General features: G+C 62.2%; 42 protein-coding genes. 34 read left to right on the forward strand and 8 right to left on the reverse strand.

The window, feature by feature from the left end:
• Window positions 1-359, reverse strand: a 359-nt coding sequence (locus tag AC2FL1_RS16485; protein ID WP_496877680.1) for a prephenate dehydratase domain-containing protein, incomplete at its 3' end; no start/stop codon positions are given.
• Between the two features lie 119 nt (window positions 360-478).
• Between AC2FL1_RS16485 and AC2FL1_RS16490 the strand changes: the two genes are divergently transcribed.
• The 5 genes from AC2FL1_RS16490 to AC2FL1_RS16510 all read left to right on the forward strand — a co-directional run bounded on the left by AC2FL1_RS16490 (window position 479) and on the right by AC2FL1_RS16510 (window position 6856).
• Window positions 479-985, forward strand: a complete 507-nt coding sequence (locus AC2FL1_RS16490) for a c-type cytochrome (RefSeq protein ID WP_496825070.1) — start codon at window positions 479-481, stop codon at window positions 983-985.
• Between the two features lie 151 nt (window positions 986-1136).
• Complete coding sequence (locus tag AC2FL1_RS16495) at window positions 1137-3068, forward strand: extracellular solute-binding protein (protein ID WP_496877681.1); 1932 nt, start codon at window positions 1137-1139, stop codon at window positions 3066-3068.
• A 9-nt stretch (window positions 3069-3077) separates the two neighbouring features.
• Window positions 3078-4169 carry a microcin C ABC transporter permease YejB gene (locus AC2FL1_RS16500; RefSeq protein ID WP_496825068.1) on the forward strand — a complete coding sequence of 364 codons (1092 nt, stop codon included), beginning with the start codon at window positions 3078-3080 and terminating at the stop codon, window positions 4167-4169.
• Between the two features lie 3 nt (window positions 4170-4172).
• Window positions 4173-5279, forward strand: a complete 1107-nt coding sequence (locus tag AC2FL1_RS16505) for an ABC transporter permease (RefSeq protein ID WP_496825067.1) — start codon at window positions 4173-4175, stop codon at window positions 5277-5279.
• Window positions 5276-6856 carry an ABC transporter ATP-binding protein gene (locus AC2FL1_RS16510; protein ID WP_496877682.1) on the forward strand — a complete coding sequence of 527 codons (1581 nt, stop codon included), beginning with the start codon at window positions 5276-5278 and terminating at the stop codon, window positions 6854-6856. The genes AC2FL1_RS16505 and AC2FL1_RS16510 overlap by 4 nt, the downstream gene beginning before the upstream one ends.
• Window positions 6857-6930: 74 nt before the next feature.
• Here the strand turns inward: AC2FL1_RS16510 and AC2FL1_RS16515 are convergent, their stop codons facing one another.
• Window positions 6931-8859 carry an elongation factor G gene (locus AC2FL1_RS16515; protein ID WP_496825065.1) on the reverse strand — a complete coding sequence of 643 codons (1929 nt, stop codon included), beginning with the start codon at window positions 8857-8859 and terminating at the stop codon, window positions 6931-6933.
• Window positions 8860-9107: 248 nt separating this feature from the next.
• Window positions 9108-10463 carry an oxygen-independent coproporphyrinogen III oxidase gene (gene hemN, locus AC2FL1_RS16520; protein ID WP_496877683.1) on the reverse strand — a complete coding sequence of 452 codons (1356 nt, stop codon included), beginning with the start codon at window positions 10461-10463 and terminating at the stop codon, window positions 9108-9110.
• Window positions 10464-10527: 64 nt separating this feature from the next.
• Between hemN and fnrL the strand changes: the two genes are divergently transcribed.
• Complete coding sequence (gene fnrL / locus AC2FL1_RS16525) at window positions 10528-11271, forward strand: transcriptional regulator FnrL (protein ID WP_496877684.1); 744 nt, start codon at window positions 10528-10530, stop codon at window positions 11269-11271.
• Window positions 11272-11343: 72 nt separating this feature from the next.
• On the opposite strand, the gene AC2FL1_RS16530 is transcribed toward fnrL, so the two are convergent.
• Window positions 11344-12216 (reverse strand): LysR family transcriptional regulator, encoded by an 873-nt coding sequence (locus AC2FL1_RS16530; protein WP_496877685.1) that lies wholly within the window; start codon window positions 12214-12216, stop codon window positions 11344-11346.
• 98 nt (window positions 12217-12314) lie between these two features.
• Here AC2FL1_RS16530 and glyA point away from each other — a divergent pair, with 98 nt between their 5' ends.
• Genes glyA through AC2FL1_RS16545 form a run of 3 tightly spaced genes read left to right on the forward strand, consistent with a single transcriptional unit; the run spans window position 12315 to window position 15723 of the window.
• Window positions 12315-13637 carry a serine hydroxymethyltransferase gene (gene glyA / locus AC2FL1_RS16535; RefSeq protein ID WP_496825061.1) on the forward strand — a complete coding sequence of 441 codons (1323 nt, stop codon included), beginning with the start codon at window positions 12315-12317 and terminating at the stop codon, window positions 13635-13637.
• Between the two features lie 60 nt (window positions 13638-13697).
• The gene (locus AC2FL1_RS16540; protein ID WP_496877686.1) at window positions 13698-13952 is read left to right on the forward strand and encodes a GlsB/YeaQ/YmgE family stress response membrane protein; all 255 of its coding nucleotides are present in this window, start codon (window positions 13698-13700) and stop codon (window positions 13950-13952) included.
• 31 nt (window positions 13953-13983) lie between these two features.
• Window positions 13984-15723, forward strand: a complete 1740-nt coding sequence (locus AC2FL1_RS16545) for an adenylate/guanylate cyclase domain-containing protein (protein ID WP_496825059.1) — start codon at window positions 13984-13986, stop codon at window positions 15721-15723.
• 12 nt (window positions 15724-15735) lie between these two features.
• Here the strand turns inward: AC2FL1_RS16545 and AC2FL1_RS16550 are convergent, their stop codons facing one another.
• Complete coding sequence (locus AC2FL1_RS16550; protein WP_496877687.1) at window positions 15736-16575, reverse strand: universal stress protein; 840 nt, start codon at window positions 16573-16575, stop codon at window positions 15736-15738.
• Window positions 16576-16766: 191 nt separating this feature from the next.
• Between AC2FL1_RS16550 and ccoN the strand changes: the two genes are divergently transcribed.
• From ccoN to rplA, 13 genes are all read left to right on the forward strand, one after another.
• Complete coding sequence (ccoN, locus tag AC2FL1_RS16555; RefSeq protein ID WP_234167642.1) at window positions 16767-18374, forward strand: cytochrome-c oxidase, cbb3-type subunit I; 1608 nt, start codon at window positions 16767-16769, stop codon at window positions 18372-18374.
• 14 nt (window positions 18375-18388) lie between these two features.
• Window positions 18389-19117, forward strand: a complete 729-nt coding sequence (gene ccoO / locus AC2FL1_RS16560; RefSeq protein WP_011049205.1) for a cytochrome-c oxidase, cbb3-type subunit II — start codon at window positions 18389-18391, stop codon at window positions 19115-19117.
• A 10-nt stretch (window positions 19118-19127) separates the two neighbouring features.
• Entirely contained in the window at window positions 19128-19364 is a 237-nt protein-coding gene (locus tag AC2FL1_RS16565) for a cbb3-type cytochrome c oxidase subunit 3 (RefSeq protein ID WP_496825058.1), read from the forward strand.
• Window positions 19361-20227, forward strand: coding sequence for a cytochrome-c oxidase, cbb3-type subunit III (gene ccoP / locus AC2FL1_RS16570; RefSeq protein WP_496877688.1), 867 nt, complete (start codon window positions 19361-19363; stop codon window positions 20225-20227). Before AC2FL1_RS16565 ends, ccoP begins: the two co-directional genes overlap by 4 nt.
• Before the next feature lie 482 nt (window positions 20228-20709).
• Window positions 20710-22038: a cytochrome c oxidase accessory protein CcoG gene (gene ccoG / locus AC2FL1_RS16575; protein ID WP_496825267.1), complete on the forward strand. Its 1329-nt coding sequence runs from the start codon at window positions 20710-20712 to the stop codon at window positions 22036-22038.
• Window positions 22039-22040: 2 nt separating this feature from the next.
• Window positions 22041-22499, forward strand: coding sequence for a FixH family protein (locus AC2FL1_RS16580; RefSeq protein ID WP_234138789.1), 459 nt, complete (start codon window positions 22041-22043; stop codon window positions 22497-22499).
• A gap of 4 nt (window positions 22500-22503) precedes the next feature.
• Window positions 22504-24681: a heavy metal translocating P-type ATPase gene (locus tag AC2FL1_RS16585; RefSeq protein WP_496877689.1), complete on the forward strand. Its 2178-nt coding sequence runs from the start codon at window positions 22504-22506 to the stop codon at window positions 24679-24681.
• Between the two features lie 4 nt (window positions 24682-24685).
• On the forward strand, window positions 24686-24844 hold the full coding sequence (gene ccoS / locus AC2FL1_RS16590; RefSeq protein ID WP_011049199.1) for a cbb3-type cytochrome oxidase assembly protein CcoS: 159 nt from the start codon (window positions 24686-24688) through the stop codon (window positions 24842-24844).
• A 47-nt stretch (window positions 24845-24891) separates the two neighbouring features.
• A complete protein-coding gene (locus tag AC2FL1_RS16595; RefSeq protein ID WP_496825056.1) occupies window positions 24892-25314 on the forward strand; it encodes a (R)-mandelonitrile lyase in 423 nt (140 codons plus the stop codon).
• A gap of 58 nt (window positions 25315-25372) precedes the next feature.
• Window positions 25373-25570, forward strand: a complete 198-nt coding sequence (secE, locus tag AC2FL1_RS16600) for a preprotein translocase subunit SecE (protein WP_234138793.1) — start codon at window positions 25373-25375, stop codon at window positions 25568-25570.
• A gap of 202 nt (window positions 25571-25772) precedes the next feature.
• On the forward strand, window positions 25773-26306 hold the full coding sequence (gene nusG, locus AC2FL1_RS16605; protein ID WP_234221236.1) for a transcription termination/antitermination protein NusG: 534 nt from the start codon (window positions 25773-25775) through the stop codon (window positions 26304-26306).
• A 213-nt stretch (window positions 26307-26519) separates the two neighbouring features.
• Window positions 26520-26945 carry a 50S ribosomal protein L11 gene (gene rplK / locus AC2FL1_RS16610; protein ID WP_496825055.1) on the forward strand — a complete coding sequence of 142 codons (426 nt, stop codon included), beginning with the start codon at window positions 26520-26522 and terminating at the stop codon, window positions 26943-26945.
• A 1-nt stretch (window position 26946) separates the two neighbouring features.
• Window positions 26947-27645 (forward strand): 50S ribosomal protein L1, encoded by a 699-nt coding sequence (gene rplA / locus AC2FL1_RS16615; protein WP_234138796.1) that lies wholly within the window; start codon window positions 26947-26949, stop codon window positions 27643-27645.
• A gap of 85 nt (window positions 27646-27730) precedes the next feature.
• Here the strand turns inward: rplA and AC2FL1_RS16620 are convergent, their stop codons facing one another.
• Window positions 27731-28558 (reverse strand): hypothetical protein, encoded by an 828-nt coding sequence (locus AC2FL1_RS16620; protein ID WP_496825054.1) that lies wholly within the window; start codon window positions 28556-28558, stop codon window positions 27731-27733.
• A 194-nt stretch (window positions 28559-28752) separates the two neighbouring features.
• Here AC2FL1_RS16620 and AC2FL1_RS16625 point away from each other — a divergent pair, with 194 nt between their 5' ends.
• The 8 genes from AC2FL1_RS16625 (at window position 28753) to AC2FL1_RS16660 (ending at window position 42568) form a co-directional block, all read left to right on the forward strand.
• Entirely contained in the window at window positions 28753-29679 is a 927-nt protein-coding gene (locus AC2FL1_RS16625; protein WP_496877690.1) for a glycosyltransferase family protein, read from the forward strand.
• Between the two features lie 289 nt (window positions 29680-29968).
• Window positions 29969-30487, forward strand: coding sequence for a 50S ribosomal protein L10 (gene rplJ, locus AC2FL1_RS16630; protein WP_011049190.1), 519 nt, complete (start codon window positions 29969-29971; stop codon window positions 30485-30487).
• Between the two features lie 79 nt (window positions 30488-30566).
• Window positions 30567-30944 (forward strand): 50S ribosomal protein L7/L12, encoded by a 378-nt coding sequence (gene rplL / locus AC2FL1_RS16635; protein WP_234144484.1) that lies wholly within the window; start codon window positions 30567-30569, stop codon window positions 30942-30944.
• A 292-nt stretch (window positions 30945-31236) separates the two neighbouring features.
• Entirely contained in the window at window positions 31237-35373 is a 4137-nt protein-coding gene (gene rpoB, locus AC2FL1_RS16640; RefSeq protein ID WP_496877691.1) for a DNA-directed RNA polymerase subunit beta, read from the forward strand.
• 88 nt (window positions 35374-35461) lie between these two features.
• Window positions 35462-39703, forward strand: a complete 4242-nt coding sequence (gene rpoC, locus AC2FL1_RS16645; RefSeq protein ID WP_496877692.1) for a DNA-directed RNA polymerase subunit beta' — start codon at window positions 35462-35464, stop codon at window positions 39701-39703.
• A gap of 95 nt (window positions 39704-39798) precedes the next feature.
• On the forward strand, window positions 39799-40368 hold the full coding sequence (locus AC2FL1_RS16650; protein ID WP_496825050.1) for a helix-turn-helix domain-containing protein: 570 nt from the start codon (window positions 39799-39801) through the stop codon (window positions 40366-40368).
• 3 nt (window positions 40369-40371) lie between these two features.
• Window positions 40372-41580 (forward strand): MFS transporter, encoded by a 1209-nt coding sequence (locus AC2FL1_RS16655; protein WP_496877693.1) that lies wholly within the window; start codon window positions 40372-40374, stop codon window positions 41578-41580.
• A gap of 118 nt (window positions 41581-41698) precedes the next feature.
• Window positions 41699-42568, forward strand: a complete 870-nt coding sequence (locus AC2FL1_RS16660; protein WP_496825048.1) for a DMT family transporter — start codon at window positions 41699-41701, stop codon at window positions 42566-42568.
• Here the strand turns inward: AC2FL1_RS16660 and AC2FL1_RS16665 are convergent.
• Window positions 42551-43366, reverse strand: a complete 816-nt coding sequence (locus AC2FL1_RS16665) for a putative rhamnosyl transferase (protein ID WP_496877694.1) — start codon at window positions 43364-43366, stop codon at window positions 42551-42553. The genes AC2FL1_RS16660 and AC2FL1_RS16665 overlap by 18 nt on opposite strands.
• Window positions 43367-43368: 2 nt before the next feature.
• The gene (locus AC2FL1_RS16670) at window positions 43369-44175 is read right to left on the reverse strand and encodes a putative rhamnosyl transferase (protein WP_496825266.1); all 807 of its coding nucleotides are present in this window, start codon (window positions 44173-44175) and stop codon (window positions 43369-43371) included.
• 345 nt (window positions 44176-44520) lie between these two features.
• On the opposite strand from AC2FL1_RS16670, the gene rpsL reads away from it, so the two are divergent.
• From rpsL to AC2FL1_RS16690, 4 genes are all read left to right on the forward strand, one after another.
• Window positions 44521-44892: a 30S ribosomal protein S12 gene (rpsL, locus tag AC2FL1_RS16675; RefSeq protein ID WP_005862801.1), complete on the forward strand. Its 372-nt coding sequence runs from the start codon at window positions 44521-44523 to the stop codon at window positions 44890-44892.
• 15 nt (window positions 44893-44907) lie between these two features.
• Window positions 44908-45378, forward strand: a complete 471-nt coding sequence (gene rpsG / locus AC2FL1_RS16680; protein ID WP_011049181.1) for a 30S ribosomal protein S7 — start codon at window positions 44908-44910, stop codon at window positions 45376-45378.
• Window positions 45379-45396: 18 nt separating this feature from the next.
• A complete protein-coding gene (fusA, locus tag AC2FL1_RS16685) occupies window positions 45397-47514 on the forward strand; it encodes an elongation factor G (RefSeq protein ID WP_496877695.1) in 2118 nt (705 codons plus the stop codon).
• A gap of 87 nt (window positions 47515-47601) precedes the next feature.
• Window positions 47602-47711: GTP-binding protein (locus tag AC2FL1_RS16690; protein ID WP_170611170.1), on the forward strand; the 110-nt coding region annotated here is incomplete at its 3' end.

Raw genomic sequence — 47711 nt, forward strand, 5'->3', positions numbered from 1 at the left:
ATGCCGTGCTGTTTCAGAAAGCCCGCACATTGAGGAAGCAGAACCAGATGCGAATGGGCGTCGCGGATATCGTCCAGTGTCGCGCCCGGCACACCCAGCAGGTTGATATGCACGCGGACAAAGGCCTCGTCGATGATATGCAGCCCGCTATGGGGCAGCAGGCGGTGGATATCGGCGACCCGGCCATAGGTGGTGTTCTCGACCGGCAGCATCGCCAGCTCGGCCTCGCCCCGGCGCACCGCATCGATCACGTCCTCGAAGGTGCGGCAGGGCAGCGCTTCCATGTCCGGGCGGGCGTTGCGACAAGCCTCGTGACTATAGGCGCCGGGCTCTCCCTGAAAGGCGATGCGATGGGTCATGGGGTCGTTTCCGTGCAACAAGTTACATTTTGGGCGTTTGGTCGCGGTGTCTATACCTTGCCTCTTGCGAGGGGAAGCCTTAGACACCCGCCCAGACAGCTGAAATGGACTCGCGATCAATGTTCGACACGATGACAGTTACCAAGGCCGCTGCCGGCCTGTTCGGCGCTTTCCTGGCGCTTCTTCTCGCCAAGTGGGCGGCCGAGACGGTCTATCATGTTGGTGGCCACGGCGACGAGCCCGCCTATGCAATCGAGGTAGCCGAAGCCGAAGAGGCCAGCGGCACCGAAGAAACCGTCAGCTTTGAAGAGCTGATGGCCTCGGCGGATGCTGCCAAGGGCGAAAAAGTGTTCAAGAAATGCGCCGCCTGCCACAAGGTGAACGGCGAGGACGCCACCGGCCCGCATCTGGATGGCGTGGTTGGCCGCGCGGTCGCCTCGGTTGCCGGTTTCGGCTATTCCGGCGCGATGCAGGGCCACGGCGGCGACTGGACGCCCGAGGCACTGGATGAATTCCTGGCCAAGCCTTCGGCGGCGGTTCCGGGCACCTCGATGAGCTTCTCGGGCCTCAAGAAACAGGGCGACCGGGTTGACCTGATTGCCTATCTGCAGAGCGTTTCTAACTAATCGCTCGACACAGACCGGTTTTGACCAAAGGCCGCTGCCCCGTGCAGCGGCCTTTTTCATCGGTCGGGGTGACTTCACGATTGCTTCACCTATTCTAAACTTGCAACTGCCCTCGCTGGACCATTAGCTAACGGCAACAAGATTGGCGGATATGCCAACCCAACCCGGAGGAAGAGCCTTGACTATACGCCCGCGCGCCGCCACCCGTGCCAAAGCATTGGATATCCGGCCCGGTGTGATGATGCTGGTCGCAGGGATCGTCCTGCTGGCGCTGGCTGGACTTGCGCGCGCCGAGGAGACGATCATCAAGAGCCACGGGTTCTCTGAATTCGGCGATCTGAAATACCCCGCGGGGTTCGCACATTTCGACTATGTGAATCCTGATGCGCCAAAGGGCGGCGAACTGAGTTATGCCGCGATCGGGACCTTCGACAACCTCAACCCGTTCACCCGCAAGGGACGGGCGGCGGCGCGATCGGCGGACCAGTACGAATCTCTGCTGACGCCATCATATGATGAACCGGCTTCCTACTACGGTTTGGTAGCCGAAAGCCTGGAATATCCCGAAAGCCAGGATTGGGTGATTTTCAACATTCGGCCTGAGGCGCGGTTTTCCGATGGCACGCCGATCACCGCCGAAGATGTGGTGTTCAGCCACGAATTGCTGCTGGAGCAAGGGCTGAAATCCTATGCCGAGGCAGTCAGGAAACGTATTCCCAAGGCCGAGGCGCTGGATAATCACCGTGTCAAATTCTATTTCGCCCCGGACATCCCGCGCCGTGCGCTGATCACCCAGGTCGGGGGTACGCCGATCTTTTCCAAGGCCTGGTTCATGGCCGACCCCGAGAAACGCCGCCTGGACGAACCCCGACTAGAGCAGGGGATCGGCTCGGCGCCTTATGTGCTGGACAGCTTCGACATCAACAGGCGCATCACCTATCGCCGAAATCCCGATTACTGGGGCGCGCATCTGAACGTGAATGTCGGGCGCAACAACTACGACAGTATCCGGGTCGAGTATTACACAGACACCATCGCCGCGATGGAGGGGTTCAAGGCGGGCAACTATACGCTGCGGCAGGAAAACAACTCGAAAAGCTGGGCCACCGCCTATGATTTTCCGGCCATCGAAAAGGGCCATGTGGTCAAGGCCGAGCTGTTGGATGGCGACGTGCCCAGTGCCAGCGGTTTCGTGATCAACATGGACCGGCCGCAGTTCCAAGATATCCGCGTACGCGCGGCGGTGCAGTTGGCGTTCAACTTTGAATGGACCAATGACAGCCTGCAATATGGTCTGTTCCAGCAGCGCCATTCCTTCTGGCAGGGCACGCCGCTGGAGGCGACCGGGTTGCCCCAAGGCCGCGAGCGCGAGGTGCTTGAGGCGCTGGGCGACGCCCTTGATCCAGCGGTTCTGAGTGAAGAGCCGGTCAGCGCCCATAGTTCCAGTCCAGACCGTCAAAACGACCGCAAGAACCTGCGCCGCGCGATGAAGCTGTTGGATGAGGCGGGCTGGGCCGTCGGGAACGATGGGATCCGGCGCAATGCGGCGGGCGAAACGCTGAGGATCGAGTTCCTGTCGGACGAGCCGACATTGGACCGGATCATCCAGCCCTTTGTCGACAACCTCAAGGTCATGGGGATAGACGCCCGGTACAATCGCGTCGATGACGCGCAGTTCACCCTGCGGCGGCGCGACCGCGATTTCGACATGATCATGGGCGGCTACCCGATGTCGCTGCAACCCTCGACCGGGTTGTACCAGCAGTTCGGAAGCGAGGCGGCCGCCTATTCTGTGTTCAACCCGTCGGGCGTGCACGGGCCGGATATCGAGCCGCTGATCGACGGGATCGTCGCAGCCTCGACCACCGAAGAGTTGCAGGCGAATGTGCGGGCGCTGGACCGGGTGCTGAGGGCCAAGCGGATCATGGTGCCGACCTGGTACCTGGGTAAATACTGGGTGGCCTATTGGGACAAGTATGCCTACCCTGAGAACCTGCCACCCTATGCGCTGGGGGTCGAGGATTTGTGGTGGATCGATTCTGACCGTGCAGCAGCGCTGAAATCTTCGGGCGCGTTGAGGTAAGCGGTCTCGATGGGTGCCTATATCCTCAGACGATTGCTTTTGGTGATCCCGACGTTGCTTGGGATCATGCTGGTCAATTTCGTGCTGGTGCAATTCGTGCCGGGTGGACCGGTGGATCAGGCCATCGCGCAGTTGCAGGGCGGCGGCGATGTATTCGAAGGTTTCGCAGGCCAGGGCAACGACGCGCAGTTGAACAGCCAGACAAATGCGGTGAACGACCGCTATATCGGTGCGCGCGGCCTGCCGCCGGAATTCATCAAGGAATTGGAGGAGCTTTACGGGCTCGACAAGCCGGCGCACGAACGGTTCCTGCTGATGCTGTGGAACTATCTGCATCTGGATTTCGGCGAGAGCTATTTCCGCAAGATCGACGTTGTCGATCTGGTTTTGGAGAAGATGCCGGTCTCGATCACGCTGGGCCTGTGGTCGACGTTGATCGCCTACGCGATCTCGATCCCGTTGGGCATCCGCAAGGCGGTGCGCGATGGCTCGCGTTTTGACACCTGGACCAGCGGGTTGATCATCGCGGCCTATGCGATCCCGGGGTTCCTGTTTGCCATCCTGCTCTTGGTGCTGTTCGCCGGGGGCAGCTATTGGCAGATCTTTCCGCTGAGGGGCCTCACCTCGGACAATTTCTCGGACCTGTCTTTGCTGGGAAAGGTGCTGGATTATTTCTGGCACATTGCCCTGCCGCTGACCGCCTATACCATCGGCGCCTTCACCACGCTGACCCTGCTGACCAAGAACAGCTTTTTGGACGAGATCAAGAAGCAATACGTGATCACCGCCCGCGCCAAGGGGCTGAGCGAAAGCCGGGTGCTGTACGGCCATGTGTTCCGTAACGCGATGCTTATCGTGATCTCAGGCTTTCCGGGCGTGTTCCTGTCGGTTTTTCTGGGCGGCTCGCTGATCATCGAGACGATCTTCTCGCTCGACGGTCTGGGCCGGCTGGGGTTCGAGGCGACGGTGGCGCGCGACTATCCGGTGATGTTCGGCACGCTCTTCGTGTTCGGCCTGATCGGTCTGTTGGTCGGTATCCTGTCGGACCTGACCTATGTGCTGGTCGATCCCCGCATCGACTTTGAGCGGCGGGAGGGCTGAGCCATGCGCCTGTCACCGCTGAACCAGCGCCGCTGGAACAATTTTTGCCGCAACCGCCGCGCCTTCTGGTCGCTGATCGTGTTCTCGATCCTGTTCGGGGTCTCGCTGTTTGCCGAGTTCCTGGCCAATGACAAACCGATCCTCGTCAGCTATCGCGGTGAGTTGCGGATGCCGATCTTCTCATTCTACCCCGAAACCGCCTTTGGTGGCGATTTCCAGACCGAGGCGATCTATCGCGACCCCGAGGTGAAATGCCTGATCGCTAGCGGCGGCATCGAAGACTGTTTCGACGATCCCGAAGGAGTGATCGAACAGATCGAGGCGGGCACCTATCAGGCCGAGGGATTCGAACAGGGCTGGGCCATCTGGCCGCCTATCCCCTATTCCTATCGCACCTCGGTCGATCGCCCAGGCGCGGCACCGCTGCCCCCGAACGAGCAGAACCTGCTGGGCACCGACGACACCAAGCGCGACGTGCTGGCGCGGGTGATCTACGGGTTCCGTCTGTCGATCCTGTTCGCGCTGATCGTGACCTTTGCCGCCTCGATCATCGGGGTGATCGCGGGTGCGATACAGGGGTTCTTTGGCGGTCGTACCGACCTGATCATGCAGCGGGTGATCGAGATCTGGGGAGCCACGCCGGGCCTGTACGTGATCATCATCATGTTCTCGATCTTTCAGCGCAGTTTCTGGATGCTGGTCATCATCTCGATCCTGTTTGGCTGGACCGCTCTGGTGGGCGTGGTCCGGGCCGAGTTCCTGCGCGCCCGAAACCTGGAATATGTGCGCGCGGCGCGGGCGCTGGGTGTCAGCGACTGGACCATCATGTTCCGCCACATGCTGCCCAATGCGATGGTGGCCACGGTCACCATCCTGCCGTTCCTGGTCACCGGGTCCATTGGCGGGCTGGCCTCGCTCGATTTCCTGGGCTTTGGTCTGCCCTCTTCGGCCCCGTCGCTGGGCGAGCTGACCTTGCAGGCCAAGCAGAACCTGCAGGCGCCGTGGCTGGCCTTCACAGCGTTTTTCACCTTTGCCATCATGTTGTCGCTCTTGGTCTTCATCTTCGAAGGCGTGCGCGATGCATTCGACCCCAGAAAGACCTTCTCATGAGTGCGCTTCTCGAGGTCAAAGGGCTGAATGTCTCGTTCCGTCAGGATGGGCGGATCAGCCATGCGGTGCGCGGGGTGTCTTTCACGGTGAACCGGGGGGAAACCGTTGCTCTGGTGGGCGAAAGCGGTTCGGGCAAATCGGTCTCGGCGCTCTCGACCGTGTCGCTCTTGGGTGACAGCGCGATTGTCGAAGGCTCGGTCACTTACGACGGGCAAGAGATGATCGGCGCCAGTGAGCAGCGGCTGATGGATGTGCGTGGCAACGATATCAGCTTTATCTTTCAAGAGCCGATGACCTCGCTCAATCCGCTGCACACGATCCGCAAGCAGATGGCGGAATCGCTGGCCCTGCATCAGGGACTGGTGGGTGCCGCGGCGCAGACGCGCATTCTGGAACTGCTGATCAAGGTCGGTATCCGCGACCCCGAAACCCGGCTCGATGCCTATCCGCACCAGTTGAGCGGCGGACAGCGGCAACGGGTGATGATCGCGATGGCACTGGCCAACAAACCCGACATCCTGATCGCGGACGAGCCGACCACGGCGCTGGATGTGACCATCCAAGCCCAGATCCTCGAATTGCTGGCCGATCTCCAGCGGGAGGAGAACATGGGGATGCTGTTCATCACCCATGATCTGGGCATCGTGCGGCGGATCGCCGACCGGGTCTGCGTGATGAAGGCGGGAGAGATCGTCGAGAGCGGCAGGACCGAAGAGATTTTCGCCAATCCCCGGCATCCGTATACGCGCAAGCTGTTGGCAGCCGAACCCAAGGGGCGACCCGACCCGGTGCGCTCAGGGGCCGAAGAGGTGGCCCGCACCGATCACCTGCGGGTCTGGTTCCCGATTCAGCGCGGTTTCTTGCGACGCACGGTGGGGCATGTGAAGGCGGTGAACGACGCCTCCATTTCCGTGCGCGCGGGCGAGACCCTGGGCATCGTGGGCGAAAGCGGGTCGGGTAAGACCACGCTGGCGCTGGCGATCATGCGTCTGATCGGCTCCGAGGGTGGCATCACCTTTCGCGGCGAGGATGTGCGCGGCTGGTCCACGCGCGAGCTGCGCCGGCTTCGCAAGGACATGCAGATCGTGTTTCAGGATCCATTCGGCAGCCTCAGTCCGCGGATGACCTGCGCCCAGATCATTTCTGAGGGGTTGGCGATCCACAAGGTCGACCCCCACCGCGCGCCGCGTGAGCTGGTAGCCGAGGTGATGCGGGAGGTGGGGCTGGATCCTGCCACGATGGACCGCTACCCGCATGAGTTCTCTGGCGGTCAACGGCAGCGTATCGCCATCGCACGGGCCATGGTGCTGCGGCCCAGGTTGCTGGTGCTGGATGAGCCTACATCGGCCTTGGACATGACGGTGCAGGTGCAGATCGTGGCGCTGCTTCGAGAGCTGCAACGCAAGTACGGTCTGGCCTTTCTGTTCATCAGCCACGACCTGAAGGTGGTGCGGGCGATGTCACATAAGGTCATCGTGATGCGTCAGGGCGATGTGATCGAAATGGGCGAGACCGAGGCGCTGTTTACCAACGCACAGACCGACTATACCCGCAGCCTGATCGCGGCGGCAGGGTAGGTCGCCGTTTTCCGATACGGAAAACGGCCCGGAAAACAGGTGTTTCCCGGGCCGGAATTCTTGCAGAATTCCGGTCAGCCTGCGGCTGCGGTTTCGCGGGACGGTTTCGGGACCGGGCCGCGCAACTCCTCGTAGTGATCGAAGCTCAACCTGACCCAGCCGGTGCCCCGGCTGGAACTGGCCAGCACCCGGTGCAACTCGTCTTCGGCGACTGCTGGCAGCAGGGCGTTGAAGATCTCCCAGCCTGCGGCCGAGGGATGCGCCTCGAAGCCCAACACCTGACCCTGGAGGCCGCTGATCGCCGGTACCAGATCGCCGACAAATACCGAAGGCAGGTGAATCTCGGCTCGCAGGATGGGTTGCAACACCACCGGCTTTGCTTGTGGAATCGCCTCGCGCACCGCCGCCTTGCCGGCGGTGCGGAAGGCGTAATCGGAACTGTCTACCGCGTGATGTTTGCCATCCTTCAGTGTCACTTTCACATCAACTACCGGGAAACCCTCTGGACCGCGCGCCAGCGCCTCTTCTGCCCCCTGCGCAACCGAGGGAATATAGGTCTTGGGCACCGCGCCGCCTTTGACCACTTCGTCGAACTGGAACCCGGCCCCGCGCGGCAGCGGCTCGACCGTCAGCAGCACATCGGCGAACTGACCGGCACCGCCAGATTGCTTGCGATGGCGATAATGGTGTTCAACAGGTTTCTGGATCGTCTCGCGATAGGCCGTCGCCACCGGTTCCGAGGTGATCTCGACGCCAAAGTCCTCGGCCAGCTTGGTTGCGATCCGGCGCAGGTGCTGTGGCCCCTGACAGCCCAGCACCGCATGGCCGGTGGCGTCGTCGGACGAAACATGTAGGCCCGGGTCGATCTCGTTCATTCGGGCCAGCGCAGCGGACAGCCGGGCATCGTCGCGTTCATGCGCCGGGCTGACCAATTGGCGGTGACCCGGCGGATGGCTGCGTGCCCAATCGGGCAATTCCGTCGCGCCGGCACTGTCATAGATATGGCCTGGCCGCAGGTGTTCGGATTTCACCGCCAACCCGATCTGACCCGCCGCCAGCGCACCGATCTGGCTGCGGGCGTCCAGTTCCATCAGGCTGCCGACGGTATCGCCTCCCAGCGCCTCATGCGCCTTTACCCCATCGCCAAGGCCCCGCAGCACCACGATCTTGCCCATGTGTTTCTTGACATCGGCAAATCCCGCGATGGCGCGCGCCTGTTCGCTGGCTGCATCGCGACCGGCGGCAATATCGAATTCGGGGGCCTCGTGGCGCAGCGCCTTCATCATCCGGGTCAGCCCGTTGCCATGGCTCGCCGCGCCCAGATAGGCCGGGATCAACTGGTGATTCTGCGACACTCGGGCCGCCAGGTCATATACTTCGGCACTAGGCGGTTGGCGGTCCTCGATCAGTTGTTCGAGAAGATGATCGTCGAAATCCGACAGCGCCTCGAGCAATTCGGCGCGCGCTTCCTGTTCACGCTCGACCGCCGCAGCGGGCAGTTCGATCAGGGCCGAGGGTTCGCCCTCGCGGTATTTCCAGGCCCGCTCCGAGATCAGGTCCACCGCGCCCACCACCTGATCTCCCTCGCGGATCGGCACCTGGCGCAGGGCGATGTGATGGGTGCAATAGGCCTGAAGCGCCGCGACGATGTCGCGGATACGGCCGTTGGGGTTGTCCAGACGGTTGATGAACAGAAAGGCCGGAATGCCGGCCTCTTCGACAAGTCGCAGGTAGGGTGCGCACAGCACCGCCGCCTCGGGGTCGGGTGGCACCACGATCACGGCCGCGTCCGAGATCGCCATGGCCGGGCCGGCAAAGGCCAGCGCATCGCTGCCGCCATCCACGTCGATTGCGCACCAGGGTTCCTCCAAATAAGAAAAACCGTGCAGATGCACGGTTTCGGAAAGGTCGAATGTGGTCGGGCGGCTGTCGAGGCGACTGATGGCCTCGACCAGCGTGGACTTGCCGGATTGGCTCGGTCCGAGAACGGTGAATACGCGCATGGAGGCTATCCCTTTTCTTGCTGCAATCCTGTTTTCTGCTCCGCAACCAGAGTTCGTACGAATGCCGTCGCATCGCATGCCTGTGATGCATCAATAGCCTGCCTCAGCGGCAAGGTCGCTGCGCCGTCCGGTCCAACCAATGTCGGGTGCAGGGCAACCCGCCCTGCCCTGAGTGTGTGAAATCCGGCGCGTGGCCGTCAAGTCCCTTGGCGAAAATGGGCGGGAAAGCCGCACTGCCGTATGACCGATCAAATCGCCGAACTGTGCCCGGCCTTGCTGAGGTCATAGGCGTCAAACACCCGTGCCACCATCCGTGTCAGCGCCCGCGCTTCTTGCGGGATGAACAGCCCGTCCGAGGTGATTCGCAGCAGGCCATCGAACGCCTCGTTGGCGGTGCGGAACATTTGATCCAGCTCCTCGGCGGACACATCGTGATCGCGCAGGATCTCGGCCCGATCGATGCGGAAATCGCACATCAGCGCCTCGATCAGGCGAGCGCGCATCACGTCCTGCCCCTTGAACAGGTGGCCGCGCGCGGTTGAAAATCGCCCGGCCCGAATGGCGCCGGTGTGGGCAGAGGTGGCCGGTGCGTTCTGCGCGTAACCCTGTGGGAATCGAGAGATCGAACTGGCGCCCACACCTATCAGAACATCGGCCTGATCGTCGGTATAGCCCTGGAAATTGCGGCGCAGCTTGCCCGCCTTCAGCGCGCGGGTCAGACCATCGTCCTGTGTGGCGAAATGGTCGATGCCGATCTCGGCGTAATTGTCCCACATGAACAGGCGCCGCGCGGTATCGAACAGGTCGAGCCGCTGTTCCGGCGTCGGCAGCGCGTCCGAGGGAATCAACTGTTGCCGCTTGGCCATCCAGGGTACGTGAGCATAGCCGTAGAGAGCGACCCGGTCCGGGTTGAGGGACAAGAGCTTCTGCACGCTTTCGGTCATGCGCGCGCGGGTCTGATGGGGCAGGCCATAGAGGATATCGGCGTTCAAGCTATAGATGCCACGGGCGCGAATCATGTCGACCGCGTCGCGGGTGACGTCATAGCCCTGAATGCGGCCGATGGTTTTCTGGATCTCGTCATCGAAATCCTGCACCCCGATCGAAGCGCGGTTCATCCCCGCCTCGGCCAGTGCGTCCAGCCGGGCCGGGTCGATCTCGTTGGGATCGATCTCGACCGAGAATTCGGCCTCGGGCCCCAGTGGGACCGTGTCGAAAATGCTGCGCGCCAGATCGCGCATCAACTCGGGGTTCAGCAAGGTCGGCGTGCCGCCACCCCAATGCAGGCGCGACAGGTGCACGCCCTCGGGCAGGCGCTCGGCCAGCAATGCAAGCTCGGCCTTGAGCGTATCGACATAGGCGATGACCGGATTGTCGGTCTGGGTGCCCTGAGTGCGACAAGCGCAGAACCAGCAGAGTCGGCGGCAGAAGGGCACATGAACGTAGAGCGAGATCGCGCTGCCGGGGGAAATTGCCGAAATCCACTCGCCAAAACGATCTGACCCCACGTCATTGCTGAAATGGGGGGCGGTCGGGTAGCTTGTGTATCTTGGTACTTTCGCGTCAAAAAGTCCGAGACGAGCCAATTGTGATTTCGCTATCATGCGAGTACCGTTATGAGAGCGGTCCGTGAAGGGCCTTGACTCAGATCAAGTAGGACCGAATTCCATGAGCACCTCGCCTCAGCTTTGCCATTCCAACTGCGACGATTGCCCGATCCGGCACCGTGCCGTCTGCGCGCATTGCGATACGGATGAGTTGGAAGAGCTGGAAGAGATCAAGTATTACCGCAGTTTCGAGGCGGGGCAGACCGTGATCTGGTCAGGCGATCAGATGAGTTTCGTTGGGTCCGTCGTCTCGGGGATCGCCTCGCTGACCCAGACGATGGAAGATGGGCGGACCCAGATGGTTGGCCTGCTGTTGCCGTCGGATTTCGTCGGCCGTCCGGGACGCGAAGGGGCGCCCTATGACGTCGTGGCGACCACCGATCTGGTCATGTGCTGTTTCCGTAAGAAACCGTTTGAAGAGCTGATGGCGCGCACCCCGCATATCGCGCATCGGCTGCTGGAAATGACGCTGGACGAACTGGATGCGGCGCGCGAATGGATGCTGGTGCTGGGCCGCAAGACCGCGCGCGAGAAGATCGCCAGCCTGTTGTCGATCATCGCCCGCCGTGATGCCTCGCTGACCAAGCGGGGCATGAGCGGGCCGATGGTGTTCGACCTGCCGCTGACCCGCGAGGCGATGGCCGACTATCTGGGCCTGACACTGGAAACGGTGAGCCGCCAGATCTCGGCGCTGAAAAAGGACGGGGTGATTCACCTCGAAGGCAAGCGCCACGTCACCATCCCGGACATGGGCCGGTTGATGGAGGAAGCGGGCGACGATACCGACGGCGGTTTTCTGGTCTGAGACCGGAAATATGCGAGGCTTTGCCTCGCGCTCCGGAGTATCTATCGCGAAATGAAGGGGGTGGGCCGCGGCTCAACTCTGGCGCCGCAGCCAATCGGCCACGCGCCGGGCGGCGGAGCCGGGCGCCAGCGGGCGTGGTGCCCAGAGACGCAAGGCGTGCGGCAGGGTGACCCGGGTTGCGAAGGGTGCAACCAGCTGCCCGCGCGCCAGAAACGGGGAGATCAGCGCCTCATGCCCCATCAGCACCCCGGCGCCGTTCACCGTTTCCTCGACCGCTAGCGCATAGAGCGAGAACTCGGGACCGCGCGGCACAAAGGTCTGGCCGGGTAGGGCAGCCGCCATCCAGAACGACCAGTCGCCATGCCATGTAGTGTCGATAAGACAGGGCAGGTGGCGCAGGTCCTCGGGCCGGTTCAACCGCCCGACCAGCGCGGGTGCGCAGACGGGGGTAATCGTGTCAGCGGTCAGCACCTCGCCCGGGCCATCGCCGAAGAACAGGCAAAGATCGAAGGGCGCGCGTTTCAGATCGGGTGGCTGTTCCATCGCGGTAACCGAGATCTCGATCTCGGGGGCCGCGGCGCGCAGACCGGGCAGGCGCGGCGACAGCCAGAGCTGTGCGACCGAGGGCAGGGCCGCCACATGTACCACCTGCGGCTTGGCGCCGGTGCGAAGGTCATGGCTGACCGTGGCCAGCCGGTCGAAAGCGCCGGTCAGATCGGGCAGAACATCGGCCGCGAGAGCGGTGAGGGTGACGCCCCGAGCGCTGCGGTCGAAGAGTGGCGCGCCCAGCATATCCTCGAGCTGCTTGATCTGAGCCGAGACCGCGCCGGGACTGACGCCCAGTTCGTCGGCGGCGGCGGCGAAACCGCCCAGTCGCGCAGCGGCCTCGAATGCGCGCAGGGCATTCAGTGGCAGGGGGCGGGGGCGTGGCGGGGCGACGGGCATCAGGAAGCCTTAGATTTTCTGACCCTAATTTTCCCGGAAACTGATTTGCGCGCAAGAGGTGGTTTGGTGATCCTGCGGGCAGAGATACGGAGGATTCCATGCCACAGCTTGCCGCCCGCCCCTGGGTGCCCGCCCATTGCGAAACCCGCGTTCAGCAGATCGCCGACACGACTGCGCGCGCCGACAGCGCCGCGATAGATGCGCGTCTGGAGGCGCTGATCGAGAAAAACCATGTGATCCATGATGTGGAGTGTTTCAACCTGAACCCCGCGACCAATGTGATGAATCCACACGCCGAAGCTGCGCTTGCGCGTGGTTTGGGCAGCCGTCCCTCGCTGGGCTATCCCGGTGACAAATACGAGATGGGTCTGGAAGCGATCGAAGAGATCGAGGTGATCGCCGCCGAACTCGCCGCACGGGTTTTCAACGCGCGCTATGCCGAAATCCGCGTCGGATCGGGCGCGCTGGCAAATCTGTATGGGTTCATGGCGCTGACCCGGCCCGGTGACACGATCATCGCACCGCCGGCCAGCATCGGCGGTCATGTCACCCACCACGGGGCTGGTTGCGCGGGCCTTTATGGACTGAATACCATCGAGGCGCCGGTGGATGTGGACGGCTACAGTCTGGATCTGGTGTCGCTCGCTGAACTGGCCGAGCGGCACCGGCCCAAGCTGATTACCGTGGGCGGCTCGCTGAATCTCTTTCCGCATCCGGTGGCCGCGGTGCGCGAGATCGCCGACCGGGTCGGCGCCAAGGTTCTGTTCGACGCGGCACATCAATGCGGGATCATCGCCGGTGGCGTCTGGGCCAACCCGCTGGACGAGGGGGCGCATCTGATGACGATGAGCACCTACAAGAGTCTTGGCGGGCCTGCGGGCGGGCTGATCGTGACCAATGATGCCGAGATCGCTGAGAGGCTGGATGCCATCGCCTTTCCCGGCATGACCGCCAATTTCGACGCGGCGAAATCGGCGGCGTTGGCGATCTCGCTGCTGGACTGGGTCGATCATGGTGCGGCCTATGGCCAGGCCATGGTCGATCTGGCGCAGGCGCTGGCCGCCGAACTGGAGGCGCTGGGCATGCCGGTCTTCCATGGGGCGGGAGGGGCCACTGCCTCGCACCAATTCGCGGTCGAGGCGGCGCGGTTCGGCGGCGGTCAGGCCGCGTCGAAGATGCTGCGCCGGGCGGGGTTCCTGGCTTGCGGTATCGGCCTGCCGATAGCACCGATTTCGGGGGATATGAACGGCCTCCGGATCGGGACGCCGGAACTGGTGCGGCGTGGGGTGACATCGGACCACGCCGCCGAACTGGCCTGGCTGATCACGCAAGCCCTGACCGGCAACGACCCCGAGGCGGTGGCCGCAAGGACCCGCGAAATGCGGGGCCGCTTCCAAGGGATGCACTACATCAGGTCGTGACCGGTCCGTTGATCCGTGCTCTACTCCCTTGAAGGCCTCAGAATTCGGGAGACAGGGATCATGCAGTTCGAAAGCCTGTTCGTGATGCTTATTGTGGGTGTTCTGGCCGGTTGGTTGTCCGGCCGGATCATGGCGGGACGTGGGTTCGGCCTGATTGGGAATATGATTGTCGGTGTCGTGGGGGCTTTCCTTGCCGGTTTGATCTTTCCCGCCTTGGGTTTTGCAGTCGGAGGCGGGTTCCTTGCGTCGGTGCTGCATGCAACGATCGGAGCCGTGATCCTGCTGTTCCTGATAGGATTGGTCCGCAAGGCATGATGCTTGTGCCTTGAACCGGGGAAATGTCCGTATGGAGAGACGGTTGGCGGCCGTGCTGGTCGCGGATTTTGCGGGCTACAGTTCCCATGTCGGCCGCAACGAGGAACGCGCAGTCCGCGCGGCGCGCGGACATCTGGATGCCATCGAATTGGTCATCGGCCTGCACCGGGGGCGCGTGGTCAAGACGATGGGCGACGGGTTGCTGGCCGAGTTTTCCTCGTCCCGGGATGCAGTGGGCTGTGCGACCGCCATCCAGCATCGGATGATGGACCGAAATGCGTCTTTGGAGGACTCTGAGCATATGCTCTTGCGGGTCGGCGTTCACTCGGGCGAGATCCTATCGGAGAATGGGGATATCTTCGGCGATGACGTGAACATCGCGGCCCGAATCGAGGCCCAGGCACCGAAAGGCGGCGTCGCTGTTTCGGAGCGTGTCCACGACGAAGTGGTCGGCCGATTGGAGATTGCTTTTCGGGATGCAGGCGCGCCGCCGTTGAAGAACATATCGCGCAGCATCCGTCTGTTCGACTGGATGCCGTCTCGGAAGGCCGATGCGCCTGCAGCGCGCCCAAAGGCCGTCGATGACAAACCCTCGTTGGCGGTTCTTCCCTTGACGAACTGGTCGGCTAATCCGGAAACGGAGTACATTGCCGATGGCCTGACCGAAGATATCATTTCCGCGTTGGCGCGGGTTCCGTGGCTTTTCGTGATCGCCCGGAACTCGTCCTTTGCGTACAAGGGCACCCCGATGGACGTCCGACAGATCGGCCGGGAACTGGGGGTCAAATATGTTCTGGAAGGCAGCATGCGCATCCAGGGCAACCGGATCCGGGTCAGTGGCCAACTTGCCGACACGGCATCAGGTACACAGGTCTGGTCAGAGCGGTTCGACGGCACCGACGAGGACATATTCGATTTGCAGGACAAGGTGACCGCTGCCGTTGTTGCCGCTGTGGCGCCCACCGTGCAGATGGCCGAGATGCAGCGCGCGGCCCAGAGCGCGCCGGGCAATGCCAGCGCCTATGATTACTATCTGCAAGGGCTGGCAGCGCTGAACCGGGCGCAGGTGGCCAAGGCGGCCGATCTGTTGGATGCAGCGATCAAGGCTTCACCGGACTATGCCAAGGCGATGGCGATCAGGGCGTGGTGCCACACTCTGAACGTGGCTTGGCGTGTCGGGTATGCCCAAGAGACCGACCGGACCAGAGGCGGAGAGCTTGCCAATGCAGCGCTTGATCTTGCCCCGGGAGATCTCGAGGTGGCAGCTTATTCCGGGTACGCGCTTGCCTTTTTTGGCCTGGAGATAGAACGGGGCATGGGGCTGGTCCGGCAAGCATGTGAAGGCTGTCCAAGCTTTGCCTGGGCATGGACCTCGCTCGCGATGCTCGAAGCGTTGCAGGGCGACAGCGACAAGGTGCTGGAGCTTGCGGCGCGCGCGCGTCAACTCAACCCCAAAGATCCTTTGTGGTTTCGCGCACTTGTCGCCATCGCCGCCGTTCATCGGGATGCCGGACGGTTTGAAGAGGCGCTAGAGGCCGCGAACGAGGGATTGCGGCTCAATCCCAATGTCGTGGTGCTTTATGTCCATTCGATCTGTTCGCTGTGCGAACTGGACAGGATGGACGAAGCAAAAGCACTGGCTAACCGGCTCTTGGACCTGTCACCCGAATTCTCGGTGTCCCGGTTTCAGGACCACCACAAGTATTTTCGCACTGCATTGCACACCGCGCAGAATACGCGCTTGCTCAGGGCGATGGGGCTACCGGAGTAGCCCCGCGCCGGTTCAATGCGCCATGAAAACGGGAACGGAGGCCTGTTCCAGCATGTTGCGGGTGGCGCCGCCCAGAATGGCCTCGCGGAACCGCGAATGACCATAGGCGCCCATTACCAGCATGTCGGCGCTGGTGTCGGTGGCGTGGCGGTTGAGGATGTCCGACACCCGTGTCATCGTTTTGCTGAGTACGTCGATTTCCACCTTGACGCCATGGCGGGCCAGCATCTGGCTGAGCAGGCCGCCCGGGTCCGAGCGGTCGGGGCCGTGGCGCGGGGGGTCGATTACCACGATCCGTACCAGATCGGCGGCCCGCAGGAAGGGCATCGCCAGCCGGATCGCGCGCATCGCCTCGACGCTTTCATTCCACCCGAGCAGGACGGTGCGCGGCTGTTTCAGCGTTGGCGCGTTGTCGGGCACGACCAGAACCGGGGCGTGCCCTTCGAACATGGCGGCCTCGACGATCGGCTCTGCCTCACTACCGCGATCTTCGCCATAAGGGCGCGACAGCACCACCAGATCCGAGAACCGGGCGCGATGAGCCACATGGCGACCCAGATCGGCAATCTGGGCAACGCCGCTTTCGGCAGACCAGCGCACGCCGGACTTGCCCAGTGTATCCTGAGCCAGTTTCAGAACCTCTTCGGCCTCGGCATTGGCCCGGTTCAGCGTTTCTTGCAGGATCAGCGCGTTGGCGCCGGCATAGTAATAGCCGGTCTGACTCCGGTCGACGCCAAGGCATAGCGCCTCGGCATGGGCGTCCTGAGCTTCGGCCAGGGCGACCAATTGCGCCAAGGCAGCCGGGGCGAGCTTGGGATCGGTCAGAACGGTCAACAGGGATTTATAGGCCATTTGAACCTCGTGACTGCATTTTTGCCCGGATCGGCCCGGGCGTTTCAATTGAGATATGCGTGTCACACATTTCGGGGTCGCGTCTTGATGCAGATCAAAGCGGCATTTCGCTCAACTCTTCAATTAAGCGACCAGTCTAATCCGTCTGGCGTGGCGTGAGAATCGCGCGGGACAAGGCAAAGGGACGCAATATGTCGAACTATATCAAGCTCATCGCGCTTGGTCTCATCGCGCTGTTCGCGGCGATGGGGATCAACTATGCGCGCGACGTGGCTTACATGGTGCATGCAGTCATCGTGCTGCTTGTCTCCGGTGGGCTGTTCATCTGGACGCTGCGCAAGACCGACGAGGCCGGCGGACTGCTCGACCTTTCGGGCGAATACATGGACGATGTCGTCCGTTACGGTGTCATCGCAACCGCATTCTGGGGCGTCGTCGGCTTTCTGGCCGGGACGTTCATCGCATTTCAACTTGCCTTTCCGGGGCTGAATTTCGAATGGGCCCAGGGTTATGCAAATTTTGGCCGTCTGCGCCCGCTGCACACCTCGGCAGTGATTTTCGCATTTGGTGGTAACGCATTGATCGCAACCTCGTTTTACGTGGTCCAGCGCACCAGCGCAGCACGGCTATGGGGTGGCAATCTGGCGTGGTTCGTGTTCTGGGGTTACCAGCTGTTCATCGTTCTGGCGGCAACCGGCTATCTGCTGGGCGGCACCCAGTCGAAGGAATATGCCGAGCCTGAATGGTACGTTGACCTGTGGCTGACCGTGGTTTGGGTCGCTTATCTGGCTGTGTTCCTGGGCACGATCATCAAGCGCAAGGAACCCCATATCTATGTGGCCAACTGGTTCTATCTGAGCTTTATCGTCACCGTCGCCATGCTGCATGTGGTCAACAACCTGACCATCCCCGTCAGCATCTGGGGTTCGAAGTCGGTCATCGTGTGGCCGGGCGTGCAGGACGCCATGGTGCAATGGTGGTATGGTCACAACGCCGTGGGCTTCTTCCTGACCGCCGGCTTCCTGGGCATGATGTACTATTTCATCCCGAAACAGGCCGAACGTCCGGTGTTCAGCTACAAGCTGTCGATCATCCACTTCTGGGCGCTGATCTTCATCTATATCTGGGCCGGTCCGCACCACCTGCATTATACCGCGCTGCCTGACTGGGCCTCGACGCTTGGCATGGTGTTCTCGGTCGTGCTGTGGATGCCGTCCTGGGGGGGCATGATCAACGGTCTGATGACGCTCTCGGGCGCCTGGGACAAGCTGCGCACCGACCCAATCATCCGTATGATGGTGATTTCGGTCGGTTTCTACGGCATGTCCACCTTCGAAGGCCCGATGATGTCGATCCGCGCAGTGAACTCGCTGTCGCACTACACCGACTGGACCATTGGTCACGTGCACTCTGGTGCGCTGGGTTGGAACGGTATGATCACCTTTGGCGCGCTCTACTTCCTGGTGCCGGTGCTGTGGAAGCGGGATCGTCTCTACTCGCTGAAACTGGTGAACTACCACTTCTGGCTCGCCACTATCGGTATCGTGCTCTACGCCGCCTCGATGTGGGTGACCGGGATCATGGAAGGCCTGATGTGGCGCGAAGTGGATGCAAACGGCTTCCTCGTGAACTCGTTCGCCGACACCGTGGCTGCCAAGTTCCCGATGTATGTGGTGCGTGGTCTGGGCGGGGTCCTGTACCTCACCGGTGCCATCATCATGTGCTACAACCTGTGGATGACCGTTCGGAAGGCACCGGCCAAAGAGGCCAGCCTGTCCGTCGCGGTCCCGGCTGAATAAGGAGGGCCGGAGCAATGGCAATTCTCGACAAACATAAAATCCTCGAGACCAACGCGACCCTCCTGCTGATCTTCAGCTTCCTGGTCGTGACCATCGGCGGCATCGTGCAGATCGCACCGCTGTTCTGGCTGGAAAACACCATCGAGAAGGTGGAGGGCATGCGGCCCTACACCCCTCTCGAGATGGCAGGGCGCGAAGTCTACATTCGCGAAGGCTGCTATGTGTGCCACAGCCAGATGATCCGCCCGATGCGCGACGAGGTCGAACGCTATGGCCATTACTCGCTGGCGGCGGAGTCGATGTACGACCACCCGTTCCAGTGGGGCTCCAAGCGGACCGGGCCCGACCTCGCCCGCGTGGGCGGTCGCTACTCGGACGATTGGCACGTGGATCACATGCGTGACCCGCAGTCGGTGGTGCCGGAATCGGTGATGCCCAAATATGGCTACCTGGAACGCACCATGATCGACGGCAAGTATATCGGTGATCTCATGGCCGCCAATGCGATCGTCGGCGTGCCGTACACGGACGAGATGATCGAAGCCGCCCAGGCAGACTTTGCCGCCCAGGCCGATCCCGACAGCGACTATGACGGGCTGCTGGAGCGGTATGGTGACAAGGTCAATGTGCGTAACTTCGACGGTCAGCCGGGTGTCTCCGAGGCCGATGCACTGATCGCTTATCTGCAAATGTTGGGCACGTTGGTCGACTTCTCGACCTTCACGCCGGACGCGAGCCGCTGAGGAGGGGGATATGGAAGAATATACCCTTCTCCGGCAGTTCGCGGACAGCTGGATGCTGCTTGCACTGTTCGCGTTCTTCATCGGTGTGGTGGTCTGGGTGTTCCGCCCGGGATCGACCAGAACCTATGACGACACCGCCAACATCCCGTTCCGGCATGCGGACGCACCTGCGCCCCGTCAGGGCGATACGGCAGCGCCCCTGCGGGGCAACGACAAACCCGCCACATTCAAGGAGGCGCGGCAATGAGCAAGAAACCTGTTCAGAAACAAGAGGTCGAAACCACCGGCCACAGCTGGGACGGGATCGAGGAATACAACAACCCGCTTCCCCGCTGGTGGCTGTGGACCTTCTATCTCTGCATCATCTGGGGCATCGGCTATACCATTGCCTATCCGGCCTGGCCCATGATCAACTCGGCCACCGCCGGGGTGATGGGCTGGTCGACGCGGGCCAATGTCGCGAACGATATCGCCGCAGTGGAAGAGGCAAACGCTCCGATCAATGCCAAGCTGGAGTCAGTCGAACTGACCGCGATCGCATCGGATGCGGATCTGAACTCCTATGCCGTGTCGGCGGGGTCTGCCGTGTTCAAGACCTGGTGCGCCCAGTGTCACGGCTCGGGTGCCGCCGGTGCGGTCGGTTACCCCAACCTGCTGGATGACGATTGGCTGTGGGGTGGTTCGGTCGAGGAGATCCACGAAACCGTCACTGTCGGTATCCGGAACTCGGAAAACGACGATGCGCGCTATTCCGAGATGCCCGCCTTTGGCCGTGACGAGCTGCTGGAGGCCGCCGAAATCGACCAGGTGGTCAATTTCGTGATGTCACTGTCGGGTGAGCCGCAGGATGCCTCTCAGGTGGCGGCCGGTGCAGTGGTCTTCGAGGACAACTGCTCTTCCTGCCATGCCGAGGACGCCACCGGCGACCGCGCGCAGGGCGCCCCTAACCTGGCGGATGCCATCTGGCTCTATGGTGGCGATTACGCTGCGATCGCAGAGTCGGTGAACAACGCCCGCTTTGGCGTGATGCCCCCTTGGGACAGTCGCTTGACCGAAGCGCAGATCCGCGCGGTTTCGGTCTATGTCCACCAGCTGGGCGGTGGCGAGTAGCATAAGGATACCTCCGGGCTGCGATCGCGGCCCGGAGGGTGGCGTCGGCTGTTCGATCTGTTCGCGCGTTTCCTGAACAGCCGGCGCCTTTAGTCATAATCACAAAGCATCCGCCGACCAATCCGGTCGGCGGATCTTTTTTGTGACAGGGGCGCGGAACAGTTAATGGCTTGGGATGCAATCACTATTTCGTGATGATCAGCGAATGGATGCGCCATTTGTACAATGTTTTCGGACGTTTTGGCCGTGTGCGACGTAACGCCCGATGCAATTGCAGCATCAAAAGCTGCGCCACAGATACGCTTTTTGACCCATGTCAAAGTCTGCCGCGCGCGCATCTGGAAGAAGTCGCGCTGTAGAATAGCCAAAACCGGAGTGAGTCCGTGAGCGAGTCGACCCCAGAACCCAGCCTTTACGCCGCCCGAGAGCCCATTTTCCCGCGGCGCGTATCGGGCACGTTCCGCAATCTCAAATGGTTCATCATGGCGGTAACGCTGGGGATTTACTACCTGACGCCCTGGATTCGCTGGGATCGCGGTCCCAGCTTGCCCGACCAAGCTGTGTTGCTGGATATGGCTAACCGGCGCTTTTACTTCTTCTGGATCGAAATCTGGCCGCACGAATTCTATTTTGTCGCGGGTCTGCTGATCATGGCGGGGCTTGGCCTGTTCCTGTTCACTTCGGCATTGGGCCGGGTCTGGTGCGGTTATGCCTGTCCGCAGACAGTGTGGACCGACCTCTTCATCCTGGTCGAACGCTGGATCGAGGGCGACCGCAACGCCCGGCTGCGCCTGCACCGCCAGAAAAAGCTCGATTTCCGCAAGGCGCGGCTGAGGATCACCAAATGGACCACCTGGCTGTTGATCGGTCTCGCCACCGGTGGGGCGTGGGTGTTCTACTTCGCCGATGCGCCGACGCTGCTGCGGGATCTGGTGACCGGCAATGCCCACCCCATTGCATATACGACGATGGCGGTGCTGACCTTTACTACCTTCTTTTTCGGTGGTTTCGCGCGCGAACAGATCTGTATCTACGCCTGCCCCTGGCCGCGTATTCAGGCCGCGATGATGGACGAGGATACGTTGGTTGTAGGCTACCGCGAATGGCGGGGCGAGCCGCGCGGCAAGGGCAAGCGCACGGAGGATTCGGAACTGGGCGATTGCATCGACTGCATGGCCTGCGTCAACGTCTGCCCGGTCGGGATCGATATCCGCGACGGCCAGCAACTGGAATGCATCACCTGCGCGCTGTGTATCGACGCCTGTGACGACATGATGGAGAAGATCGGCAAGCCGCGCGGGCTGATCGACTATATGGCGCTCAAGGACGAAGAGGCCGAGCGTGCCGGTCACCCGCCCAAGAACATCTGGAAGCATATCCTGCGCCCGCGCACCATCATGTATACCAGCCTCTGGTCGCTGGTCGGTTTCGCGTTGCTGTTTGCGCTGTTCATCCGGTCCGACATCGACCTGACGGTGGCCCCGGTTCGCAACCCGACCTTTGTTACCCTTTCGGACGGGTCGATCCGCAACACCTATGACGTGCGCTTGCGCAACAAGCATGGTGAGGAACGCCCGTTCCAACTGTCCGTGGTCGGCGATCCGGCGATGCGGATCGAACTCGAGGGCCTGCCCGATAACAAGGTCGCCGTTCCTGCCGATACCGCCTTTTTGCAGCGGGTCTATATCGTGACACCCAAGGACGCGGCCCCATCTCTAGCGGCCAGTACCGATGTCCGTATCTGGGTCGAGGATCAGAGCAACGGTGAGCGCGCCTATAAGGACACGACATTCAACGGACGGGGGAACTGAAGATGGCTGAGCGCACCTTTACCGGCAAACATGCCGCCATGGTCTTTGTCGGCGCATTCGGTATCATTATCGGGGTGAATATCCTGCTGGCTTATAGCGCGATCAAGACCTTTCCGGGGTTGGAGGTTAAGAACTCCTATGTCGCCAGCCAGGAATTCGATACCCGCCGCGACGCGCAAGAGGCGCTGGGCTGGCATGTGCGCGCCGATGCGACCGGTGGTCTGGTGGTCCTGTCGATCACCGACCAGGCGGGCAAACCGGTCGAGGTTTCCGAGTTGAAGGCGGTGTTGGGTCGCGCCACCCATGTGCAAGAGGATTTCGCGCCCGATTTCGCCTTTGACGGCACGGCCTATGTGGCCAAGGCGGAACTGGGTGATGGCAATTGGAACATCCGCATGGTGGCGCGTGCCGAGGACGGCACCGAATTTATCCAACGCGTCGTTTTGCATGTGAAGGGTTGACCCGATGACGGCGCAACTTCGCCCCTCGCCCGCGGCCTGTCCGGCCTGTGTTGCGGTCCCGGCCCAGCCCGCCCGCCCGGTGCCCGAGGATGTGCAGATCGCGCTGTCTTTGCCGGGCATCCACTGTTCGGCCTGTATCTCGACGGTCGAGCGCGCCTTGCAGGCCCATCCGGGGGTCGAGGACGCGCGGGTGAACCTGACGCTGAAACGGGCCCTGATCAAGGCCGGGCCCGAGCTGCGCGCCGCCGATCTGATCCCGGTGCTGGAGCGTGTCGGATACGAGGCGCACGAGCTTGACCCCGGAACACTCAACGCGACCCGCACCGACCGGGCGGGGCGCGACTTGCTGATGCGGCTGGCGGTGGCGGGCTTTGCCTCGATGAACGTGATGCTGCTGTCGGTCTCGGTCTGGTCCGGTGCCTCGGACGCGACGCGGGACATGTTCCACTGGATTTCCGCCGCCATTGCGATGCCTGCCATCGCCTTTTCCGGCCAGCCCTTTTTTGTTAGCGCCTGGGGGGCACTCAAGGCCAGGCGGCTCAACATGGATGTCCCCATCGTGTTGGCCATCGTTCTGGCGCTGGTCACCTCGCTTTGGGAAACCTCGCTGAGCGGCGAGCATGCCTATTTCGATGCGGCGTTGACGCTGACCTTTTTCCTGCTTGCAGGTCGCTATCTGGATTACCGTACCCGCGCCGTGGCCCGGTCTGCGGCCGAGGAACTGGCCGCGCTGGAGGTGCCGCGCGCGATCCGGCTGCATGACGGGGTCGAAACCGAGGTCGCCGTTGCGCAACTGGCGGTGGGCGACCTGATCCTGGTGCGCCCCGGCGGGCGGATGCCCGTCGATGGCGAGATTGTCGAGGGGCGTTCGGAACTGGACCGCTCGCTGCTCACCGGCGAAACGCTGCCGATCTTTGCCGAACCGGGGCTTGTGGTCAGCGCGGGCGAGGTCAACCTGACCGGTCCGCTGGTGATCCGCGCCAGCGCGGTGGGGCAGGATACCTCGCTGCACCGCATGGCCGATCTGGTGGCCATCGCCGAAAGCGGGCGCTCGCGTTATACCTCGCTGGCCGACAGCGCCGCGAAACTCTATGCGCCGGGGGTGCATATCCTCTCGGCGCTCAGTTTTGTCGGCTGGTATCTCTACAGCTGGGATGTGCGCACCGCGCTCAACATCGCCGCCGCCGTGCTGATCATCACCTGTCCCTGTGCGTTGGGCCTCGCGGTGCCGGCGGTGACGACGGCCGCCTCGGGGCGTCTTTTCAAGCGGGGAATGCTGATCAAGCATGCCACCGCGCTGGAACGTCTGGCCGAGGTGGACACGGTCGTGTTCGACAAGACCGGCACGCTGACGGCGGGCACACCCGAACTGACCAATCTGGGCGATCACCGCCGCGCCGACATGGAGGTCGCACTGGCGCTGGCAGAGGCGTCCTCGCATCCGCTTTCCGTTGCGATCACCCGCGCCGCGCGGGCCGCCGGGCTGCATCCGGCCCGGATCGACGATGTGACCGAGGTGCCGGGGTTCGGCGCCAAAGGTGTCTGGCAGGGACAACGGGTGCGGCTGGGCCGCGCCGCCTGGGTCGGGGCCGTGCAGGCCGCGCAGACCTCGGCCTGGCTGGCGGTCGGCGACCGGGCGCCGGTGGCGTTTCTGTTCTCCGACGCGCTGCGCCCGGGGGCCGAGGAAACCGTCTCGGGCCTAAAAGCCGCGGGCAAGGAGGTTCTGCTCATTTCGGGCGATACCACCGGCGCGGTCGAGGCACTGGCCCGGCGTCTGGGGATCGAGAACTGGATGGCCGAGGCCCTGCCGCAGGACAAGGCTGACCGGGTGCAGGCATTGGCCGACGCGGGCAAGCGGGTGCTGATGGTGGGCGACGGATTGAACGATACCGCCGCTCTGGCCGCCGCCCATGTGTCGATCTCGCCCGCCTCGGCGCTGGACGCCGCGCGCGTCGCCTCTGATATCGTGCTGCTGGGCAACGACTTGTCCCCGATTGCCGGGGCCTGCGATACCGCCATCCGCGCCACCAAACGTATCCGCGAAAACTTCCGCATCGCCACTGTCTATAACGTGATTGCCGTGCCGCTTGCGGTGGCGGGGCTCTGCTCGCCACTGATCGCGGCCTTGGCGATGTCGACCTCGTCGATTACCGTGTCCCTGAACGCCCTGCGCCTGAGGTGAGTTGATGGAAGTCCTGGCGATCCTGATCCCGATATCGCTGATCCTTGGCGCGGTGGGCCTGTTGGCCTTTGTCTACACCGTGCGGTCGGACCAGTATGACGATCCCGAAGGCGATGCGCGCCGGATCCTGTCGGGGGACTGGGACGACAAGCCCAAGCCTTGACCCCGCCGCGCCCTGCGCCAGAGTGGGAACCGAAGGGGAGGGACAAGATGGAAATCTACGAGAATGGCAGCCGTCCGACGCGCAAGGCGAATTCGGATTGGTTCACCGGCACGGTCTGGCAGGATCCGGTGGTCGAGGCGCCGGTGCCCGCGCGGGTGCGGGCGCTGCGGGTCGGGTTCGAACCGGGTGCGCGTACTGCATGGCATACTCATCCGCTGGGCCAGACGTTGTATGTGTTGTCCGGCAGCGGCCTGGTCGGACTACGCGACGCAGCCCCGCGCGTGATCCGCGCGGGCGACACGGTCTGGATCCCGCCCGGCGAGGAGCACTGGCACGGCGCCGGCCCGGAAACCGGCATGGTGCATCTGGCCATTCAGGAGGCCGAAGACGGTCAGGTCGCCAACTGGCTGGAGAAGGTGAGCGACGCCGACTATCTGACCCCGCCCCAGACGGTGCCGAACCGGCCTTGAATTCGCGGCCTGCTCCGGCTATGTGCCGATAGTCCGCAAGCAGAGAGAAGTCAGGCATATGGCCACCATCAACCCGATCCAGTTCATCCAGCAGGTCCGCGCCGAAGTGTCCAAGGTCGTCTGGCCGACCCGCCGCGAGGTGCTGCTGACCACGGTGATGGTGTTCATCATGGCGGCGTTGACGGCTGTTTTCTTCGCGCTGGTCGACCTGTCGATCCGGGGCGGACTGCAACTGTTGCTGGGCATGTTCAACTGACCAGGGCCCGCGCCGCGGCGCAATCCGGCCTTGCACATCGCCGGATCAGGGGCTAGGTCACGCAGTACCTTCGGGACGGGCGTGCGGCGATTCGAGCTGCGCGCCGCTTTTTGTTCCGGCGGGCCGCTCGATGGGTGGCCGCAATTCAGAAATGCTCCGGGACGCGCCCGCGGACCGGCCAGAAGACGAGGACGACAGGGTCATGGCGAAACGGTGGTATTCGGTCAGCGTGCTTTCGAACTTCGAAAAGAAGGTCGCCGAGACGATCCGCGCCTCGGTCGCCGAACACGGGCTCGAAGATCAGATCGACGAGGTGCTGGTGCCGACCGAAGAGGTCATCGAGGTGCGCCGCGGCAAGAAGGTCTCGACCGAACGTCGGTTCATGCCCGGTTATGTGCTGGTGCACATGGAGATGTCCGACCAGGGCTATCACCTGATCAACACGATCAACCGGGTCACCGGTTTCTTGGGCCCGCAGGGTCGCCCGATGCCGATGCGCGATGCCGAGGTCAACCAGATCCTCAACCGCGTGCAGGAAGGTGAAGAGGCGCCGCGCACCCTGATCTCGTTCGAGATCGGTGAGCGCGTCAAGGTCAACGACGGCCCGTTCGAAGGCTTTGATGGCATGGTCGAGGGCGTCGATGACGACAGCCAGAAACTGCGCGTGTCGGTGTCGATCTTCGGTCGCGAAACCCCGGTCGAGCTCGACTTTACCCAGGTCGCGAAACAGGGCTGATCGCAGCAAGACTGCGCTGCCCTTAAAACCATCGGCGCCTTGGACCTTTACCGCGCGGCACTTGCATTGTCGGGCGTTCCGGTCTATCGGCACCCGATGCCGCCCTTGGGCGGCGAATCCCGTGGGAGACGGAGGGGGCGCGCCCCGGAGGTCGGACCACATCAATAGCATCTGCCGGATCGCGTTCCGGCGGAGTTGAAAAGGAGAAGGCCAATGGCCAAGAAACTGATCGGCACGCTGAAGCTTCAGGTGCCCGCAGGCAAGGCTAACCCGTCGCCGCCAGTTGGTCCGGCGCTGGGTCAGCGCGGCATCAACATCATGGAATTCTGCAAGGCGTTCAACGCCAAGACCGCAGACATGGAAGTGGGCGCACCCTGCCCGACCGTGATTTCCTATTATCAGGACAAGTCCTTTACCATGGACATCAAGACGCCGCCCGCGTCCTATTTCCTGAAGAAGGCCGCCAAGATCCAGTCGGGTTCCAAGACCCCCTCGCGCGCGACCGCCGGCACCGTCACCGTTGCCCAGGTCCGCGAAATCGCCGAGGCAAAGATGAAGGATCTGAACGCCAACGATATCGAAGGCGCAATGCAGATCATCCTGGGCTCTGCCCGGTCCATGGGCATCGAGGTGAAATAAGATGGCAAAGCTTGGAAAACGCACCCGCGCTGCCCGCGAAGCCTTTGCTGGCAAGGAAGAGCTGTCGGTCGAAGAAGCCGTTGCGCTGGTCAAGTCGGCCGCCTCGGCCAAGTTCGACGAGACCGTCGAGATCGCAATGAACCTGGGTGTTGACCCGCGTCACGCCGACCAGATGGTTCGCGGCGTTGTCGGCCTGCCCAACGGCACCGGCAAAACCGTGCGCGTCGCTGTCTTTGCTCGTGGCCCCAAGGCTGAAGAAGCCCAGGCCGCAGGCGCGGACATCGTTGGCGCCGAGGACCTGATGGAAACCATCCAGTCCGGCAAGATCGAGTTCGATCGCTGCATCGCGACCCCCGACATGATGCCGGTTGTCGGTCGTCTGGGTAAAATCCTGGGCCCGCGCAACCTGATGCCGAACCCCAAAGTCGGCACCGTGACCATGGACGTCGCCCAGGCCGTGCAGAACGCCAAGGGCGGTGAAGTCCAGTTCAAGGTCGAAAAGGCCGGTGTCATCCATGCAGGCGTCGGCAAGGTGTCGTTCGACGAGGCCAAACTGGTCGAGAACGTTCGCGCGTTTGTGGATGCTGTGGCCAAGGCCAAACCGGCCGGTGCCAAGGGCACCTACCTGAAAAAGATCGCGATCAGCTCGACCATGGGTCCGGGTGTGTCGGTTGACGTGGCGAGCGCCTCGGGCAACTAAGCGGTCAGACTGGCGGCTTTGTTCGCCAGATACAGACAAGGGAACCCGGCCTGTTTCTCGCAGTGCCGGGTTTTCTTTTTCCGGTTCAGCCCGCCCGCCCCAGCAAACTGCGTTTCCACCGCCCCAGCAGAATGCGCGCGCGCCGATGCAGGGGTGGGCGTTTCTCCATGTAGAACCGAGCCCGGGCGCCCATGAAATCATCCTGATACCCCTTCAGAAAGGGGGCGATGCCCCGGCCTGCCTGAAAGGACGCGCGCACCTCAGCCATGCGCGGTCCCCATTCCTGGCAATGAAACACACGCAATTCGGGACGATTGATCAGGCGCAGACCAAAGGCCCCGGTTTCCGAGCAGTAGAGTTCCACCGCCGCTTCGGAGCCAAACCGGCCAAAGGCATCGGCATCGCTTTGCTGAGCCCGCTGCGCCTCGCGCCACACTTGTGCGGGCAGGATCGCGAAACAGTTGCTGAACCGCTGCGTGCGCATCAGGTCTGTGCCGGGCAGGGGCGTATCCGCACGAAACGGCAGGGTCGAGCCTGTCAGGAAAAGGGCTCCGTGGCGGGTCATTGCTTCCATTGACTCGGCCTGCCAGGGCAGATTGGACTCGCGATAGGGTAGGGTATCGAGCCGCACGATACAGACCAGATCGTCGCCGATCAGATCGAATTGTTGCCACAAGAGGTTGGTCTCGTTCTCGGTCGTCTGGGCGGGATCGGTTTGTCCCGCAATCACCAATTCGGCGCCAAACGCGTCTGCAAGGTCGGTCATATCCTTGGCGATGGCCGGGTCCTGGCCGACATGTACAACAAGGCGATCCGGCGGTTGATCGAAAAACCCCATCCAGTCGCGCAGGATAGTGCAATGCGCCGGTTGCAGGACAAAGGTCAGAAGTGAGAAACCGTTTGCTTCGGTCATCGGCCTCCGCCCTTTGAGTTGCACTGTCTTGGGCGGGGCTGCCCGTCGCATGGCGGGATGCTAACAATGGCCTCTGCCGGGGTCAACGCGCGCCAGGCCCGCTTTGACTTGCCGCGGGTGGGCGGTATAGGCTACGCGGCGGAAAAGAGCAGCATATCAATGAGGCAGGCAGTGATGAACGATCGGAACGCGGGATGACGGCGCCCTGGCATGTTGGTGCCATTCTCAACGAACCTTTGCCCGATACACTCCGCTTCGCTGCTTGGTATCTCGAAGCCGGGGCCGAGGGGCTTACCTTGCTGTTCGATAATCCGCATGACCCTGCGATACCGGTTCTGAGCACGCATCCGCGCATCGACTGCGTCGCGTGTACGCCCGAGTTCTGGGCCGATCTGGGGCTGACGCCGGAAACCCGGTTTACCAAGCGACAGAATGCGGCGCTGACCTGGGCTTACAGGCGGCAGACCGAAGGATGGTTGCTGAATGTCGATGCCGACGAGTTCATGTGGGCGTCGAACGGCGGGATAGCTGCCTTTCTTTCGGAGCAGTCGACCCAAGTCGAGGCGATCCGAGTCGAAACGGCCGAGATCGTGGCAGGTCCTGATGGGCTGACGGGCCAGGTCTATCGCCTGCCGATGGAGCGCGACGCCGCACGCCGTGTCTATGGTGACAGTGCTGCCCTGTTCGGGCCGCGCCGCAAAGGGCTGATTGGACATCCACAAGGCAAATCTTTCATTCGTTGCGGGTTAAAGAACGTGTTCCTGCGCCAGCACTGGGCGCAACGTCAGGGCGGCGGCGAATTGGCCGAAACTTTCGTGCCGGTGCGCGGCGGAGCGGTGGCGCTGTTGCATCATATCGGGCTCGACTACGAAGTCTGGCGGTCCAAGCTTGACTGGCGCCTTGTGTCGAGCGGGTTCACGGTGCCGCTGACCGAACGGATCCGCGTGCTGCTGGACGAGCCCGATGCCGAGACACGCCTGCGCGCTTTGCATGGTGACCTGCACGGGGTCGACCCGGTGCGGCTCGACCGGCTGCGGGCCGAGGGGGCTTGCCTGGAACTGCCGATCGATGTGGATGGGGCCGCGGCGCGAATCTTTGGTGCGCGGTTCCCCGCCGGATGAGCCCGCGACCGGTCGTTTTACCCCTTGGAAACCCCATCGCTCTGGCCTAAGAGAGGGGGCGAAGTAAAGCGTGCGATTCGTCGTGCGCTTTATTTTGTTTCGTCCAAGACGGTGGGTGGCCGCATCCGTGGCCTTAATCTCCTGCCTGAGACGGGTACAGACCAAAGAGATCGGGGGCTCGACCCTCGGGCGATTATTTGGCTCCACCCCGTAAAACGGACATGAACGCCGGGTGAGAGCCCGGCAAATATGAGCCGGGATGTTCACCATCCCAAATTTGGAGAGAACTGTGGATAGAGCCCAGAAAGAGAAAGTGGTCGAGGAACTCGGCCAGATCTTCGAAAGCTCTGGCGTCGTGGTGGTTGCTCACTACGCCGGTCTGACAGTTGCCGAGATGCAGGACCTGCGCGCGCGTGCACGCGAAGCGGGTGGGTCTGTGCGTGTTGCCAAGAACAGGCTCGCCAAGATCGCCCTTGAGGGTAAGCCGTGTGCAAGCATGGCCGACCTGCTGACGGGTATGACCGTTCTGACCTATTCCGAGGACCCCGTGGCAGCAGCCAAGGTGGCCGAGGGCTTCGCCAAGGATAACAAGAAATTTGAGATCCTCGGCGGTGCAATGGGCGAGAACGCTCTGGACCGTGCCGGCGTCGAAGCCGTGTCGAAAATGCCGTCGCGTGAAGAGCTCATTGCTCAGATCGTGTCCTGCATCGGCGCACCTGCTTCGAACATCGCTGGCGCGATTGGCGCACCTGCAAGCAATATCGCTGGCATCCTTTCCACCATCATCGAGAAGGCGGAAGCTGCGTAAGCGGTTGGCACTGAATGATCTGCGTGGGGCATGTGCCCTGACGTTGGAACACACACTGTAAACGGAAAGAGCTGATAAAATGGCTGATCTGAAAGCACTCGCAGAAAGCATCGTGGGTCTGACCCTGCTGGAAGCACAGGAACTGAAAACCATCCTGAAGGATGAATACGGCATCGAGCCCGCAGCTGGCGGCGCCGTGATGGTTGCAGCAGCAGGCGGCGACGCCGGCGCAGCGGCCGAAGAAGAAAAGACCGAATTCGACGTCGTCCTGAAGAACGCCGGCGCTTCGAAAATCAACGTGATCAAAGAAGTTCGCGGCATCACCGGTCTGGGCCTGAAAGAAGCCAAGGATCTGGTCGAAGCCGGCGGCAAGATCAAAGAAGGCATTGCCAAGGCAGAAGCCGAAGAGATCAAGGCAAAGCTGGAAGCAGCTGGCGCCGAGGTCGAGCTGGCCTAAGGCCGATCGGTCAGGAGCCGTTTTCCGACACGGAAAACGGGCCGGAATTTTTGCAAAATTCCGGTTGCGCTCCGAAACTACGAGGCTGGACCCGGGAAATCCGGGTCCAGCCGAACCTGTCTTAGAAAGGACCCCTGCGGGGGGTGTTTTCTAAGGCGCGGTTCACGGATCGGGAGGCCGCCACTCGGGACGGTGGCCATGAATTGATCCGAAACGCTCCGTCTCGAATGGTCAAGGCGCTGGGGCCCGGCGGTGCCCTTGACCGGTGAGAAACTGAAAGGTGACATCTGACATGGCTCAAACGTTCCTTGGCCAGAAACGTCTTCGCAAATATTACGGCAAAATCCGCGAAGTGCTGGAAATGCCGAACCTCATCGAGGTCCAGAAATCCTCCTACGACCTGTTCCTGAACTCCGGCGATGCGCCTCAGCCTCTGGATGGCGAAGGCATCATGGGCGTGTTCCAGTCGGTCTTTCCGATCAAGGATTTCAACGAAACCAGCGTGCTGGAATTCGTGAAATACGAGCTGGAAAAGCCGAAATACGATGTCGAGGAGTGCATGCAGCGCGACATGACCTACAGCGCCCCGCTGAAGGTCACACTGCGCCTGATCGTGTTCGATGTCGACGAGGATACCGGCGCCAAATCCGTCAAGGACATCAAGGAGCAGGACGTGTTCATGGGCGACATGCCCCTGATGACGCCCAACGGCACCTTCATCGTGAACGGCACCGAGCGCGTGATCGTGTCCCAGATGCACCGTTCGCCCGGCGTTTTCTTCGACCATGACAAGGGCAAGACCCACTCCTCGGGCAAGCTGCTCTTTGCCTGCCGCATCATCCCGTATCGCGGCTCGTGGCTGGATTTCGAATTCGACGCCAAGGACATCGTCTTTGCCCGTATCGACCGTCGCCGCAAGCTGCCGGTGACGACCCTGCTCTATGCGCTGGGCCTGGATCAGGAAGGCATCATGGATGCCTATTTCAAGACAGTCTCCTATCGTCTGGAGAAAAAGCGCGGTTGGGTCACTCCGTTCTTCCCCGAGCGTGTGCGCGGCACCCGTCCGACCTATGACTTGATCGACGCCGCCTCGGGCGAGGTGATCGCCGAAGCCGGCAAGAAGGTCACCCCGCGCGCGGTGAAGAAGCTGATCGAAGAAGGCAGCGTGACCGACCTTTTGGTCCCGTTCGAGCATATCGTCGGCAAGTTCGCGGCCAAGGACATCATCAACGAGGAAACCGGCGCGATCTATGTCGAGGCCGGTGACGAGCTGACGCTGGAATATGACAAGGATGGCGATCTGATCGGCGGCACCGTCAAGGAGCTGATCGACAACGGCGTCACCGACATCCCGGTGCTGGATATCGACAACATCAACGTCGGTCCCTACATCCGCAACACCATGGCGCAGGACAAGAACATGAACCGGGAAACCGCGCTCATGGACATTTACCGCGTCATGCGTCCGGGCGAGCCGCCCACCGTCGAGGCCGCCTCGGCCCTGTTTGACACCCTGTTCTTTGACAGCGAGCGCTATGATCTCTCTGCCGTGGGCCGGGTCAAGATGAACATGCGCCTCGATCTGGATGCCGCAGACACGCAGCGCACCCTGCGCCGCGAAGACATCATCGCCTGCATCAAGGCGCTGGTCGAACTGCGCGACGGCAAGGGTGACATTGACGATATCGACCACCTTGGCAACCGCCGGGTGCGTTCGGTCGGCGAACTGATGGAAAACCAGTATCGCGTCGGCTTGCTGCGGATGGAGCGCGCCATCAAGGAGCGCATGTCCTCGGTCGAGATCGACACCGTGATGCCGCAGGACCTGATCAATGCGAAACCTGCCGCTGCCGCCGTGCGCGAGTTCTTCGGCTCTTCGCAGCTGTCGCAGTTCATGGACCAGACCAACCCGCTGTCCGAGGTGACGCACAAGCGTCGTCTTTCGGCGCTTGGGCCGGGCGGTCTGACCCGTGAGCGTGCCGGTTTCGAGGTGCGCGACGTTCACCCGACCCACTATGGCCGGATGTGCCCCATTGAAACGCCCGAAGGTCCGAACATCGGTCTGATCAACTCGCTGGCCACCTTTGCCCGCGTGAACAAATACGGCTTCATCGAGACCCCCTACCGCGTCGTCAAGGGCGGGCAGGTCACCGATGAGGTGCACTATATGTCCGCGACCGAGGAAATGCGCCACACCGTGGCGCAGGCCAACGCCACCCTGGACGAGAATGGCAAGTTCGTGAACGAGCTGGTCAACACCCGTCAGGCCGGCGACTATACGCTGGCCCCGATGGAAAGCGTCGACCTGATCGACGTGTCGCCGAAACAGCTGGTTTCGGTCGCCGCCTCGCTCATCCCGTTCCTCGAAAACGACGACGCCAACCGCGCTCTGATGGGCTCGAACATGCAGCGTCAGGCGGTTCCGCTTCTGCGGGCTGAGGCGCCGCTGGTCGGCACCGGGATCGAGGAAAAGGTCGCCATCGACTCGGGCGCGGCCATCCAGGCCAAGCGTGCGGGCATCATCGACCAGATCGACGCGCAGCGGATCGTGATCCGCGCCACCGAGGATCTGGAACTGGGCGATGCGGGCGTCGACATCTACCGCATGCGCAAGTTCCAGCGGTCGAACCAGAACACCTGCATCAACCAGCGCCCGCTGGTGAAAGTGGGTCAGCAGGTTTCCAAGGGCGAGGTCATCGCCGACGGTCCCTCGACCGATATGGGCGAACTGGCTCTGGGCAAGAACGTTGTCGTCGCGTTCATGCCGTGGAATGGCTATAACTACGAGGACTCGATCCTGATCTCGGAACGCATCGCGCGTGACGACGTCTTTACCTCGATCCATATCGAGGAATTCGAAGTTGCCGCCCGCGACACCAAGCTGGGGCCGGAAGAGATCACCCGCGACATCCCGAACGTCGGCGAGGAAGCGCTGCGCAATCTCGACGAGGCGGGCATCGTCTATATCGGTGCCGAAGTGCAGCCGGGCGACATTCTGGTGGGCAAGATCACGCCCAAGGGTGAAAGCCCGATGACCCCGGAAGAAAAGCTGCTGCGCGCCATCTTCGGCGAGAAGGCCAGCGATGTGCGCGACACCTCGCTGCGCGTGAAGCCGGGCGATTACGGCACCGTGGTCGAGGTTCGCGTGTTCAACCGCCACGGCGTCGACAAGGACGAGCGCGCGCTGCAGATCGAGCGCGAGGAAGTCGAGCGTCTGGCCCGTGACCGGGACGACGAGCTGGCGATCCTCGACCGCAACATCTATGCGCGTCTGAAGTCGCTGATCTTGGGCAAGACCGCGGTCAAGGGCCCCAAGGGCATCAAGCCGGGTTCCGAGATCACCGAAGAGCTGCTGGAAACCTTGACCCGCGGTCAGTGGTGGATGCTGGCGCTGGAAGGTGAGCAGGATGCCCAGATCGTCGAAGCGCTGAACGAGCAGTACGAACTGCAAAAGCGCGCCCTGGATGCCCGTTTCGAAGACAAGGTCGAAAAGGTGCGTCGCGGCGACGATCTGCCCCCGGGCGTGATGAAGATGGTCAAGGTCTTCATCGCGGTGAAGCGCAAGCTGCAGCCGGGTGACAAGATGGCCGGCCGTCACGGGAACAAGGGTGTGATTTCGAAAGTGGTGCCGATGGAGGACATGCCGTTCCTCGCAGACGGGACCCCGGTCGATTTCTGCCTCAACCCGCTGGGTGTGCCGTCGCGGATGAACGTCGGTCAGATCCTCGAAACCCATATGGGCTGGGCCGCGCGCGGTCTGGGCCTGAATGTGGACGAGGCGTTGCAGGAATACCGCCGCTCGGGCGACCTGACACCGGTGCGGGACGCGATGAAGCACGCCTATGGCGAGGATGTCTATGCCGAGGGTATCTCGGGCATGGACGAGGACACGCTGGTCGAGGCCGCAGGCAACGTCACCCGTGGCGTTCCGATCGCAACACCGGTCTTCGACGGTGCGAAAGAGGCGGATGTGAACGATGCCCTGACACGCGCCGGTTTCGATACCTCGGGCCAGTCGGTTCTGTTCGACGGACGTACCGGCGAACAGTTCGCGCGCCCCGTCACCGTGGGCATCAAGTATCTGCTCAAGCTGCACCACCTGGTCGATGACAAGATCCACGCGCGTTCGACCGGCCCTTACAGCCTGGTGACCCAGCAGCCGCTGGGCGGCAAGGCGCAGTTCGGCGGTCAGCGTTTCGGGGAGATGGAGGTCTGGGCTCTGGAAGCCTATGGCGCCGCTTACACCCTGCAGGAAATGCTGACGGTGAAGTCGGACGACGTGGCCGGCCGGACCAAGGTCTACGAGTCGATCGTCAAGGGCGAGGACAATTTCGAGGCGGGCATTCCCGAGAGCTTCAACGTTCTGGTGAAAGAAGTCCGCGGCCTCGGCCTGAACATGGAACTCCTGGATGCGGAGGTGGAGGACTGAGAATTTTCGCCGAAAATTCTCGCCCCACATTTTCCGACGAAAAATGTGGGGCCTCCCCCCATCATCCGCACGAATTTGAGGTATACAAATGAACCAGGAACTGACCAACAACCCGTTCAATCCGCTGACACCGCCCAAGGTGTTTGACGAGATCAAGGTCTCTCTGGCATCGCCCGAGCGGATCCTGTCGTGGTCTTATGGCGAGATCAAGAAGCCCGAGACCATCAACTATCGCACGTTCAAGCCCGAGCGTGACGGCCTGTTCTGCGCGCGTATCTTTGGCCCGATCAAGGATTACGAATGCCTGTGCGGCAAGTACAAGCGCATGAAATATCGCGGCGTTGTCTGCGAGAAATGCGGTGTCGAGGTGACGCTGCAGAAGGTGCGTCGCGAGCGTATGGGCCATATCGAACTGGCCGCGCCCGTCGCACATATCTGGTTCCTGAAATCGCTGCCCAGCCGGATCGGCCTGATGCTGGACATGACGCTGCGCGATCTGGAACGCATCCTCTATTTTGAAAACTACGTGGTCACCGAGCCGGGCCTGACCGATCTCACCTACGGTCAGCTGATGACCGAAGAAGAGTTCATGGATGCCCAGGACCAGTATGGCATGGACGCCTTCACCGCCAATATCGGCGCCGAGGCAATCCGCGAGATGCTGTCCCAGATCGACCTCGAGGCCGAAGCCGAACAGCTGCGCGCCGATCTGGCCGAGGCCACCGGTGAGCTGAAGCCCAAGAAGATCATCAAACGGCTGAAAGTCGTCGAGAGCTTCCTGGAATCCGGCAACCGCCCGGAATGGATGGTGCTGACCGTGATCCCGGTCATCCCGCCGGAACTGCGTCCGCTGGTGCCGCTGGACGGGGGCCGCTTTGCGACCTCGGACCTGAACGACCTGTATCGCCGCGTCATCAACCGGAACAACCGTCTGAAGCGTCTGATCGAGCTGCGCGCGCCCGATATCATCGTGCGCAACGAAAAGCGGATGCTGCAAGAGTCGGTCGACGCCCTGTTCGACAACGGCCGCCGCGGCCGGGTGATCACCGGCGCCAACAAGCGCCCGCTGAAATCGCTGTCGGACATGCTCAAGGGCAAGCAGGGCCGCTTCCGTCAGAACCTTCTGGGGAAACGCGTCGACTTCTCGGGCCGTTCGGTCATCGTGACCGGCCCCGAGCTGAAGCTGCACCAGTGCGGCCTGCCGAAGAAGATGGCGCTGGAACTGTTCAAGCCGTTCATCTATTCGCGGCTCGAGGCCAAGGGCCTCAGCAGCACCGTGAAACAGGCCAAGAAACTGGTCGAAAAAGAGCGTCCCGAGGTTTGGGATATCCTCGACGAGGTGATCCGCGAGCACCCGGTTCTGCTGAACCGCGCGCCGACGCTGCACCGTCTGGGCATCCAGGCGTTCGAACCGATCCTGATCGAAGGCAAGGCGATCCAGCTGCACCCGCTGGTCTGCTCGGCCTTCAACGCCGACTTCGACGGTGACCAGATGGCCGTGCACGTCCCGCTGAGCCTTGAGGCTCAGCTTGAAGCGCGCGTTCTGATGATGTCGACGAACAACGTTCTGTCGCCCGCCAACGGCGCACCGATCATCGTTCCCTCGCAGGACATGATCCTGGGTCTCTACTATCTGACCCTTGAACGCGAAGGCATGGTCGGCGAAGGCAAGATCTTTGGTTCGATCGACGAGGTTCAGCACGCTCTGGACGCGGGCGAGGTGCATCTGCACACCAAGGTCACCGCGCGCATCGCGCAGATCGACGACGAGGGCAATGAGGTGCTCAAGCGCTTCGAGACCACTCCGGGTCGTGTGCGCCTGGGCGCGCTGCTGCCGATGAACAACAAAGCCCCGTTCGAACTGGTCAACCGTCTGTTGCGCAAGAAAGAGGTGCAGCAGGTGATCGACACCGTCTACCGCTACTGCGGCCAGAAAGAGTCGGTGATCTTCTGCGACCAGATCATGACCATGGGCTTCCGTGAGGCGTTCAAGGCCGGCATTTCGTTCGGCAAGGACGACATGGTGATCCCCGATGACAAATGGGGCATCGTGGACGAGACCCGCGACCAGGTGAAGGATTTCGAACAGCAGTACATGGACGGCCTGATCACCCAGGGCGAAAAGTACAACAAGGTTGTCGATGCCTGGTCCAAGTGTAACGACCGTGTCACCGAAGCGATGATGTCCACCATCTCGGCGGACAAGCGTGACGAGAACGGTGCCGTGATGGAGCCGAACTCCGTCTACATGATGGCCCACTCGGGTGCGCGGGGCTCGGTCACTCAGATGAAACAGCTGGGCGGCATGCGTGGCCTGATGGCCAAGCCGAACGGCGACATCATCGAGACGCCGATCATCTCGAACTTCAAGGAAGGTCTGACCGTTCTTGAATACTTCAACTCGACCCACGGCGCCCGTAAGGGTCTGTCGGACACCGCTCTTAAAACGGCGAACTCGGGTTACCTGACCCGCCGTCTGGTGGACGTGGCGCAGGACTGCATCGTGCGCGAGCATGACTGCGGCACCGATCGCGGCGTGACCGCCGAAGCGGCGGTCAACGACGGCGAAGTCGTGGCCTCGCTGGCCGAGCGCGTGCTGGGCCGTGTCGCCGCCGACGATATCCTGCGTCCGGGCACCGAAGAAGTGCTGGTGGCCGCCGGTCAGCTGATCGACGAGCGGATGGCCGATGCCATCCACGAAGCCGGCGTGCAGACCTCGCGGGTCCGCTCGCCGCTGACTTGCGAAAGCGAGGAAGGCGTCTGTGCCATGTGCTATGGCCGTGACCTGGCGCGCGGCACCATGGTGAACCAGGGCGAGGCCGTGGGCATCATCGCGGCGCAGTCGATCGGTGAACCGGGGACCCAGTTGACCATGCGGACCTTCCACATCGGCGGCGTGGCCCAGGGTGGCCAGCAGTCGTTCCAGGAAGCGAACCAGGACGGCACCATCGCGTTCGAAAACCCGCAGCTGCTGGTCAATGCCGCAGGCGAAAGCCTGGTCATGGGCCGCAACATGAAGCTGTTGATCAAGGACGCGCAGGGCGAGGAACGTGCCAGCTTCAAGCTGGGTTACGGCTCGAAACTGTTCGTCAAGGACGGCGCCCAGATCAAGCGTGGCGACAAGCTGTTCGAATGGGATCCCTACACCCTGCCGATCATCGCCGAGAAGGCCGGTACCGCCAAATATGTCGACCTTGTTTCGGGCATCGCTGTCCGCGACGAGACCGACGAGGCCACCGGCATGACCCAGAAGATCGTGATCGACTGGCGGGCTGCGCCCAAGGGCAGCGACCTCAAGCCCGAGATCATCCTGGTGGACAGCGATGGCGAACCGGTCCGCAACGACGCGGGCAACCCGGTTCACTATCCGATGTCGGTGGACGCGATTCTGTCGATCGAAGATGGCCAGGTCATCGAGGCCGGCGACGTCATCGCACGTATCCCGCGCGAAGGCGCCAAGACCAAGGACATCACCGGGGGTCTGCCCCGTGTGGCGGAACTGTTCGAGGCCCGTCGTCCCAAGGACCACGCGATCATCGCCGAGATCGACGGGTATGTACGCTTTGGCCGCGACTACAAGAACAAGCGTCGTATCTCGATCGAGCCGTCGAACGAGGCCATGGAACCCGTCGAATACATGGTGCCCAAGGGCAAGCACATCCCGGTGCAGGAAGGCGACTTCGTGCAGAAGGGTGACTATATCATGGACGGCAACCCGGCCCCGCACGACATCCTGTCGATCCTGGGCGTCGAGGCTCTGGCCAATTACATGGTGAAAGAGGTGCAGGAGGTCTATCGTCTGCAGGGCGTGAAGATCAACGACAAGCACATCGAAGTCATCGTGCGTCAGATGCTGCAGAAGTGGGAGATCTCGGACTCGGGTGACACCACGCTGCTCAAGGGCGAACATGTCGACAAGCAGGAATTCGACGCGGCCAATGAAAAGACCATCGCCCGCGGCGGTCGCCCGGCCTCGGGCGAGCCGATCCTGCTGGGGATCACCAAGGCCTCGTTGCAGACCCGCTCCTTCATCTCGGCGGCCTCCTTCCAGGAGACCACCCGCGTGCTGACCGAAGCCTCGGTTCAGGGCAAGAAGGACAAGCTGGTCGGCCTCAAGGAAAACGTGATTGTCGGTCGTCTGATCCCGGCAGGTACCGGTGGAGCAACGCAGCAGATGCGCCATATCGCAACCCAGCGCGACAACGTGGTGATCGCCGCCCGTCGCGAAGAGGCCGAAGCCGCCGCTGCGCTTGCCGCACCGATCATGGATGCCGAGATCGTGGACGACGACCTCGATACTCTGGTCGACACGCCGGAAAGCCGCAATTGATCCGATCGCATGTGAACGAGAAGAACCCCCGTGCCGCGCACGGGGGTTTTTCTTTGTGTGGTCAGGCGTAGAATGGGCGGAGCAGGAGGTGCGACATGCCCGAACCCATGCTCCGGGATTTGCCCGGCTTTGGCCCCCGGCTGCGCCGTTTGCGGCGGGCGCGGTCGATGAAACAGGCGGCGCTGGCCGAGGCGCTGGATACCAGCCAAGCCACCGTTTCGCGTTGGGAGGCGGGGACGCAGCTGCCAGACGGGGCAACCCGCCGCCGCGCGCTGGAGTTGTTGACACGGGATGTCTGCGACGATGCGGTGCTGCGTCGACTGGTGGAACATTCATCGGACTGCCTGCATCTTGTGGACGAGGCCAATCATGTCTGTCTGGCCTATTCCCCGTCCCGCGCGCGGCAATGGCGGCAATCGCAGCGGGCCCTGCTGGGACAATCGCTCTGGCCTTATGCCACGGTCGAGATCCAGGCCGCCGAGGCGGCGCTGGACGGATCGGACTGGTGGGAGAGCCAGACGCCGAACCCCCGGCTGTTCCATACCAGCCGCCGGGTTTATGACGCGTTGACCGTGGTCGAGGGCGGCCTCTTGTGGGAGCGGCTCTATCTTTCCGACGGCACGCCGGTCCGGCTCTGCTCGCAGGCGCACAGCCCGCATAATTAATTCGTGGCGCGTGATGCCCTGGCGGGGTATCGCGGGATCATGCGCCCGAAACTGACCTTGCCCCCCTTGCCCCTGATCCTGCTGCTTTGGCTGGCAGGGCTTGGTGCGGCGGGGCAATTTGCCAAGATCGCGGTACCCTTTGACTTGGTCCGGCAACTCTATCCCGATGCGGGCGCGGGGCAGGGTTGGCTGCTCTCGGTGATCAGCGTCTTTGGTATTCTCTTTGGCATGGTCGCGGGCCTTCTGACCGCGCGTTATGGCTGTCGCCGGTTGCTGGTGGCGGGTCTTGCCCTGGGCGCGCTCATGTCGCTGTGGCAGGCCACGCAGCCCGCATTTGCACTGATGCTGGCCAGCCGCATGATCGAGGGGCTTTCCCATCTGGCCATCGTGGTGGCCGCACCCACCCTGATCGCGCAGATTGCCCCCGTGCCGCTGCGCAACTTTGCCATGACCTTGTGGAGCACCTTTTTTGGCGTCGCCTTTGCGCTGGTCGCCTGGATCGGCCTGCCCTGGGCGCAGACGCATGGGGTGGCGGGCCTGTTCCTGTGCCACGGGGGGGTTATGGCGGTGCTGGCGGCTGCGGTCTGGAGACTGCTGCCTGCCGACGAGACCGCAACCGACGCGGAAAACAGCTTGCGCCCGCGTGACCTGCTCGCCCGGCACCTGTCGGCCTATGGGTCGCCCCGCATTGCTGCGCCGGCTGTGGGCTGGCTGTTCTATACGCTGACCTTCGTCTCGCTGGTGGCGATCCTGCCACCGCTGTTGCCGGAAGACCTGCGGGCAACCATCGTGGGCGTGATGCCCCTGACCAGTATCGCGGTGGCACTGCTGGTGGTTACCCCGCTCTTGCGGCGCTGGCCTGCGACCGGTGTGGTGATCGCGGGGTTTGGCCTGTCGGCACTGGTTTTGTCGGGTTTCTGGCTGGGGGTGCCGACGCCGGTTCTGTGCGTGCTGCTCTTTGCGACATTGGGGCTGGTGCAGGGGGCGAGCTTTGCCGCGATTCCCGCGCTCAATGCCTCGAGCCAGGATCGCGCGCTCGCCAACGGGGCGCTGGCGCAGATGGGCAACCTGGGCAACACGCTGGGCACACCGCTGCTGTTGTTGGTGCTGGCCGCCTGGGGCACCGGAGCGTTGCTGGCGGCGGTGATCCTGATCTATCTGGCGGGTATCTCACTGCATCTCTGGTTGTGGTGGCGCCGCCGACGCGAATAGGCGCGGACCCGAAATGTGGCGACTTGCCATTTCGTTCTGGCCTCGCCAGAAATGAAACGCAGCCAGTGCGCGGCCTCGGAAACCGGTACCGGCCTATTCCATTTGGCGAGGCCAGGATATGTCACCAAATATGCGCGGCGCGCTTCTGATGATGGCGAGCATGGCGGCATTCACCTGCAACGACACGGTTGTGAAACTGCTTGGCGCAGAGATGCCGCTGTTCCAGATCCTGGTCCTGCGCAGCGGGTTGTCGGCGGTCTGGATCTATATCATGGCGCGGCATCTGGGGGCGCTCCACCTGCGGTTTGGCCGCCGCGACAGGATGCTGGTGGCATTGCGCTGCCTGTCCGAGATCGGCGCCACCTACTTCTTTCTCACCGCGCTTCTGAACATGCCGCTGGCGAATGTGACGGCGGTGCTGCAAATGCTGCCGCTGACCGTGACACTCGGGGCGGCCCTGTTCTTTGGCGAACAGGTTGGTTGGCGGCGGATGCTGGCGATCGGGCTTGGGTTTTGTGGCATGCTGCTGATCGTGCGACCGGGGCCGGATGGGTTCACGCTTCATGCGATCTATGCGATGGCGGCGGTGATCTGTGTCACCGCGCGTGACCTGGTGACGCGGCGGATGTCGTCGCAGGTGCCTTCGCTGACGGTCACGCTGGCCACGGCCGTGTCGGTGATGTGCTTCGGGCTCGTAGGGTCGCTGACAGTGGATTGGATTCCCTTGAGAACGGACCTTTCCCTGGGCCTGTTGGCGGCCTCGCTGCTGGTTTTGGGCGGTTATCTGTTCAGCGTGATGGTGATGCGGATCGGTGAGGTCGGCTTTGTCGCGCCGTTTCGCTATTCAAGCCTGATCTGGGCGCTGGTTCTGGGATGGCTCGTCTTTGGCGACTGGCCCGATCCGCTGACCATGACCGGGGTGGCGCTGGTGGTGGCGACCGGGCTCTTTACCCTGTTCCGCGAACGGGCGTCACGGCATCGGGGCTGAGAAGATCTCGCGCACGCGGGCATTGTCGACATTGAAGCGGGCCTTGAAATAGGCCTCCTCGTCCGCATCAAGCGGTTGATAGCGGAACTGTTTGGCACCCGGCTTGGCGCGGGAATCGTTAAATTCGTTATGGCCGCGCAGCATCATGTCCTCGCCGGGGACCGTGATCGTCGGCATGACGGTCCATAGTTTGTGATGACCGAAATGCATGATGCCCTCACGATGACCGGGGGCAACGATCACCCCAAGCGCGATGGCGCTGTAGGCGAACTGGAACGGGCTGACCTCGATCCCGCGTTTGCCACAGCGAAACACGTAGCCGGTATTGAAATCGACCGCCACCGCCGGGTGTTTGCGCCAGAGCGCTTCGGTATCTGCGGCGACCTCGCGATAGCGGGCGACGAAATCGCGGGCCATGCCGTCATCGTCATCCAACCGGAATTGCAGGCAGGGCGCATCGATGTCGTGGCGGTGATCGTCGAGCGCCTGCGCCATCGCGGTGCGGTGGCGCAGCGGTGGATAGGCGCGGATGCGGATCTGGGGCACATCCCGCACCAGAGCCTCCAGCCGGGCCCGGTAGCTGTCGGGAAAGCATTCGCCGATCACCACCAGAAACTCGAAATCCGGGTCGGTCTGTCCCGCGACCGAGGGCAGGGTGATTGCCTCGAACTGGCGGAAACGGTCCTCCATCCGGGTAGGCGCATAGAGATAGGCGCGCCGCTCGTCCAGCGTTTCGTGCATCACCTTGAAGCCGCCATGGCCAAGATAGCTGAACCGGCAAAGACCCAGAACCTGCATGTTCAGCCCCCTGAAAAGACGCGTTTGACGTGATCCTCGCGGATAGCGAAGCGGGCGGCAAAATCGGCTGCCTGCTCTTCGCTCAACGGTTCCAGCGACACCGGCTTGTTCTTGTTCTGACGCGAGTCATTATAGTCGTTGAGGCTGCGCACCCACATTGGCGCGTCTGAAATGCTGATCACCGGCATGAAGCGGCCGATCTTCTCATGGGCAAAGTTCATGATCGTCAGTTTGCAGCCGCCTTTCACATACATGCCCAGCGCGGCGACATACAGCGCGCGGACCGTTTCTTTGGCGGTGATACCCGGGGCGTCAATCTCGGCCAGGTATCCCCGGTTGAAATCGACCGCGACGGTGCGGTTTCCGGCCACCAGCCCGCCGCAGTCGTTCAGGGTGCGGCGCAACCGTTCGATGAAATCAACCGAAATCGCGTCATCATCGTCATGGCGGAATTGCAGGCAGGGTTTGGTCGGGTCCTTGCGGGCCTTGTTCAGTATTTCCTTCATCACCTCGCGCTGGGGGCGGGGTGGTTCTGTCACGATCCGCACCTGCGGTACATCCGCCGTCAGGTCGTGCAGCCGGTCGCGGTGCTCTTTTGGAAGGCTGTCGCCGATGACGACGATCAGGTCAAAATTCTGATCCGTCTGTTCGCGCAGACAGGGCAAGGCCGAGGTTTCGAACAGACGGAACCGCTCTTCCAGACGGTCGTTGGAATACAGATAGGCGATACGCTCTTCGGTGGTCTCATGATCGACCTGAAAGCCGCCGATCGCGGGATAGGAAAACCGGCACAGACCGATGGCCTGCATGTCCCTGCTGTCCATAGACAAAACCTTCTCGACACTGCCGGACAAGTTTGGCAGTCTGCCACGACCTTGGCAACCGGGGGTGGGCTGTTGACACTCTGGCCGACTCCCCCTATTACGCGCGCTATCTCGGACACCGTGGGCCGCCCCACGACCGATTTCAAATAGACGTGGTCAAGGTCCGGACAGCTTTATCGTCCCGATCCTCTGATAACCAACCGCGACGTTCGCCTCGGAATGGGAACGCTCGCGGGTTTTGTGCTTGCATAGATCGCAAGTACGCCAAACTGAAGCCGCACGCAGCGCGCGTGCATGACATGTGTGTTGCAAAACGGGGAAAAGACCGGAATGCCAACGATCCAACAGCTGATCCGCAAGCCGCGGCAGCCGAAAGTAAAACGCTCGAAGTCCCAGCACCTGGAACAGTGCCCGCAGAAACGCGGCGTCTGCACCCGGGTCTATACCACCACTCCGAAGAAACCGAACTCGGCAATGCGTAAAGTTGCCAAGGTCCGCCTGACCAACGGTTACGAAGTGATCTCCTACATCCCCGGTGAAAGCCACAACCTGCAAGAACACTCGGTTGTTCTGATCCGTGGCGGCCGTGTAAAAGACCTTCCCGGCGTGCGTTACCACATCCTGCGCGGTGTTCTGGATACCCAGGGCGTCAAAGACCGTAAGCAGCGTCGTTCGAAATACGGCGCGAAGCGTCCCAAATAAGAAGGAGAGGCCGAGATGTCCCGTCGTCACGCCGCAGAAAAACGCGAAGTCCTGCCCGACGCCAAATTTGGCGACAAGGTTCTGACCAAGTTCATGAACAACCTGATGATCGACGGCAAGAAGTCGGTCGCAGAGCGCATCGTCTACAACGCCTTCGATCGCGTTGAGAACAAGATCAAGCGCGCCCCCGTCGAAGTGTTCCACGAAGCGCTCGACAACATCAAACCCTCGGTCGAGGTCCGCTCGCGCCGTGTGGGTGGTGCCACTTATCAGGTTCCGGTCGAAGTGCGCCCCGAGCGCCGCGAAGCGCTGGCCATCCGCTGGCTGATCGCCGCCGCGCGCAACCGCAACGAAAACACCATGGAAGAACGCCTCGCCGGCGAGCTGCTGGACGCTGTCCAGTCGCGCGGAACCGCCGTGAAGAAGCGCGAAGACACCCACAAGATGGCCGAGGCGAACAAAGCCTTCAGCCATTACCGCTGGTAATTCTAGAGGCTCAGACCAATGGCACGCGAATATCCGCTGAACCTATACCGGAACTTCGGTATCATGGCTCACATCGACGCAGGCAAAACGACCTGCTCGGAACGTATCCTGTATTACACCGGCAAATCCCACAACATTGGTGAGGTGCATGACGGCGCCGCCACCATGGACTGGATGGAGCAGGAGCAGGAACGCGGCATCACCATCACCTCGGCTGCGACCACCACATTCTGGGAGCGCACCGAGGACGGCCAGACCGCCGACACCCCCAAGCACCGCCTGAACATCATCGACACCCCCGGCCACGTTGACTTCACCATCGAAGTCGAGCGTTCGCTGGCCGTGCTCGACGGTGCCGTCTGCGTGCTCGACGCCAACGCCGGTGTCGAACCCCAGACCGAAACCGTGTGGCGTCAGGCCGACCGCTACAAGGTGCCGCGCATGGTGTTCGTCAACAAGATGGACAAGATCGGCGCCGACTTCTTCAACTGCGTGCGCATGATCGAAGACCGCACCGGCGCCCGCGCGGTTCCGGTCGGTATCCCGATCGGCGCGGAAAACGAGCTGGAAGGCCTGGTTGACCTGGTCACCATGGAAGAATGGCTGTGGCAGGGCGAAGACCTCGGCGCAAGCTGGGTCAAGGCCCCGATTCGCGACAGCCTGAAGGACATGGCTGAAGAATGGCGCGGCAAGATGATCGAAGCGGCCGTCGAAGAAGACGACGACGCGATGATGGAATACCTCGAAGGCAACGAGCCCGACGTGCCGACCCTGCGCAAACTGCTGCGCAAGGGCACTCTGGCGCTGCATTTCGTGCCGGTTCTGGGTGGCTCCGCATTCAAGAACAAGGGTGTTCAGCCGCTGCTCAACGCCGTGATCGACTATCTGCCCAGCCCGCTGGACGTTGTTGACTACATGGGGTTCAAGCCCGGTGACGAGGAAGAAGTGCGTAACATCGCGCGCCGCGCCGATGACAACATGGCCTTCTCGGGCCTGGCGTTCAAAATCATGAACGACCCGTTTGTCGGCTCGCTGACCTTTACCCGCGTTTACTCGGGCGTCCTGAAAAAGGGCGACACCATGCTGAACTCGACCAAGGGCAAGAAAGAGCGCGTTGGTCGTATGATGATGATGCACTCGAACAACCGCGAGGAAATCGATGAAGCCTTTGCAGGCGACATCATCGCGCTGGCGGGTCTGAAAGACACCACGACCGGTGACACGCTGTGTGACTCCAAGGATCCGGTGGTTCTGGAAACCATGACCTTCCCCGATCCGGTTATCGAGATCGCGGTCGAACCCAAGACCAAGGGCGACCAGGAGAAGATGTCCCAGGGTCTGGCCCGTCTGGCCGCCGAAGACCCGTCCTTCCGCGTGGAAACCGACCTGGAATCGGGTCAGACCATCATGAAGGGCATGGGCGAACTTCACCTGGACATCCTGGTGGACCGTCTCAAGCGCGAGTTCAAGGTTGAGGCCAACATCGGTGCGCCGCAGGTGGCCTATCGTGAAACTATCTCGAAAGAGGTCGAGCATACCTACACCCACAAGAAACAGTCGGGTGGTTCGGGTCAGTTCGCCGAGGTCAAGCTGGTCATCACCCCGACCGAGCCGGGCGAAGGCTACTCCTTCGAAAGCCGGATCGTCGGCGGTGCCGTGCCCAAGGAATACATCCCGGGTGTGGAAAAGGGCATCAAGTCTGTCATGGATAGCGGCCCGCTGGCCGGTTTCCCCGTGATCGACTTCAAGGTCGCCCTGATCGACGGTAAGTTCCACGACGTTGACTCCAGCGTTCTGGCCTTCGAAATCGCCGCCCGTATGGGTATGCGCGAAGGCATGAAGAAAGCCGGTGCAAAGCTGCTGGAACCGATCATGAAGGTCGAGGTGATCACGCCTGAGGAATACACCGGTGGCATCATCGGTGACCTGACCTCGCGTCGGGGCCAGGTGTCGGGACAGGAAAACCGTGGCAACGCGATCGCGATCAACGCTTTCGTGCCGCTGGCCAACATGTTCGGCTACATCAACACCCTGCGTTCGATGTCGTCGGGCCGTGCCCAGTTCACCATGCTGTTCGACCACTACGATCCCGTCCCGCAGAACATCTCGGACGAGATCCAGGCGAAATACGCGTAATCGGCGGTGCGTGGGCAACCACGCACCCTGTCAACCCTTAGGGTGCGTGCCCGCACGTACCGGCAAGTGAAATAAAGGAGCTTTGCAATGGCAAAGGAAAAGTTTGAGCGTAATAAACCGCACGTCAACATTGGCACGATCGGCCACGTTGACCACGGCAAGACGACGCTGACCGCAGCGATCACCAAGTATTTCGG

Source organism: Ruegeria sp. YKSF070 (assembly GCF_059612725.1).

What these genes read in the sequence shown, in the direction of transcription:
- AC2FL1_RS16490 (WP_496825070.1), top strand. Translation starts at nt 479, where the DNA reads ATGTTCGACACGATGACAGTTACCAAGGCCGCTGCCGGCCTGTTCGGC.
- AC2FL1_RS16495 (WP_496877681.1), top strand. Translation starts at nt 1,137, where the DNA reads ATGCCAACCCAACCCGGAGGAAGAGCCTTGACTATACGCCCGCGCGCC.
- AC2FL1_RS16500 (WP_496825068.1), top strand. Translation starts at nt 3,078, where the DNA reads ATGGGTGCCTATATCCTCAGACGATTGCTTTTGGTGATCCCGACGTTG.
- AC2FL1_RS16505 (WP_496825067.1), top strand. Translation starts at nt 4,173, where the DNA reads ATGCGCCTGTCACCGCTGAACCAGCGCCGCTGGAACAATTTTTGCCGC.
- AC2FL1_RS16510 (WP_496877682.1), top strand. Translation starts at nt 5,276, where the DNA reads ATGAGTGCGCTTCTCGAGGTCAAAGGGCTGAATGTCTCGTTCCGTCAG.
- AC2FL1_RS16515 (WP_496825065.1), bottom strand. Translation starts at nt 8,859, where the DNA reads ATGCGCGTATTCACCGTTCTCGGACCGAGCCAATCCGGCAAGTCCACG.
- hemN (WP_496877683.1), bottom strand. Translation starts at nt 10,463, where the DNA reads ATGATAGCGAAATCACAATTGGCTCGTCTCGGACTTTTTGACGCGAAA.
- fnrL (WP_496877684.1), top strand. Translation starts at nt 10,528, where the DNA reads ATGAGCACCTCGCCTCAGCTTTGCCATTCCAACTGCGACGATTGCCCG.
- AC2FL1_RS16530 (WP_496877685.1), bottom strand. Translation starts at nt 12,216, where the DNA reads ATGCCCGTCGCCCCGCCACGCCCCCGCCCCCTGCCACTGAATGCCCTG.
- glyA (WP_496825061.1), top strand. Translation starts at nt 12,315, where the DNA reads ATGCCACAGCTTGCCGCCCGCCCCTGGGTGCCCGCCCATTGCGAAACC.
- AC2FL1_RS16540 (WP_496877686.1), top strand. Translation starts at nt 13,698, where the DNA reads ATGCAGTTCGAAAGCCTGTTCGTGATGCTTATTGTGGGTGTTCTGGCC.
- AC2FL1_RS16545 (WP_496825059.1), top strand. Translation starts at nt 13,984, where the DNA reads ATGGAGAGACGGTTGGCGGCCGTGCTGGTCGCGGATTTTGCGGGCTAC.
- AC2FL1_RS16550 (WP_496877687.1), bottom strand. Translation starts at nt 16,575, where the DNA reads ATGGCCTATAAATCCCTGTTGACCGTTCTGACCGATCCCAAGCTCGCC.
- ccoN (WP_234167642.1), top strand. Translation starts at nt 16,767, where the DNA reads ATGTCGAACTATATCAAGCTCATCGCGCTTGGTCTCATCGCGCTGTTC.
- ccoO (WP_011049205.1), top strand. Translation starts at nt 18,389, where the DNA reads ATGGCAATTCTCGACAAACATAAAATCCTCGAGACCAACGCGACCCTC.
- AC2FL1_RS16565 (WP_496825058.1), top strand. Translation starts at nt 19,128, where the DNA reads ATGGAAGAATATACCCTTCTCCGGCAGTTCGCGGACAGCTGGATGCTG.
- ccoP (WP_496877688.1), top strand. Translation starts at nt 19,361, where the DNA reads ATGAGCAAGAAACCTGTTCAGAAACAAGAGGTCGAAACCACCGGCCAC.
- ccoG (WP_496825267.1), top strand. Translation starts at nt 20,710, where the DNA reads ATGGCGGTAACGCTGGGGATTTACTACCTGACGCCCTGGATTCGCTGG.
- AC2FL1_RS16580 (WP_234138789.1), top strand. Translation starts at nt 22,041, where the DNA reads ATGGCTGAGCGCACCTTTACCGGCAAACATGCCGCCATGGTCTTTGTC.
- AC2FL1_RS16585 (WP_496877689.1), top strand. Translation starts at nt 22,504, where the DNA reads ATGACGGCGCAACTTCGCCCCTCGCCCGCGGCCTGTCCGGCCTGTGTT.
- ccoS (WP_011049199.1), top strand. Translation starts at nt 24,686, where the DNA reads ATGGAAGTCCTGGCGATCCTGATCCCGATATCGCTGATCCTTGGCGCG.
- AC2FL1_RS16595 (WP_496825056.1), top strand. Translation starts at nt 24,892, where the DNA reads ATGGAAATCTACGAGAATGGCAGCCGTCCGACGCGCAAGGCGAATTCG.
- secE (WP_234138793.1), top strand. Translation starts at nt 25,373, where the DNA reads ATGGCCACCATCAACCCGATCCAGTTCATCCAGCAGGTCCGCGCCGAA.
- nusG (WP_234221236.1), top strand. Translation starts at nt 25,773, where the DNA reads ATGGCGAAACGGTGGTATTCGGTCAGCGTGCTTTCGAACTTCGAAAAG.
- rplK (WP_496825055.1), top strand. Translation starts at nt 26,520, where the DNA reads ATGGCCAAGAAACTGATCGGCACGCTGAAGCTTCAGGTGCCCGCAGGC.
- rplA (WP_234138796.1), top strand. Translation starts at nt 26,947, where the DNA reads ATGGCAAAGCTTGGAAAACGCACCCGCGCTGCCCGCGAAGCCTTTGCT.
- AC2FL1_RS16620 (WP_496825054.1), bottom strand. Translation starts at nt 28,558, where the DNA reads ATGACCGAAGCAAACGGTTTCTCACTTCTGACCTTTGTCCTGCAACCG.
- AC2FL1_RS16625 (WP_496877690.1), top strand. Translation starts at nt 28,753, where the DNA reads ATGACGGCGCCCTGGCATGTTGGTGCCATTCTCAACGAACCTTTGCCC.
- rplL (WP_234144484.1), top strand. Translation starts at nt 30,567, where the DNA reads ATGGCTGATCTGAAAGCACTCGCAGAAAGCATCGTGGGTCTGACCCTG.
- rpoB (WP_496877691.1), top strand. Translation starts at nt 31,237, where the DNA reads ATGGCTCAAACGTTCCTTGGCCAGAAACGTCTTCGCAAATATTACGGC.
- rpoC (WP_496877692.1), top strand. Translation starts at nt 35,462, where the DNA reads ATGAACCAGGAACTGACCAACAACCCGTTCAATCCGCTGACACCGCCC.
- AC2FL1_RS16650 (WP_496825050.1), top strand. Translation starts at nt 39,799, where the DNA reads ATGCCCGAACCCATGCTCCGGGATTTGCCCGGCTTTGGCCCCCGGCTG.
- AC2FL1_RS16660 (WP_496825048.1), top strand. Translation starts at nt 41,699, where the DNA reads ATGTCACCAAATATGCGCGGCGCGCTTCTGATGATGGCGAGCATGGCG.
- AC2FL1_RS16665 (WP_496877694.1), bottom strand. Translation starts at nt 43,366, where the DNA reads ATGCAGGTTCTGGGTCTTTGCCGGTTCAGCTATCTTGGCCATGGCGGC.
- AC2FL1_RS16670 (WP_496825266.1), bottom strand. Translation starts at nt 44,175, where the DNA reads ATGCAGGCCATCGGTCTGTGCCGGTTTTCCTATCCCGCGATCGGCGGC.
- rpsL (WP_005862801.1), top strand. Translation starts at nt 44,521, where the DNA reads ATGCCAACGATCCAACAGCTGATCCGCAAGCCGCGGCAGCCGAAAGTA.
- rpsG (WP_011049181.1), top strand. Translation starts at nt 44,908, where the DNA reads ATGTCCCGTCGTCACGCCGCAGAAAAACGCGAAGTCCTGCCCGACGCC.
- fusA (WP_496877695.1), top strand. Translation starts at nt 45,397, where the DNA reads ATGGCACGCGAATATCCGCTGAACCTATACCGGAACTTCGGTATCATG.